The 55,328-nt window shown below is 69.2% G+C and carries 54 protein-coding genes and 2 riboswitches (1 of these 56 running past the window's edge); of the genes, 38 read left to right on the plus strand and 16 right to left on the minus strand.

Annotated features, from left to right (window positions below; translation table 11 throughout):
* Positions 1-455 precede the first annotated feature (455 nt).
* The 18 genes from kdpF to cobJ all read left to right on the plus strand — a co-directional run bounded on the left by kdpF (position 456) and on the right by cobJ (position 24,529).
* A complete protein-coding gene (kdpF, locus tag QTI45_RS16255; RefSeq protein WP_286370192.1) occupies positions 456-554 on the plus strand; it encodes a K(+)-transporting ATPase subunit F in 99 nt (32 codons plus the stop codon).
* 1 nt (position 555) lies between these two features.
* On the plus strand, positions 556-2,358 hold the full coding sequence (gene kdpA, locus QTI45_RS16260; protein WP_286655144.1) for a potassium-transporting ATPase subunit KdpA: 1,803 nt from the start codon (positions 556-558) through the stop codon (positions 2,356-2,358).
* Between the two features lie 10 nt (positions 2,359-2,368).
* Positions 2,369-4,465 (plus strand): potassium-transporting ATPase subunit KdpB, encoded by a 2,097-nt coding sequence (kdpB, locus tag QTI45_RS16265; RefSeq protein ID WP_286655145.1) that lies wholly within the window; start codon positions 2,369-2,371, stop codon positions 4,463-4,465.
* Positions 4,466-4,476: 11 nt separating this feature from the next.
* Positions 4,477-5,055 carry a potassium-transporting ATPase subunit KdpC gene (gene kdpC, locus QTI45_RS16270; protein ID WP_286655146.1) on the plus strand — a complete coding sequence of 193 codons (579 nt, stop codon included), beginning with the start codon at positions 4,477-4,479 and terminating at the stop codon, positions 5,053-5,055.
* Positions 5,056-5,100: 45 nt separating this feature from the next.
* Positions 5,101-5,340 (plus strand): hypothetical protein, encoded by a 240-nt coding sequence (locus tag QTI45_RS16275; RefSeq protein WP_286655147.1) that lies wholly within the window; start codon positions 5,101-5,103, stop codon positions 5,338-5,340.
* On the plus strand, positions 5,340-8,090 hold the full coding sequence (locus tag QTI45_RS16280) for a DUF4118 domain-containing protein (protein WP_286655148.1): 2,751 nt from the start codon (positions 5,340-5,342) through the stop codon (positions 8,088-8,090). Before QTI45_RS16275 ends, QTI45_RS16280 begins: the two co-directional genes overlap by 1 nt.
* Positions 8,089-8,351: riboswitch (cobalamin riboswitch) on the plus strand. It overlaps the preceding gene by 2 nt.
* A gap of 125 nt (positions 8,352-8,476) precedes the next feature.
* Entirely contained in the window at positions 8,477-10,720 is a 2,244-nt protein-coding gene (locus tag QTI45_RS16285) for a TonB-dependent receptor (RefSeq protein ID WP_286655149.1), read from the plus strand.
* A gap of 23 nt (positions 10,721-10,743) precedes the next feature.
* Entirely contained in the window at positions 10,744-12,276 is a 1,533-nt protein-coding gene (locus QTI45_RS16290) for a PepSY-associated TM helix domain-containing protein (protein WP_286655150.1), read from the plus strand.
* A riboswitch (cobalamin riboswitch) is annotated at positions 12,270-12,524 on the plus strand. (Overlaps the previous gene by 7 nt.)
* 71 nt (positions 12,525-12,595) lie before the next feature.
* A complete protein-coding gene (locus tag QTI45_RS16295; RefSeq protein ID WP_286655151.1) occupies positions 12,596-13,933 on the plus strand; it encodes a cobyrinic acid a,c-diamide synthase CobB in 1,338 nt (445 codons plus the stop codon).
* Positions 13,934-14,005: 72 nt separating this feature from the next.
* Positions 14,006-15,067 carry a cobalamin biosynthesis protein CobW gene (cobW, locus tag QTI45_RS16300; protein WP_286655482.1) on the plus strand — a complete coding sequence of 354 codons (1,062 nt, stop codon included), beginning with the start codon at positions 14,006-14,008 and terminating at the stop codon, positions 15,065-15,067.
* A 21-nt stretch (positions 15,068-15,088) separates the two neighbouring features.
* Complete coding sequence (cobN, locus tag QTI45_RS16305; protein WP_286655152.1) at positions 15,089-18,946, plus strand: cobaltochelatase subunit CobN; 3,858 nt, start codon at positions 15,089-15,091, stop codon at positions 18,944-18,946.
* Positions 18,946-20,040 (plus strand): magnesium chelatase ATPase subunit I, encoded by a 1,095-nt coding sequence (locus QTI45_RS16310; protein ID WP_286655153.1) that lies wholly within the window; start codon positions 18,946-18,948, stop codon positions 20,038-20,040. Before cobN ends, QTI45_RS16310 begins: the two co-directional genes overlap by 1 nt.
* A 125-nt stretch (positions 20,041-20,165) precedes the next feature.
* Positions 20,166-20,720 (plus strand): vWA domain-containing protein, encoded by a 555-nt coding sequence (locus QTI45_RS16315; RefSeq protein ID WP_286655154.1) that lies wholly within the window; start codon positions 20,166-20,168, stop codon positions 20,718-20,720.
* 18 nt (positions 20,721-20,738) lie between these two features.
* On the plus strand, positions 20,739-21,152 hold the full coding sequence (locus QTI45_RS16320) for a DUF1636 family protein (protein ID WP_286655155.1): 414 nt from the start codon (positions 20,739-20,741) through the stop codon (positions 21,150-21,152).
* An 11-nt stretch (positions 21,153-21,163) separates the two neighbouring features.
* Positions 21,164-22,378 carry a ferredoxin-like domain-containing protein gene (locus QTI45_RS16325; RefSeq protein ID WP_286655156.1) on the plus strand — a complete coding sequence of 405 codons (1,215 nt, stop codon included), beginning with the start codon at positions 21,164-21,166 and terminating at the stop codon, positions 22,376-22,378.
* A complete protein-coding gene (locus QTI45_RS16330; protein ID WP_286655157.1) occupies positions 22,378-23,004 on the plus strand; it encodes a precorrin-8X methylmutase in 627 nt (208 codons plus the stop codon). The genes QTI45_RS16325 and QTI45_RS16330 overlap by 1 nt, the downstream gene beginning before the upstream one ends.
* Entirely contained in the window at positions 23,001-23,732 is a 732-nt protein-coding gene (locus tag QTI45_RS16335; RefSeq protein ID WP_286655158.1) for a precorrin-2 C(20)-methyltransferase, read from the plus strand. Before QTI45_RS16330 ends, QTI45_RS16335 begins: the two co-directional genes overlap by 4 nt.
* On the plus strand, positions 23,729-24,529 hold the full coding sequence (cobJ, locus tag QTI45_RS16340) for a precorrin-3B C(17)-methyltransferase (RefSeq protein ID WP_286655159.1): 801 nt from the start codon (positions 23,729-23,731) through the stop codon (positions 24,527-24,529). The genes QTI45_RS16335 and cobJ overlap by 4 nt, the downstream gene beginning before the upstream one ends.
* Here cobJ and QTI45_RS16345 read toward each other — a convergent pair.
* Positions 24,490-25,263 carry a cobalt-precorrin-6A reductase gene (locus QTI45_RS16345; protein WP_286655160.1) on the minus strand — a complete coding sequence of 258 codons (774 nt, stop codon included), beginning with the start codon at positions 25,261-25,263 and terminating at the stop codon, positions 24,490-24,492. The genes cobJ and QTI45_RS16345 overlap by 40 nt on opposite strands.
* On the opposite strand from QTI45_RS16345, the gene cbiE reads away from it, so the two are divergent.
* The 6 genes from cbiE to QTI45_RS16375 all read left to right on the plus strand — a co-directional run bounded on the left by cbiE (position 25,262) and on the right by QTI45_RS16375 (position 30,031).
* Complete coding sequence (gene cbiE / locus QTI45_RS16350; protein WP_286655161.1) at positions 25,262-26,473, plus strand: precorrin-6y C5,15-methyltransferase (decarboxylating) subunit CbiE; 1,212 nt, start codon at positions 25,262-25,264, stop codon at positions 26,471-26,473. The genes QTI45_RS16345 and cbiE overlap by 2 nt on opposite strands.
* Positions 26,455-26,886 (plus strand): cobalamin biosynthesis protein, encoded by a 432-nt coding sequence (locus tag QTI45_RS16355; protein WP_286655162.1) that lies wholly within the window; start codon positions 26,455-26,457, stop codon positions 26,884-26,886. Before cbiE ends, QTI45_RS16355 begins: the two co-directional genes overlap by 19 nt.
* Complete coding sequence (cobM, locus tag QTI45_RS16360) at positions 26,883-27,665, plus strand: precorrin-4 C(11)-methyltransferase (RefSeq protein ID WP_286655163.1); 783 nt, start codon at positions 26,883-26,885, stop codon at positions 27,663-27,665. The genes QTI45_RS16355 and cobM overlap by 4 nt, the downstream gene beginning before the upstream one ends.
* An 89-nt stretch (positions 27,666-27,754) precedes the next feature.
* Positions 27,755-28,441 (plus strand): energy-coupling factor ABC transporter permease, encoded by a 687-nt coding sequence (locus QTI45_RS16365; protein ID WP_286655164.1) that lies wholly within the window; start codon positions 27,755-27,757, stop codon positions 28,439-28,441.
* Positions 28,442-28,478: 37 nt separating this feature from the next.
* Positions 28,479-29,270 (plus strand): precorrin-6A synthase (deacetylating), encoded by a 792-nt coding sequence (cobF, locus tag QTI45_RS16370; RefSeq protein WP_286655165.1) that lies wholly within the window; start codon positions 28,479-28,481, stop codon positions 29,268-29,270.
* A gap of 74 nt (positions 29,271-29,344) precedes the next feature.
* On the plus strand, positions 29,345-30,031 hold the full coding sequence (locus QTI45_RS16375; protein WP_286370216.1) for a TetR/AcrR family transcriptional regulator: 687 nt from the start codon (positions 29,345-29,347) through the stop codon (positions 30,029-30,031).
* A gap of 7 nt (positions 30,032-30,038) precedes the next feature.
* Here the strand turns inward: QTI45_RS16375 and QTI45_RS16380 are convergent, their stop codons facing one another.
* The 10 genes from QTI45_RS16380 to QTI45_RS16425 all read right to left on the minus strand — a co-directional run bounded on the left by QTI45_RS16380 (position 30,039) and on the right by QTI45_RS16425 (position 39,301).
* Positions 30,039-30,665: an N-carbamoylsarcosine amidohydrolase gene (locus QTI45_RS16380; protein ID WP_286655166.1), complete on the minus strand. Its 627-nt coding sequence runs from the start codon at positions 30,663-30,665 to the stop codon at positions 30,039-30,041.
* Positions 30,658-31,725, minus strand: a complete 1,068-nt coding sequence (locus tag QTI45_RS16385) for a 2,5-dihydroxypyridine 5,6-dioxygenase NicX family protein (protein WP_286370218.1) — start codon at positions 31,723-31,725, stop codon at positions 30,658-30,660. Before QTI45_RS16385 ends, QTI45_RS16380 begins: the two co-directional genes overlap by 8 nt.
* A gap of 43 nt (positions 31,726-31,768) precedes the next feature.
* A complete protein-coding gene (locus tag QTI45_RS16390) occupies positions 31,769-32,599 on the minus strand; it encodes an alpha/beta fold hydrolase (RefSeq protein WP_286655167.1) in 831 nt (276 codons plus the stop codon).
* Positions 32,596-33,378 (minus strand): maleate cis-trans isomerase family protein, encoded by a 783-nt coding sequence (locus QTI45_RS16395; protein WP_286370220.1) that lies wholly within the window; start codon positions 33,376-33,378, stop codon positions 32,596-32,598. The genes QTI45_RS16390 and QTI45_RS16395 overlap by 4 nt, the downstream gene beginning before the upstream one ends.
* Positions 33,379-33,394: 16 nt before the next feature.
* Positions 33,395-34,624 carry an FAD-dependent monooxygenase gene (locus QTI45_RS16400; protein WP_286655168.1) on the minus strand — a complete coding sequence of 410 codons (1,230 nt, stop codon included), beginning with the start codon at positions 34,622-34,624 and terminating at the stop codon, positions 33,395-33,397.
* Positions 34,625-34,750: 126 nt separating this feature from the next.
* Entirely contained in the window at positions 34,751-35,464 is a 714-nt protein-coding gene (locus tag QTI45_RS16405) for an ABC transporter ATP-binding protein (protein ID WP_286370222.1), read from the minus strand.
* Positions 35,461-36,261 carry an ABC transporter ATP-binding protein gene (locus tag QTI45_RS16410; RefSeq protein ID WP_286655169.1) on the minus strand — a complete coding sequence of 267 codons (801 nt, stop codon included), beginning with the start codon at positions 36,259-36,261 and terminating at the stop codon, positions 35,461-35,463. The genes QTI45_RS16405 and QTI45_RS16410 overlap by 4 nt, the downstream gene beginning before the upstream one ends.
* Positions 36,258-37,250 carry a branched-chain amino acid ABC transporter permease gene (locus QTI45_RS16415; RefSeq protein ID WP_286655170.1) on the minus strand — a complete coding sequence of 331 codons (993 nt, stop codon included), beginning with the start codon at positions 37,248-37,250 and terminating at the stop codon, positions 36,258-36,260. The genes QTI45_RS16410 and QTI45_RS16415 overlap by 4 nt, the downstream gene beginning before the upstream one ends.
* Complete coding sequence (locus QTI45_RS16420; RefSeq protein ID WP_286655171.1) at positions 37,247-38,119, minus strand: branched-chain amino acid ABC transporter permease; 873 nt, start codon at positions 38,117-38,119, stop codon at positions 37,247-37,249. The genes QTI45_RS16415 and QTI45_RS16420 overlap by 4 nt, the downstream gene beginning before the upstream one ends.
* A gap of 45 nt (positions 38,120-38,164) precedes the next feature.
* Complete coding sequence (locus QTI45_RS16425) at positions 38,165-39,301, minus strand: ABC transporter substrate-binding protein (RefSeq protein WP_286370226.1); 1,137 nt, start codon at positions 39,299-39,301, stop codon at positions 38,165-38,167.
* 274 nt (positions 39,302-39,575) lie between these two features.
* On the opposite strand from QTI45_RS16425, the gene QTI45_RS16430 reads away from it, so the two are divergent.
* The 4 genes from QTI45_RS16430 (at position 39,576) to QTI45_RS16445 (ending at position 42,179) form a co-directional block, all read left to right on the plus strand.
* Positions 39,576-40,346 carry a YoaK family protein gene (locus QTI45_RS16430; RefSeq protein WP_286655172.1) on the plus strand — a complete coding sequence of 257 codons (771 nt, stop codon included), beginning with the start codon at positions 39,576-39,578 and terminating at the stop codon, positions 40,344-40,346.
* A gap of 91 nt (positions 40,347-40,437) precedes the next feature.
* Positions 40,438-40,986: a hypothetical protein gene (locus QTI45_RS16435; protein ID WP_286655173.1), complete on the plus strand. Its 549-nt coding sequence runs from the start codon at positions 40,438-40,440 to the stop codon at positions 40,984-40,986.
* 106 nt (positions 40,987-41,092) lie between these two features.
* Positions 41,093-41,746, plus strand: coding sequence for an alternative oxidase (locus QTI45_RS16440; RefSeq protein WP_286655174.1), 654 nt, complete (start codon positions 41,093-41,095; stop codon positions 41,744-41,746).
* Between the two features lie 28 nt (positions 41,747-41,774).
* Positions 41,775-42,179, plus strand: coding sequence for a group III truncated hemoglobin (locus tag QTI45_RS16445; protein WP_286655175.1), 405 nt, complete (start codon positions 41,775-41,777; stop codon positions 42,177-42,179).
* Between the two features lie 50 nt (positions 42,180-42,229).
* On the opposite strand, the gene QTI45_RS16450 is transcribed toward QTI45_RS16445, so the two are convergent.
* Positions 42,230-42,979 (minus strand): acetoacetate decarboxylase, encoded by a 750-nt coding sequence (locus tag QTI45_RS16450; protein ID WP_286655176.1) that lies wholly within the window; start codon positions 42,977-42,979, stop codon positions 42,230-42,232.
* Positions 42,966-44,162 carry a patatin-like phospholipase family protein gene (locus QTI45_RS16455; protein ID WP_286655177.1) on the minus strand — a complete coding sequence of 399 codons (1,197 nt, stop codon included), beginning with the start codon at positions 44,160-44,162 and terminating at the stop codon, positions 42,966-42,968. The genes QTI45_RS16450 and QTI45_RS16455 overlap by 14 nt, the downstream gene beginning before the upstream one ends.
* 191 nt (positions 44,163-44,353) lie before the next feature.
* Here QTI45_RS16455 and QTI45_RS16460 point away from each other — a divergent pair, with 191 nt between their 5' ends.
* The gene (locus tag QTI45_RS16460; RefSeq protein WP_286655178.1) at positions 44,354-45,889 is read left to right on the plus strand and encodes an FAD-dependent monooxygenase; all 1,536 of its coding nucleotides are present in this window, start codon (positions 44,354-44,356) and stop codon (positions 45,887-45,889) included.
* Here QTI45_RS16460 and QTI45_RS16465 read toward each other — a convergent pair.
* Positions 45,852-46,391 (minus strand): ankyrin repeat domain-containing protein, encoded by a 540-nt coding sequence (locus tag QTI45_RS16465; protein ID WP_286655179.1) that lies wholly within the window; start codon positions 46,389-46,391, stop codon positions 45,852-45,854. The two genes, QTI45_RS16460 and QTI45_RS16465, sit on opposite strands and share 38 nt — an antisense overlap.
* 98 nt (positions 46,392-46,489) lie before the next feature.
* Positions 46,490-46,708: a DUF2061 domain-containing protein gene (locus QTI45_RS16470; protein WP_286370234.1), complete on the minus strand. Its 219-nt coding sequence runs from the start codon at positions 46,706-46,708 to the stop codon at positions 46,490-46,492.
* A 215-nt stretch (positions 46,709-46,923) separates the two neighbouring features.
* Here QTI45_RS16470 and QTI45_RS16475 point away from each other — a divergent pair, with 215 nt between their 5' ends.
* From QTI45_RS16475 to QTI45_RS16490, 4 genes are all read left to right on the plus strand, one after another.
* Entirely contained in the window at positions 46,924-47,214 is a 291-nt protein-coding gene (locus QTI45_RS16475) for a hypothetical protein (protein ID WP_286655180.1), read from the plus strand.
* Positions 47,186-48,019 (plus strand): alpha/beta fold hydrolase, encoded by an 834-nt coding sequence (locus QTI45_RS16480; protein WP_286655181.1) that lies wholly within the window; start codon positions 47,186-47,188, stop codon positions 48,017-48,019. The genes QTI45_RS16475 and QTI45_RS16480 overlap by 29 nt, the downstream gene beginning before the upstream one ends.
* Positions 48,020-48,150: 131 nt before the next feature.
* Complete coding sequence (locus tag QTI45_RS16485; RefSeq protein ID WP_353621317.1) at positions 48,151-49,092, plus strand: GGDEF domain-containing protein; 942 nt, start codon at positions 48,151-48,153, stop codon at positions 49,090-49,092.
* A gap of 68 nt (positions 49,093-49,160) precedes the next feature.
* The gene (locus QTI45_RS16490) at positions 49,161-49,454 is read left to right on the plus strand and encodes a VOC family protein (RefSeq protein ID WP_286655183.1); all 294 of its coding nucleotides are present in this window, start codon (positions 49,161-49,163) and stop codon (positions 49,452-49,454) included.
* A gap of 133 nt (positions 49,455-49,587) precedes the next feature.
* On the opposite strand, the gene QTI45_RS16495 is transcribed toward QTI45_RS16490, so the two are convergent.
* Entirely contained in the window at positions 49,588-50,463 is an 876-nt protein-coding gene (locus tag QTI45_RS16495) for a LysR family transcriptional regulator (protein WP_286655184.1), read from the minus strand.
* 128 nt (positions 50,464-50,591) lie between these two features.
* On the opposite strand from QTI45_RS16495, the gene QTI45_RS16500 reads away from it, so the two are divergent.
* The 5 genes from QTI45_RS16500 to QTI45_RS16520 all read left to right on the plus strand — a co-directional run.
* Complete coding sequence (locus tag QTI45_RS16500) at positions 50,592-51,602, plus strand: Bug family tripartite tricarboxylate transporter substrate binding protein (RefSeq protein ID WP_286655185.1); 1,011 nt, start codon at positions 50,592-50,594, stop codon at positions 51,600-51,602.
* A gap of 5 nt (positions 51,603-51,607) precedes the next feature.
* Entirely contained in the window at positions 51,608-53,329 is a 1,722-nt protein-coding gene (locus tag QTI45_RS16505; RefSeq protein WP_286655483.1) for an IlvD/Edd family dehydratase, read from the plus strand.
* Between the two features lie 204 nt (positions 53,330-53,533).
* Positions 53,534-54,226, plus strand: a complete 693-nt coding sequence (locus QTI45_RS16510; RefSeq protein ID WP_286655186.1) for a hypothetical protein — start codon at positions 53,534-53,536, stop codon at positions 54,224-54,226.
* A 127-nt stretch (positions 54,227-54,353) separates the two neighbouring features.
* Positions 54,354-55,145: a helix-turn-helix transcriptional regulator gene (locus tag QTI45_RS16515; RefSeq protein WP_286655187.1), complete on the plus strand. Its 792-nt coding sequence runs from the start codon at positions 54,354-54,356 to the stop codon at positions 55,143-55,145.
* A 96-nt stretch (positions 55,146-55,241) separates the two neighbouring features.
* Positions 55,242-55,328, plus strand: partial view of an AMP-binding protein gene (locus tag QTI45_RS16520; RefSeq protein ID WP_286655188.1) — the start only. It continues 1,767 nt past the right edge of the window; only the first 87 of its 1,854 coding nucleotides appear in the window; its start codon is at positions 55,242-55,244; its stop codon lies beyond the right edge, outside the window.

Below are 55,328 nucleotides of genomic sequence, written 5' to 3' on the forward strand. Positions count from 1 at the left end.
TGGTCCTGGCCGCGGAACTTGTAGTTGGTCGTGATCGCGACGTTGCCCGTGAGATTCGGCGCCGCTGCGGGTTCGGCTGCGGCTTGCGCGCTGGCGATCAGCGGCAGGGCGATCAGGGATGCGGCGAGCAGGGTTCTTTCAGTTGCGTGTTTCATGTTCGATGAGCGAGAGAGGAGAGCGCAGCGTACGGTCGCGCTCGTAAAAGCCTCGTAAAAAATCGGGCCTCGCGCATAAAGATTCATTCGACCATCTGCCTCGTTTACGCTTTTTTTACAGAGCGCGGCGATCTCTGTTCACCCTTTTTATGCACCCCTGGCGAGACTCGTTTCATCGTCTTGTCTCCAGGAGTGAAGAATGGATTTCGTGTGGATTGCCGCCATCGCGGTGATGTGGGCCGTGACGGCCGGAATGGTGCTTGGGCTCGCGCAGCTCGATGCGCCCAGGGGAGAGCGTTCGTGATCGGCCTCGAAGTTCTCTATGGCTTCGGCGGCCTGCTCGCCGTGCTGCTGTTCGCCTACCTTGTGTTCGCGCTGATCTGCGCCGAGGAGTTCTGACATGAACGCCTCCGCCTGGGGCCTGCTGGCCCTCTTTCTCGCCGCGCTGGGCCTGCTGGCCTGGCCGCTCGGCCGTTTCGTCGCCGCCCTGTGCGAGGGCCGCCTGCCGCGCTGGATGCAGCGTGTGGAGACACCGGTCTTCCGCCTCGCGGGCGCCGCCGCCGACGGTTCCATGCATTGGAAGACCTACGCTCTCGCGTTGCTCGCATTCAATGCGATCGGCGCGCTGGCCGTCTATGGCTTGCAGAGACTGCAAGCCGTGCTGCCGCTCAATCCGGCGGGCATGGCGGCCGTGTCGCCGGACTCGGCCTTCAACACCGCCGTGAGCTTCGTCTCCAACACCAACTGGCAGGGCTATGCCGGCGAGTCGACCATGGGCTACCTGACACAGATGCTCGCCCTCACGGTGCAGAACTTCGTGTCGGGCGCGACCGGCATCGCGGTCGCGTTCGCGCTGGCCCGGGGCTTTGCCTCGCGCAGCACCGACGGCAAGGGCTGGGTCGGCAACTTCTGGGTCGATGTCACGCGGATCACCGTGTGGCTGTTGCTGCCGATCTCCTTCGTGCTCGCGCTCTTCTTCGCCGGCCAGGGCGTGATCCAGAACTTCGACGCCTACCGGACCGTGACGACGGTGGAAGCCACGGCCTACCAGACGCCGAAGCTCGACGGCAGCGGCCAGCCTGTCAAGGATGCCGCGGGCCAGCCGGTGCTCGAAGACGCGAAGGCCACGACGCAGACGCTTGCGATGGGCCCGGTCGCTTCGCAGGAGGCGATCAAGATGCTCGGCACCAACGGTGGCGGCTTCTTCAACGCCAACTCGGCCCACCCGTTCGAGAACCCGACCGCGCTGACCAACCTGGTGCAGATGCTGGCGATCTTCCTGATCCCGGCGGCCTTGTGCTTCGCCTTCGGCCGCGTGGTCGGCGACCTGCGCCAGGGCTGGGCGGTGCTGGCGGCGATGACGGTGCTGTTCGTTGCCGCTGTCGTTCTGGTGATCCCCGCCGAGCAGGCCGGCAATCCCCTGATCGGTGCGCTGGGGGTCGACCAGGCATCGAGCGCACTGCAGGCCGGCGGCAACATGGAAGGCAAGGAGACCCGCTTCGGCATCGCGGCCTCGGCCTTGTTCGCCGCCGTCACCACGGCGGCCTCCTGCGGCGCGGTGAACGCCATGCACGATGCCTTCACGCCGCTCGGCGGCATGGTGCCGATGGTGCTGATGCAGCTCGGCGAGGTGGTCTTCGGCGGCGTCGGCACCGGGCTCTACAGCATGCTGGTGTTCGCGATCCTCGCGGTCTTCATCGCCGGCCTGATGATCGGCCGCACGCCCGAGTACCTCGGCAAGAAGATCGAGGTGCACGAGATGAAGCTGACTTCGATCGCGATCCTGGTGACGCCGATCCTGGTGCTGGCCGGCACCGCGGTGGCGGTGATCGCCGACGCCGGCAAGGCCGGCATCGCGAACCCCGGAGCCCATGGCTTCTCGGAGATCCTGTATGCGCTGACCTCGGCCGGCAACAACAACGGCAGCGCCTTCGCCGGGCTGTCGGCCAACACGCCCTTCTACAACGCGCTGCTGGCGGTGGCGATGTGGTTCGGCCGCTTCGGCGTGATCGTGCCGGTGCTGGCGATCGCCGGTGCCCTGGCGGCGAAGAAGCGGCTCCCGGTGACCGCCGGCACCATGCCCACGCACGGACCGCTGTTCGTGACCTTGCTGATCGGCACCGTGTTGCTGGTGGGCCTCTTGAACTATGTGCCGGCACTGGCCCTGGGCCCGGTCGTCGAGCACCTGATCCTCTGGAAGTAGGGCCTCGGCCATGAAGAAGACATCCATTTCGCAATCCATGTTCGACCCAAAGCTCGTCAAGCCCGCGCTCCGGGGCGCCTTCGCGAAGCTGAGCCCGCGGGTGCAATGGCGCAACCCGGTGATGTTCATCGTCTACGTCGGCAGCATCCTGACGACGCTGCTGTGGCTGCACGCGCTGGGCTTCGAAGGCGATGGCGGCATGCCGCCGGCCTTCGTGCTCGCGGTGTCGGTCTGGCTCTGGTTCACGGTGCTGTTCGCCAACTTCGCCGAGGCGCTGGCCGAGGGCCGCAGCAAGGCCCAGGCGGCCGCGCTGCGCGGCCTTCGCAAGGACACCTGGGCCAAGAAGCTGAACGAGCCTTTCCATGGCGCGGGCTTCCTGCCCGAGCAGGCACCCAACCTGCGCCGCGGCGACGTGGTGCTGGTCGAGACCGGCGACGTGATCCCGCTCGACGGCGAGGTGATCGAGGGCGTGGCCTCGGTCGACGAGAGCGCGATCACCGGCGAATCGGCACCTGTGGTGCGCGAGTCGGGCGGCGACTTCTCGGCCGTCACCGGCGGCACGCGGGTGCTGTCCGACTGGCTGGTGGTGCGCATCTCGGTGAACCCGGGCGAGTCCTTCCTCGATCGCATGATCGGCATGGTGGAAGCGGCCAAGCGCCAGAAAACGCCCAACGAGATCGCCCTCACGATCCTGCTGGTGGCGCTGACGCTGGTGTTCCTGGTGGTCACCGCGACGCTGCTGCCCTTCTCGCAGTTCAGCGTCTCGGCGGCGGGCGCCGGCACCGTGGTTTCGCTGACGGCGCTGGTGGCGCTGCTCGTGTGCCTGATCCCGACCACCATCGGCGGCCTGCTGTCGGCGGTGGGCGTGGCCGGCATGAGCCGCATGATGCAGGCCAACGTGATCGCCACTTCGGGCCGCGCGGTCGAGGCGGCGGGCGACGTCGACGTGCTGTTGCTCGACAAGACCGGCACCATCACGCACGGCAACCGCCAGGCCAGCGCCTTCCTCACGGCGCCCGGCGTCTCGCAGGCCAGGCTGGCGCATGCCGCGGTGCTCGCCTCGCTGGCCGACGAGACGCCGGAAGGCCGCAGCATCGTCGAGCTGGCCCGTCGTGGCGGCGTCGAAGACAAGGGTGTGGAGGGCGCTGTTTTCGTTCCCTTCACGGCTCAGACCCGCATGAGCGGGGCCAACCTGCCGCCGGCGCCGAACAGCCTGGACGCCGAGGCGATCGTTCTGCGCAAGGGAGCGGTCGATGCGGTGCGCCGGCATGTCGAAGCGCTCGGCGGCACGGTGCCCGGTGCGCTGTTGCAGGCCGCCGACCAGGTGTCGCGTCGTGGCAGCACGCCGCTGGCAGTGGCCGAGGGCGCGCGGGTGCTGGGCATCGTGGAGCTCAAGGACATCGTCAAGACCGGCATCAAGGAACGCTTCACCGAGCTGCGCCGCATGGGCATCAAGACCGTGATGATCACCGGCGACAACAAGCTCACGGCGGCGGCGATCGCGGCCGAGGCCGGGGTCGACGATTTCCTGGCTGAGGCCACGCCCGAGGACAAGCTGGCGCTGATCCGCCGCTACCAGGCCGAGGGCCGGCTGGTCGCGATGACCGGCGACGGCACCAACGATGCGCCGGCGCTGGCGCAGGCCGATGTCGCGGTGGCGATGGGCAGCGGCACGCAGGCCGCCAAGGAGGCGGCCAACATGGTCGACCTCGACTCCAACCCGACCAAGCTGCTGGAGGTGGTGGAGACCGGCAAGGCGCTGCTGATGACGCGCGGCTCGCTGACCACCTTCTCGATCGCCAATGACGTCGCGAAGTACTTCGCGATCATCCCGGCGATCTTCGTCTCGACCTATCCGCAACTGGGCGCGCTGAACCTGATGCGGCTGGCGAGCCCGTCGTCGGCGATCCTGTCGGCCGTGATCTTCAATGCGCTGGTGATCGTGTTCCTGATCCCGCTGGCGCTCAAGGGCGTGCGCTACCGCCCGGTCGGCGCCGCCGCGCTGCTGCGCCGCAACCTCGCGATCTACGGGCTCGGCGGGCTCATCGTTCCCTTCATCGGCATCAAGTTCATCGACTGGCTGCTGGTTGCGGCCGGCCTGGTCTGAGGATTCACACCATGACAAGCATTCTTCGTCCGTCTCTCGTTCTGTTCGCACTGCTCAGCGCGCTGACAGGCATCGTCTATCCGCTCGCCGTGACCGGCGTCGCGCAGGCCGCGTTTCCCCAGCAGGCGGCGGGCAGCCTGATCGTGCGCGACGGCGTGACGGTGGGTTCGGCCCTGATCGGCCAGAACTTCAGCGATCCGGCCCATTTCTGGGGCCGGCCATCGGCCACGGCGCCGATGCCCAACAACGCGGCCGCTTCGGGCGGCGCCAACCAGGGGCCGCTGAATCCGGCACTGGTCGAAGCGGTCAAGGCTCGCATCGAGGCGCTGCGCGCGGCCGATCCCGGCAACACGGTGCCGGTGCCGGTCGACCTGGTGACGACCTCGGCCAGCGGGCTCGATCCGGACATCAGCCCCGCCGCTGCGCACTACCAGGCGCCACGCGTGGCGCGCCTGCGCAAGCTGCCGCTGGAAACGGTCGAGCGGCTGATCGTGGCGCACACCGAGGGGCCGCTGTGGGGCTTGCTCGGCGAGCAGCGCGTCAACGTGCTGGCGCTCAACCTGGCGCTCGACGCCCAGCCTTCCCCTTGAGGATCAGGGCAGGGCAAGAGACCGCAGCGCCGAGCAGGGGAATCGATGACTTCTGATGTCTTGAATGCACTGGGTGCGTTGATCGCCGTCTTTCTCCCGATGGGCTTCGCATGGGCCATCGTTCACTGGGTGAGCGTGCGCCATCGCCGTGGCAAGGCGGCCGGGCGCGACACCCCACGAGAGCGGCAGCCGCCGGATCCCGCGAAGCGGCGTCACGCACTGCGCCAGGCGCATGGCGATCCGGACGAGCGCCGCCATCGCTCTGCCGATCGGGAAAGCCACTGATGTCGAGCTCGCTCCTCTCCGCCGCGGACGGCCGTCCGGACCCCGACCAGCTGCTCGCACAGATGCGGGCGGAGGAATCCCGTGCCCGGCGCGGCAAGCTGCGCATCTATTTCGGCGCCAATGCGGGCGTGGGCAAGACCTGGGCGATGCTGAGCGCCGCACAGCGCGAGCTGGCGCAGGGGCGCGACGTGGTCATCGGCGTCGTCGAGACGCATGGGCGCAGCGAGACCGCGGCGCTGCTCGCCGGCCTCGAGACCCTGCCCTTGCGCGAGCTCGCCTACCGCGGCCGCACGCTGTCCGAGTTCGACCTCGATGCCGCGCTGGCGCGCCGGCCGGCGGTGCTGCTGGTCGACGAGCTGGCGCATGCCAACGCGCCGGGCTCGCGCCATGCCAAGCGCTGGCAGGACGTGCAGGAACTGCAGGCCGCCGGCATCGAGGTCTGGTCGGCGCTCAACGTGCAGCATCTGGAAAGCCTCAACGGCACGGTGGGCGCGATCACTGGCGTGCGGGTGCACGAGACCGTGCCCGACACGGTGCTCGACGAGGCCGAAGAGGTGGTGCTGGTCGATGTCACGCCCGACGAATTGACGTCGCGGCTGGCGGCCGGCAAGGTCTATCTGCCGCAGCAGGCCGAACGGGCGGCGCAGAATTTCTTCCGCAAGGGCAACCTGATCGCGCTGCGCGAGATCGCGCTGCGGCGCACCGCCGAGCACGTGGAGGACGACGTGCGCGGCTGGCGCGTGGAGCAATCGGGGCCGCAGGGCGTGGCCGGACCGCCTGCGTGGAACACCTCCGGTGCGATCCTGGCCTGCGTCGGGCCGCACGAGGAAGCGGGCCAGACGGTGCGCACCGCGGCCCGGCTGGCCGGGCAGCTCAATGTGCGCTGGCATGCGGCCTACGTCGAGACGCCAAGCCTGCAGCGCCTGGACGCGGACCGGCGAGATCGCATCCTCGCGGTGCTCAAGCTGGCGGAAGAACTGGGCGCCGTGACAGCCGTGCTGACCGGCACCCGCATCGCCGAAGCGCTCGCGGCCCAGGCGCAGCGGCTCAATTGCGCCACGCTGGTGATGGGACGCGCTGCGCCGGCGCGGGGCTGGGCGCGCTGGTGGGCGCCGACCGACCTGTCGCGCGAACTGGCACGCTGCGCGCCCGCGCTCGACATCCTGGAGGTGGCCCGGGCCGACAGCTCGCGCCGCCTCGCCCAGGTCCGCCCGGGCGGACGGCGCGACGAACCCGGCCTGCCGGAGGACGAGCGCTCGCGTGCCCGCTGGCCCGGCTACGCGTGGGCGGGCGCCACCAGCATCGCGATCACGCTGGTGGCCATGCCGCTGGCCGGCGTGCTGGAACTGGTCAACATCGTCATGCTGTTCCTGCTCGGCGCGGTGGGCGTCGCGCTTCGATTCGGGCGCGGCCCGGCCGCCCTGGCCGCGGTGATGAACGTCGCCGCCTTCGACTACTTCTTCGTGGCGCCGCGCCTGTCGTTCGCGGTCAGCGACGCGCAGTACCTGGTGACCTTCGTGGTCATGCTCGGCGTCGGGCTGCTGATCGGGCAGCTCACCGCGGGGCTGCGATTCGCCGCCGGCGTCTCCACCAGCCGGGAGCGGCGGGCCCAGTCGCTGTTCGAGCTCACGCGCGAACTCTCGGCCGCGCTCGAAAGCGCGCAGGTGGTCGAGTTGGGCGCGGCTGCGGTGCAGGGCCATTTCGGCGGCCGCGCGCTGGTGCTGGTGGCGGACGCCAACGACCGGCTGGTCATGCCTGCCGACCCGGTGCCCGGCTTCGATCCCAGCGTGGCCGACTGGACCTTCAGGCAGGGGCAGCCGGCCGGCCTCGCGACCGCGACGCTGGCGGCCCAGCCCTGGCACTACGTGCCCCTCAAGGCGCCGATGCGCGTGCGTGGCGTGCTCGCCCTCGAACCCGCGCAGCCGCGCTGGTTGCTGATTCCGGAACAGAACCAGCAGCTCGACACGCTGGCGCGCCAGATCGCGATCGCGCTGGAGCGGGTGCACTACGTCGAGGTGGCGCAGCAGGCGGTGGTCGATATGGAGTCGGAGCGATTGCGCAATGCGCTGCTCGGCGCCATCTCGCACGATGTGCGCACGCCGCTGACGGCGCTGATCGCGCTGGCGGAGTCGCTGCAGGCGCAACCGCCCCAGGCCCACGCCGAAGTCGCGCGCGCGATCGTGGCCCAGGCGCGCGAGTTGAATGCGCTGGTCAACAACTTGCTCGACATGGCGCGGCTGGAAAGCGGCATCGCAGGCGGCGCCGTCAACCTGCGGCGTGATTGGCAGTCGGTGGAAGAAGTCGTCGGTTCGGCGATTCGCGCGGCGCGGCCCGCGCTGGGTGACAGGACGGTGCAGACCGAACTGCCTTCGGACCTGCCGCTGGTCGAGTTCGATGCGACGCTGATCGAGCGCGTGCTGGTCAACCTGCTCGAGAACGCCGCCAAGTACGGTGCCCCGCCCATCGTTGTTGGCGCGCTGGCGACGCCCCATGCCCTGCTGCTGACCGTCCGCGACCATGGCCCGGGTCTGCCGGCCGCGCTGCGAGGCCGGGAACAGACGCTGTTCGACAAGTTCACGCGCGGCCAGGCGGAATCGGCCACGCCCGGTGTCGGCCTGGGCCTTGCGATCTGCAAGGCGGTGGTGAGCGCCCATGGCGGGGAGATCGCCGCGGCCAACGCGGCCGGCGGCGGCGCCGAATTCAGCGTGACCTTGCCTCGGCGCGAGCCGCCTCATCGGCCCTTCCTATAATCCGCCTCGGTTCGAAGGTGCCCCCCAAGCCGGAAACGGTCTGGGAGGTTAAACGGGAAGCAGGTGCGCGCGTCGCTGACGCGCAATGCCTGCGCTGCCCCCGCAACGGTCAGCGGATAGAGAAGTTTCGAGTGAGCACCTGTGGGTGTTCGCAGCCACTGCGCTCGAGTCGAGCGTGGGAAGGCGAAGCTTCTGTTGTCGTGCGCAAGCGCATGACAGCAACCCGCGAGCCCGGATACCGGCCTTCGCAATCGCCTTCGGACGCTGCGGGAGTGCGTTTGTCCGGGCTGCTCGGCACTTGCGTGCCGGGTTGGCATCGGCTCGTGCAATCGCAGCGTGTATCTCTTTGAACAGCCCAGCGGGAATGCGGGCTGAAGGAACACCCTATGCGCAAGCCTGCCGAGCTTGGGACCCGGACCCGGGTCTCAGGTCCTTTCACGTCTCTGAACATCACGATACCGGGCCTTGTCGCCCTCATCGCCAGCAGCTCGGCGCTGGCGCAGGAGAGCCTGCGCGCCGTCGAGGTGACGGCCACCCTGCAGGACCAGGCGCCGGCGCTCCAGGCCACCACCGAGGTGGCCGGCAGGCTGGGCCTGAGCGGGATGGAAACGCCGGCTTCGGTCGAGGTGATCAGCCAGGAGACCATGGAGCGGCGTGGCGCACGGACCTTCGAGGAGGCCCTGCGCGGCGGCGTGGGCATCACTGCCGGCGGAGCGCCGGGATCGCCATCGGTGATCTCGACGCGCGGCTTCACCGGCGGCTTCATCACCTATCTGTTCGACGGCGATCGCATCGCGGTGCCGACGATGGTGAGCCGGCCCCAGGACACCTGGAACTACGAGCGCATCGAAGTCCTGAAGGGCCCCTCGTCGGTTCTCTACGGTGAAGGCGCCATCGGCGCGGCCGTGAACTTCGTAACCAAGCGACCCGACCGCAACAACCCCGGGGCCGAGGCCATGCTCTCGTACGGAAGCTTCGGCACGGCGCGGGCCGGCGTCGGCCTGGGCGTCAACGTCGGGGAGGGCAGCGCCTTCCGGCTGGACTACAGCCATCAGGAGACCGACGGCTATGTCGACCGCAACAAGCAGCGCTACGACAACCTCACCATGGGCTACACCACGGCATTGACGCGCGACCTCAGGCTGGATCTGTCGATGGACTACGCCAGGGACAGCGCGCTGTCCTACCAGGGCACGCCGCTGGTGCCGCGTGCCTACGCGCTCCAGCCCACGGACATCGTCAGCGATGCCAACGGGCGGGTGGTCGACCGCAGCATCGCGTTTCGCAACTACAACTTCGACGATGCCGAGATGAGTGCGAACAGCCTCTGGACGCGCGCCAAGCTCAGCTGGCAGATCGCGCCGGAATGGAAGCTGCGCAACCAGCTGTCCTACTACACGGCCGACAGGACCTGGCGCAACTCGGAGTCCTATGCCTTCGTCGCCCCGGGCCGCATCGTGCGCGACCTGGTCGGCATCACCCACGACCACCAGATCCTGACGGACCGGCTCGACCTTGCGAACACGTCGCCGATCGGGGGAATGAAGAACCGGTTCGTGGCGGGGCTCGAATACACGAAGACTGATTTTTCGTCCAACCGCGACTTCTCCAACGGGTCGACCGCGGCCAACAACGCGCTCTCGGTGAGCGAGTTCGCCACCTTCCCGGGAAGCTACGGGGTCTTTGCCGCGAAGCCGGCGCTGTTCGCGGGTGCCGGCAATCGCACGGTCTTCGACGCCCGGATACCCACGGGGTCGGTCTTCATGGAAGACGCGCTGTCCGTCAGCGACCGCTGGACTCTCGTGGGCGGATTGCGGCAGGACTACGTGAAGCTGGAGCGCCAGAACCTGGACCTCAACACCGGGGCCCGGGCATCGTTCACGCAGAGGTACAAGCCCACATCCGCGCGCCTGGGCGTGGTGTTCGCGATCGACCCCGACACCTCCGTCTACGCCCAGTACTCGAACGCGAGTGCGCCGGTCGGCACGGGCAATCTTCTGCTGCTCTCGGCGGCCAACGCCGCCTTCAATCTCTCGACCGGCAAGCAGCTGGAGCTCGGCCTCAAGCAGTCGGCGCTGGCGGGCCGTCTCGACTACACGCTGGCGGCCTACAGGATCGAGCTCGACAACGTGCTGTCGCGCGATTTCAGCAACCCGACGCTCACGGTCAACAGCGGCAGGCAGTCCGCACAGGGCCTGGAGCTCGCCGCCGCCTGGAAGGCGACACGCGAGCTCACGCTGAGCGGGAATCTGGCATGGGTCGATGCGCAGTTCGACAGGCTCATCGAGGCCGGCAACGTCTCGCGCGCGGGCAACACGCCGCCGAACGTGCCGGGCACGGTGGCCAACCTCTGGGCCGACTACCGGGTGCCGGGATGGCCGCTGCGCATCGGTGGCGGCATCAACCGGACCGGCCACGCCTACGCCAACAACGCCAACACGGTCCGCATGAACGGGTTCACGACGGCGACCGCCTATGCGACCTGGAGCCTGCAGAAGGGCGAGATCACTTTTCGCGTTCGCAACCTGACTGACGAGCTCTACGCCTACTGGAGCGGCGCCAATTCGAACAACCAGGTCTTGATCGGCGCGCCGCGCAGCTTCGAGGTCAGCTACCGGGCGGCCTTCTGACCGGCAACGGCGGTGGTACGGGCATGAAGCGCGCATTGATCTTCGTCCACAAGTGGCTCGGCATCTCGTTGGCGCTGCTGTTCCTGATGTGGTTCATCACCGGGATCGTGCTGTATTACGTGCCGTTCCCGAACCTCTCGCAGGCTGAGCGGCGCGCCGGGCTGCAGCCTCTGGCGCTGGACGCCGGCTGCTGCCTGAGCGCCGAAGCGGCCGCCGGGCGGGCCGGCCTGAGCTTCACCGAGGCCCGCCTGGGCATGGCCGATTCCGGGGAGCCGGTGTGGCGGCTGCTGGTCGATGGCGGTTCGGCGAAGGCCGCGCGGTGGCAAGTCCTCGATGCGCGCTCCGGCGCCGCGAAGGCGCCGCTCGGCGCCGGGCAGGCCATGAAGGTGGCCGAGAGCTTCAGTGGCCGGCGCGCGCTGGAGGCCGAAGCGCTGGCGCGTGACCAATGGACGGTTCCGCAAGCCTTAGACCCCTACCGCCCGCTGTTCAAGGTCAGCCTCGAAGGAGACGATGGCCTGGAACTGTACGTGTCGAGTGCTGCCGCCGAGGTGGTGCGCGACACCCGCCGCAGCGAGCGCTTCTGGAACTGGATCGGCGCGGTCCCGCACTGGATCTATCCGACCGTGCTGCGGCAGTTTCCGCAAGCCTGGAACCAGGTGGTCGTCTGGCTGTCGATCCCTGGCGTGGTGCTGGCGGCGACCGGACTGGCGCTGGGCATCTGGCAGCTGTTCCTGAACCGGACGCGCTGGATTCCCTATCGCAAGTTCTGGATGCGCTGGCATCACATCGCGGGCCTGGTCGCCGCGGTGTTCACGCTGACCTGGATCTTCTCGGGCCTGATGTCGATGAACCCCTATGGCGTGTTCTCGCCGCGCGGGCTGTCGGCTGCCGAGCGCGAGCGCTGGCTCGGCCCGGTCCGGGACGCGGTGCTGGCGCCGCCGCTGGCCCTGGCCGCGGTGCGGGCCGGCGAGGCCGATGCGCAGCCATTGGAACTCGAGCGGATTCGCGTCGACGGCCAGGTCTGGTATCGAATCCAGGGCGCGGAGCGGCGGTGGTGGGTGCGCGCCGATGATGCACGCGCTGCGTCGACAGTGCATGCGGCGCTGCCGGACCCCTTGGTCTCGGACCTGCTGCGGCAACTGCGCGGTGCCGACAGACCGCCTTCGCGCGTGGAGCGGATCGACCGCTACGACGATGTCTACTACGCGAAGAACCCGGGCTCGGCCGAAGCCTCGGAGGCCCGGCCCCTGCCGGTCTGGCGCGCGCATTGGTCCGACGGCACCGACCTCTATGCCGATCCCGCCTCGGGCAAGGTGCTGTTGCGGGTCGATCCCTCGGGACGATGGCAGCGCTTCATGTACCAGGGACTGCACAGCCTCGACTTCGAGCCGCTGCGCGAACGCCCCCGGTTGCGCGAGGCGTTGGTGCTGAGCCTGTCCGCCCTGGGCATCGCCTTGTGCATCACCTCGTGCGTCATCGGCTGGCGCGCGCTGCTGCCCAGGGCTGCGGCGCGCAGGAAGGCCGCGCACCGTCGGAGCGAAGGTGTTCCGCTATGATCGGCGCCGTTGGTGCTCGCTTCGTCCGTCCGGTCGAAGCAGTTCAACGGGAATCAGGAGGGGTGGCGCGGCAAGTCACAGCGCGCCCCAACCTGAGCTGCCCCCGCAACGGTAAGCGAACGTGAGCCCTCGTGCTCGCCGCTCGTGTCTGCAATCCACTGGGTCAATCCGCGCAATCGGTGCTGCCTGGGAAGGGAACACGGGTCGTTTTCGCCAGCCCGGATACCGGCCAACGAGGCGGCGCGCCGTTCGATCGGCGCGCCTTGTGGTGCGTACCTGCGGGGAAGCGGGTGAGCATGGCTGGCTCGGTATTTTTTCAATGATTCCCATCCCGTCCAGGCGACATGGCCCGGGCTCAAGCCGCTGTCCCGCGCTGCTGGTCACGGCACCCGCATCGGGCCAGGGCAAGACCACGGTCACCGCCGCATTGGCGCACTGGCATCGCAGCCAGGGCCGGCGTGTGCGCGTGTTCAAGACCGGGCCGGATTTTCTCGACCCCATGGTCCTCGCACGTGCCAGCGGCGCGCCGGTGCAGCAGCTCGACCTGTGGATGGGCGGGGAAGCGCACTGCGCCGAGCTCCTGCACGGTGCGGCTGCGCAGGCCGACCTGATCCTGGTCGAAGGCGTGATGGGGCTTCACGATGGCACGCCGTCGAGTGCCGATCTGGCGCTGCATTTCGGACTGCCGGTGCTGGCCGTGATCGATGCATCGTCGATGGCGCAGACCTTTGGCGCCATCGCCCACGGGCTCGCGACCTATCGCCCCGGCCTGCAGCTGGCAGGCGTGCTGGCCAACCGCGTGGGCAGCGCGGGCCATGCGCAGATGGTGCGCGAGAGCCTGCCGGCCGGCATGGCCTGGTACGGGGCGCTGCCGCGCGGCGGGCACTATGCGCTGCCATCGCGCCACCTCGGCCTCGTGCAGGCCGGCGAGGTGGACGACATCGCCGAGCGCATCGCGGCCGCCGCGCTGGCGCTGGCCGAGCACGGGCCGCTGCCGCTGCCGCCTGCGGTGGAGTTCAGCGCGCCGCCGGCCGCGACTGCGGACCCGGGTGCTCCCGCCTCGCTCGTGGGCGTCACCATCGCCATCGCGCAGGACGCCGCCTTCTCGTTCGTCTACGCCGCCAATCTCGAGGTCCTGCGCAAGCTGGGCGCGCAGCTTTGCTTCTTTTCGCCGCTGGCCAACGAGCCGGTGCCGCAAGGCGCGCACGCGCTGTACCTTCCGGGCGGTTACCCGGAACTGCATCTGCAGGCGCTGGCCGGCAACGCGGCGACGCGTGAATCCATCGCCGCCCACCACGCCGCCGGCCGCCCGTTGGTCGCGGAGTGCGGCGGCATGCTGGTGCTGCTGGAGTCGCTCCGCGACGCCGCCGGCCGCGAGGCGCCCATGCTGGGCCTGCTGCCCGGGCAAGGCGCGATGTCCGACCGGCTGGTCAACCTCGGCATGCACAGCCTGGCGCTGCCCGAAGGCGAGGTCCGCGGCCACACGTTTCATCACGCCCGCATCGACACGCGCGCGCCGGCCGCGCTGCACACGCAGGCCCGCCGCCACCACGGCCAGGCCGAGGCGGTGTTCCGACAGAAGCGCCTTTTCGCGTCTTTCATGCATCTGTACTTTCCGAGCAATCCGGCCGCCATCGCCGCGTTGTTCAAGCCCTGATCGCGCGCCGGCAACGCCGCGGACGACCCCACCGAACCACCACAGCCCATGCAAACCTCGACGCCCAGCCACATGCAAAGCCGCAAGATCCCCGCCACCATCGTCACCGGCTTCCTCGGCAGCGGCAAGACCACGCTGCTGCGCCACCTGCTGCAGAACGCCCAGGGCCGGCGCATCGCGGTCATCGTCAACGAGTTCGGCGAACTGGGCATCGACGGCGAGCTGCTGCGCGGCTGCGGCATCGGCTGCGACGAGACCGGGGCGCCGGACGGCCAGTTGTTCGAACTGGCCAACGGCTGCCTGTGCTGCACCGTGCAGGAAGAGTTCGCGCCGGTGATGGAGCAGCTGGCCGCACGTCGCGACCAGATCGATCACCTGGTCATCGAGACCTCGGGCCTGGCCTTGCCCAAACCCCTGGTGCAGGCCTTCCAGTGGCCGGCGCTGCGCAACGCCTTCACGGTGGACGCGGTGATCACGGTGGTGGATGCACCGGCCGTCGCCGCCGGCCGCTTCGCGGACGACCCGCTGGCGGTCGATGTCCAGCGCCGCGCCGACGAGAATCTCGACCATGATTCGCCGCTGTCGGAGTTGTTCGAAGACCAGCTGGCGACCGCCGACCTGGTGGTCGTGCACAAGACCGACGGGCTCGACGCGGCGGCGCTGGCCGGCGTGGAGGCCGTCATCCGCGCCGAGACCGCGACCGGCGTGAAGCTGGTGCATGCGCAGCATGGACGCATCGACCTGGATGTGCTCCTGGGCATGGAGCGGGCGGTGGAGGATGCCATCGACCAGCGCAAGACCCACCACGACGAGGAAGAAGACCACGACCATGACGCCTTCGACTCGGTCTCGGTGAGCCTGCAGGTCGCCGACCGCGGCCGCCTGCTGGCCGCCTTGCAGAGTCTGGTCGGGCGCCACGAGATCTATCGGGCCAAGGGCTTCGTCGCACTGCCCGGCGCGGCGATGCGTCTGGTGGTGCAAGGCGTTGGCGCGCGCTTCGACAGCTACTTCGACCGGCCCTGGCGCGCCGGCGAGGCGCGGCAGACGCGGCTGGTGCTGATCGGGGCAGGCCTCGATGCGGCCGTGCTGCAAGCCGAACTGGACGCGGCGCTGGGCGTGGCCGCGGTGGCCTGACGCGTCACCGAAGCATCGTTCATGCATCTGTTGTCCACCCGCCCCGGCGGCCACGTCGAAGACGGCGGCCAGGGTGTCGTGCGCGTGGCGCAGACGCCGGCCCCGGTGGTCGTGCTCAGCGCCGCCGACACCACCCTGTCGCTGCTCGCCGACGCGGCCGGGCAGATGGGCGCCGGCTATCCCGGAGTGCGCCTGGCCAACCTGATGTGGCTCCGGCAGCCGGCTTCCGTGGACATGTATGTCGACGACGTGCTGCGCCATGCCCGCGTGGTGGTGATCGACCACCTGGGGACGCCGAGCGACTGGGCCTACCTGGTGGAGCGCGCCATGTCCTCGGCCCGCGAACGCGGTCAGTGGCTGGCGATGTTCTCGGGCGATGCCTTCGAAGACGTGCAGCTGCTCATGCGCAGCAGCGCGCCGCATGACGATTGCCGCCACCTCTGGCGCTGCCTGCGCGAAGGCGGGCTGGCCAACGCGAAAGCCTTCTTCTCGCTGATCGGCCACGCCGCGTTCGGGCTGGGCAGCCGGCCGGCGCAGCCGGTGCCGCTGCCTTCGGCGCTGCGCTATCGGCCAGCGGAGGCCGCCGGCCGCGCCCCGTGGAAGGCCGGCGCGCCGGTGGCGCTGCTGCTGTTCTACCGCGCCCATCTGCAGGCGGGCAACACGGCGGTGTTCGACGCCATGCTGGACGCGCTGTCGGCCGCCGGCCTGAACCCGCTGGCACTCGCCGTGGATTCGCTCAAGAACCCGGACAGCCACGCCGCGGTGCAAGCCCTGGTCACGGAGCACCGCGTGGCGATCGTGCTGAACGCAACCAACTTCGCGGTGGCCTCGATCGACGGCAGCGACGACGGGAGCGCAGGCGACGGCGACAGGTCGCTCGCCACGCTGGCCGGGGATGCCCCGGTGCTGCAGCTCGTCACCGCCGGCGGCACGCATGAGCAATGGCTGGCCGACCCGCACGGCCTCGCGCCGCGCGATCTGGCCATGCAGGTGGTGCTGCCCGAAGTGGACGGGCGCATCCTCACGCGCGCCATCAGTTTCAAGGGCATGGCCTGGCGCTGCGAGCACACCGAGCTCGACGTGCTCCGCTACCAGGCCGAGCCCGGCCGGATGGCCTTCGTGGCCGAGCTGGCACGCCGCTGGTGCGTGCTGCGCGACAAGCCCAACGCCGACAAGCGGATCGCGCTGATCCTGGCCAACTACCCGATCGACGATGCGCGCATCGCCAATGGCGTCGGGCTGGACACGCCGGCGTCGACCGTCGCCGTGTTGCAGGAGTTGCGGGCCGCGGGCTACCTGACCGGGGATCTGCCCGCCAGCGGCGACGCCCTGATCGCGGCGCTGCTGCGCGGCATCACCAACGACAGCGACGCCAACGGCGCCCGGCCCGCGGCGCAGAGCTTCTCCCTGGCCGACTACCTGGAAGATTTCAATCGCTTGCCCGCCGACAGCAGGGCGGCGGTCAATGCGCGGTGGGGCGAGCCCGGGCAGGAGCCGACGCTGCGCAGCGGGCGCTTCACGATCGCCGGCCTGCGATTCGGCCATGTCTTCGTCGGCATCCAGCCGGCGCGCGGCCGTGGCGTGGACCTGGCGGCCACCTACCACGACGCCGACCTGGTGCCGCCGCACCACTACCTGGCCTTCTACTTCTGGCTGCGCCGTGCCTTCGCGGTCGACGCGATGGTGCATGTGGGCACGCACGGCAATCTCGAGTGGCTGCCCGGCAAGAGCGTGGCACTGAGCGAGGCCTGCTGGCCCGATGCCATCCTGGGCCCGCTGCCGCATCTCTATCCCTTCATCGTCAATGACCCGGGCGAAGGGAGCCAGGCCAAGCGGCGCACCCAGGCCGTGATCATCGACCACCTGATGCCGGCGATGACGCGCGCAGAGACCTATGGTCCGCTGCAGCAGCTGGAGCGGCAGATGGACGAGTACTACGAAGCCTTGTCGCTCGACCCGCGACGCGCGCGCCTGCTGCGCGAGGACATCCTCGGGCGCACCGTGCGCGAAGGCTTGCACGAGGAACTGGGCTTCGCGCCGCCGACCGACGAGGGCGCCCGGGAGAGCCTGTTGCAGGGGCTGGATGCCTATCTTTGCGAGATCAAGGAATCCCAGATTCGCGACGGCCTGCATGTGCTGGGGCATTCGCCGCAAGGCCGACAGCGCATCGACACGCTGCTGGCGCTGGCGCGTTTTCCGGGCGGCACGGCCGCCAGCCAGAAGAGCCTGCTGGTCGCCTTGGCGCAAGACCTCGGCGTCGAGGGCGAGGACGGCTTCAGCGTGCTGAGTCCCGACTGGGCAGCGCCGTGGCGAGGCCCGCGCCCGCAGGCATTGCAGGCGCTCAGTGCCGAGGCATGGCGCCACGCCGGCCACACGCGCGAGCGGCTGGAACTGCTGGCCGCGCGCCTGGTGGCGGCGCAGGCGGTGCCCGGCGACACCCGGGCGGGCGCCGCCTCGCACGACGCCTTCGATGTCCATGCCTGGCCGCATGCGGCACCGGTGCTGCAGCGTCTGAAGGAAGTGCTGGCCCCCCGCCTCGATGCCTGCGGTCCGCAGGAAATGACGCAACTGCTGCGCGGCCTGGCCGGGCGCTTCGTGCCGCCTGGCCCGAGCGGCGCGCCCTCGCGCGGCCGGCCCGACGTGCTGCCCACGGGACGCAACTTCTACAGCGTCGACACCCGTGCCGTGCCCACGCCCACGGCCTACGCCATGGGTGCGGCGGCGGCCGAGAGACTGATCGAGCGGCACCTGCAGGACCACGGCGCGATGCCGGGCGAGGTAGGCCTGTCCGTCTGGGGCACCAGCACCATGCGCACCGGCGGCGAAGACGTGGCGCAGGCCTTCGCGCTGCTGGGCGTGCGGCCGAAGTGGGCCGACGGCAGCGCGCGGGTGATCGACATCGAAGTGCTGCCGATGGCCATCCGCCATCGGCCGCGCGTGGACGTGACCTTGCGCGTGTCGGGATTCTTCCGCGATGCCTTTGCCAACGTGATCGACCTCTTCGACACCGCCGTGCGCGCGGTCGCCGCGATCAGCGAGGACGATGAGTCCGACGAGGTGAACCCGATCCGTGCCCGCGTTCGGCGTGAAGCCGCCGAGGCCCTGGCGGCCGGCCGGCCGGCCGAGGAAGCGCAGCGCCAGGCCACCTGGCGCGTGTTCGGTCCGCGCCCCGGCGGCTACGGCGTCGGCGTCCGGGAGCTGCTGGACGGCGGGCGATGGCAGGACGGCGCCGACATCGCCCAGGCCTATCTGCAGGCCGGTGCCTATGCCTACGGGCAGGGCGGACACGGTGTGGCGGCGCGGGCCTCGTTCGAGCAACGGCTGGGACGACTCGATGCAGTGCTGCACAACCAGGACAACCGCGAGCACGACCTGCTCGACGCTGCCGATCACGCGCAGTTCCAGGGCGGGATGGCGGCCGCCGTGACGCACCTGGCGGGCGCACCGGCGGCGCTCTACCACGGCGATTTCAGCGTGCCGGGTTCGCCGCGCATCCGCAGCCTGCGCGAAGAGGTCGCGCGCGTGCTGCGATCGCGCGCGGTCAATCCGAAGTGGCTGGACGGCGTGCGCCGGCATGGCTACAAGGGCGCGGCGGAGATCGCCGCCACGGTGGACAACCTGTTCGCCTACAGCGCCACCACGGACGTGGTCGGCGACCACCAGTACGCGCTGGTGGCCGATGCCTACCTGCACGACGACGAGACGCGCGAGTTCCTGCAGCGGCACAACCCGCTGGCCTTGCGCAGCATCGGCGAACGCCTGCTGGACGCGATGCGGCGAGGCCTGTGGCAAGAGGCCGGCGACCACCGCGAACGCATCGAACACCACCTGCTGGCGCTGGAGCGCCGGCTCGAGGAACACGGCGAAGGACCGACCTGATGACATTCCAATCCAATGAAGCGATCGCCGGCCCGGGGCTCGAAGCCGCGAGTCGAGCGACCTTCCCCTTCAGCGCGCTGATCGGGCAACCCCTGCTGCAACGCGCGCTGTTGCTGGCGGCCATCGACCCCGGCATCGGCGGCGTGCTCATCAGCGGACCGCGCGGCACCGCGAAGTCGACCGCGGCGCGGGCCCTGGCCGCGTTGCTGCCGCCGACGCCTGCCGGATCGGCTGCGCCCTTCGTCACCCTGCCGCTGTCCGCCAGCGTCGAACAGCTGGTGGGAACGCTGAACGTCGAGGACGTGCTTCGCGATGGACGGCTGCGCCTGGCACCGGGCCTCGTGGCGCGGGCCCACGGTGGCGTGCTGTACGTCGATGAAGTCAACCTGCTGCCCGACGCATTGGTCGACGCCTTGCTCGATGTCGCCGCCAGCGGGGTCAATACGGTGGAGCGCGACGGCATTTCGGAACAGCACGCCGCACGCTTCGTGCTGGTCGGCACCATGAACCCCGAGGAAGGCGAACTGCGTCCGCAGCTGCTCGATCGCTTCGGCCTGTCGGTGGCGCTGGCCAACGCCAGCGAAGCCGGGCAGCGGACGGCGATCGTGCGCGCCCGTCTGCGCTTCGACGAGGATCCGCTCGGGGTGGCCGAAGCCCATGCCGGAGAACAGGCCCGTCTGGCCGCGGCAGTCGTTGCGGCCCGGGCCGGGCTGGCGCGACTGGCGTGGCCGGATGCCGTGCTGCAGCGCGCCGCGGAACGCGCGCTGGCGGCGGGCGTGGACGGGATGCGGGCCGACCTGGTGATGCTCAGGGCGGCGCGTGCGCTGGCTGCCTTCGAGGGTCGGAGCGAAGTCACAACCAGCGATGTGGATTCGGTGGCCGAACTGGCATTGGCGCATCGACGGGAGGAGGGCAGGAGCGGCCCGGTGCCAGAGTCGAAGCCCGACATGCGGCAGGCGGCGCCGACGCCCCCCGGCAGCGCCGCAGCTTCCGCCAACAGTTCCCCCATGGGCGACTGGGGCGCGCTGCCGCCGATCCCCGAAGCCACTGCCCGCGTGCTGCCCGAAGGAGGGTGGCCGGCAAAAAAAGCCTGAGCTGCCGCAGCCGCCTCATGCGCGCCGGGCGCGGAGGTCTGCGGTGGCCGAATCCACCTGCTCCGCCACTGCTCGCTCCGCCCACGCACACCGATGCCGGACCTGCGCGGTCTGCCATCGCATGGTTGCCCACCCTGCTGGCCAAGGGCCCGCGGCCCTTGCAGGGCGGGCACCTGCGCTACAGCCAGCGCCCGGTGCAGGCGGCGCGCCTGCACCTGATCGTGCTCGACACCTCCGGCTCGATGCGCCAGCGCGGCCGGCTGGCGCTGGCCAAGGGCCATGCCACCTGGCTCATCGAGCAGGCGGCGCGCGCCGGCGACAGCGTGGCCATGCTGAGCTTCGGCGGCCAGGGCGTCGAGCTGCGGCTGCCGCCCGGCCGGGCGCGCGCCTCCGGCAGGGAAAAGGTGCGAGCGCTGGGCGGCGGCGGCGGCACGCCGCTGGTGCAGGCCCTGGCCCGGGCCGACGAGCTGCTGCGCCGCGCCGAGCGCCGCGACGGCCCCGTGGAATCCTGGCTCTGGCTGCTGACCGATGGCCGGACGCTGGAGCAGCCGGCGGCACCCGAGGCCCCGCGGCATGTCGTCATCGTCGACTTCGACGAACCCGCGCGCGCCATCGGCCGCTGCGCCGCCTGGGCACAGCGCTGGGGCGCGGAACATCGCCTCGCCGGCCGATCCCATTGACCCCCGAAAAAAGAAGCCATGTCCCACGCAGCTCATCCGGCGCCCGCCGCATCCGTCACCGAAGTCATCGTCTGCACCACCTGCCGACCGGCGGGCGCGTCGCGCGATGCGGCGGCGGCCGGCCAGGTCCTGCTGGACAGCGTGCGGACGCTGCATGGCGAAGACCTGCGTGCCGGCGTGCGGGTGCGCGGCATCGCCTGCATGAGCGGCTGCTCGAGGGCCTGCACGGTGGCCTTGCAGGCTGCCGGCAAGCCCACCTACTACTTCGGCGATCTGCTCGCCGACCCGGAAACGGCGGCCCAGGTCCTGGCCTGTGCCGGCCTGCACGCGCGCAGTGTCGACGGGGCGCTGCCGCGCAGCGAGCGCCCCGAGCGCCTGCGCAGCGGCATCCTCGCCAAGCTGCCGCCGTTCCTTTCGGCCGTGGTCGCATGAGGCCTGCGCGCATGACACGATCCGATCCTTCCGAAGCGGACTCGCACGGCGTGGCCACCGGCCTGCGCCCTGCCGCCAAGGGCTGGTGCCCCGGCGCACATCGCGCCATGGCTTCCGGCGATGGCCTGCTGGTGCGCGTGCGGCCGCAACTGGCGCGCCTGACGAGCGCGCAGGCCCTGGGCCTGTGCGCGCTGGCCGGTCGCCTCGGCTCGGGGCTGATCGACCTGACCCATCGCGCCAACCTGCAGTTGCGTGGCGTGAAGCCGGACGACCACGGCGCGGTGGTCGATGGACTCTGCGCCCTGGGCCTGGCGGATGCGGACGTCACGCGCGAAGGCCGGCCGCCGGTCCTCGTGGCGCCCTGCTGGCAGGCGGGCGATGACACCGAAGGCATCGCCAAAGAATTGCTGTCGCGCCTGGACGAGCTGCCCGCGCTGCCGCCCAAGTTCGGGTTCGCAGTGGATGCGGGGCCGGCGCCGGTGCTGGCTGCGGCCCCGGCCGACGTGCGCATCGAGCGGGCCCGCTCGGGTGGCCTGCTGGTGCGCGCCGACGGCGCCGCGGCCGGACATCCCGTGTCCCGCGCCGCGGCGGTGGATGCGGCCCTCGCGATGGCGGCCTGGTTCGCGGCGACGGCCCAGCGCGTCGAACCGGCATCGCGGCGGATGCGTGGCCATCAACGGATCTTCAGTTGGACCGACGGCCCGCAGCCGCTCGAACCCGCGGCCGACCCGGCTTCTCTGCCCGCACCCGGCATGTCCTCGCTCGGACCGGTCTACGGCGTGCCTTTCGGGCAGATCGAAGCTGCGGCCCTTGCGGCGCTGCTGCGCGACAGCGGTGCCTCGGGGCTGCGCCTGACGCCGCATCGCGCCCTGGTCCTGGAAGGGGGACGGTGGTGCGATGCGGTGGCCTTCATCTCCGTGCCCGGCGATCCCTTGCTGCGCGTCGACGCCTGCCCCGGCGCGCCTTCGTGTGCCTCGGCCACGGTGGCGACCCATGCCGTCGCCCGGGCGCTCGCTTCGGGGCTGGCTGCGGCGGGCAGCGCTGCGCCGCACAGCCTGCACGTGTCCGGCTGCGCCAAGGGTTGCGCGCGTGCGCGCCCGGCCGATGCCACCTGGGTGGGGCGCGACGGCGCCTTCGATCTGGTGCGCGGCGGCTGCGCCTGGGATGCGCCCGTGCAGACCCGACTGCCTCCCGAAGCCTTGTGCTCACTCATCGGAATGCCCTGATGCACGTCTATGAAACCGATGGCGCGGAAATCTACCGTCGCTCTTTCGCCATGATCCGGGCCGAGGCCGAGCTCGCGCGCTTCGATGCCGACGACGAGCCCGTCGCGGTGCGCATGATCCACGCGGCCGGGCTGATCGGGCTGGAGGCGCAGCTGCGCTTCCAGCCCGGCTTCACGCGCGCGGCCCGGGCGGCCCTGGCGGCCGGCGCACCCATCCTGTGCGACGCACGCATGGTCAGCGAGGGCGTGACCCGCTCGCGGATGCCGGGCGGCAACGAGGTGCTGTGCACCTTGCACGACCCGCAGGTGCCGGCCCTGGCCGCGGCCATATCGACCACACGCTCGGCCGCCGCGCTGGAGCTGTGGCGGCCGCGGCTGCAGGGCGCCGTGGTGGCCATCGGCAATGCGCCGACAGCGCTCTTCCATCTGCTGAACATGCTGCAGGACCCGGCCTGCCCGCGGCCGGCGGCGATCATCGGTTGCCCGGTCGGCTTCGTCGGCGCGGCCGAATCGAAAGACGCGCTGTGGGCCGAGCAGCCCGCACCCTGCTGCATCGTGGCCGGCCGCCTGGGCGGCAGCGCCATCACGGTGGCGGCGATCAACGCGCTCGGGAGTCGTCTGGAATGAGCCCGCGCGGCACTCTCTACGGACTGGGCCTGGGCCCCGGGGATCCGGACCTGATGACCGTGCGCGCGCACCGCCTGTTGCAGCGCGCCACCCATGTCGCCTACTTCCGCAAGGCCGGCCGGCCCGGGCAGGCGCGCCGCATCGTGGACGGCCTGCTGCCCGAAGGGGTGGCGGAGCATGCGATGGAATATCCCGTCACCACCGAGATCCCGGTCGACGATCCGGCCTACAACCAGCAACTGTCCGCCTTCTACGCCGAATGCGCGGCGCAGCTGCGGGCGCTGTCGGACGCCGGCCACGACGTGGTCGTGCTGTGCGAGGGCGATCCCTTCTTCTACGGCTCGTTCATGCATCTCTACACCCGGCTGGTCCAGACCCACCCGGTGCAGGTGGTGCCGGCGATCACGGGCATGTCGGGTGCCTGGACCGCCACCGGCCAGCCGATCACCTGGGGCGACGACGTGCTGACGGTGCTGATGGGCACGCTGCCCGAAGCACGGCTGGCGCGCCACATGGCCGACAGCGAGGCGCTGGTCGTCATGAAGATCGGCCGCCACATCGACAAGGTGCGCCGTGCATTGACCGCGGCGGGACGGCTGCAGGATGCCTGGCTGGTCGAGTTCGCCACCATGCCGGGCCAGAAGGTGATGCGGCTTGCGGAGGCCGACGGCCGCGTCACGCCCTACTTCTCGATCGTGCTGGTGCACGGGCAGGGACGGCGGCCATGAGCGCCGCCTTGGTGCCGCCTGCAGCGGGCTGGCTGGTCATCGCCGGGCTCGGCCCGGGCGCCGAGGGCTGCGTGACGCCCGAGGTGAGCGCCGCCCTGGCCGATGCCACCGACGTGGTCGGCTACATCCCCTACGTCGCCCGGGTGGCGCCGCGCGACGGACTCCGGCTGCACGCGAGCGACAACCGCGTCGAGCTCGAACGCGCCGCCCACGCGCTGCGCCTGGCCGCCGAAGGCCGGCGCGTGGTGGTGGTGTCCTCGGGCGACCCGGGCGTGTTCGCGATGGCCTCGGCGGTGTTCGAGGCGGTGGAGGCCGGCGATGCGGCGTGGCGCCTGCTGGACGTGCGCGTGCTGCCCGGGATCACTGCGATGCTGGCCGCCGCCGCGCGCGCCGGCGCGCCGCTGGGCCACGACTTCTGCGCCATCAACCTGTCGGACAACCTGAAGCCCTGGGCGCTGGTGGAACGCCGTCTGCGGCTCGCAGTGCAGGCCGATTTCGCGATGGCCTTCTACAACCCGCGCTCGCTGGCGCGGCCGGAAGGATTCGCGCGAACGCTGGCGGTGCTGCGCGAGGCCTGCGGCGCGGCGGGAAGTGCGGCGCGTCCGGTGATCTTCGCCCGCGCCGTGTCCACGCCCGACGAGAGCCTGCGCGTGGTCGCGCTGCAGGATGCCCAGCCGGAGATGGCCGACATGCGCACCGTGGTCATCGTCGGCTCCAGCCTGACGCGGGTGATCGCCCGCGCAGGCCGGCCCTGGGTCTACACGCCACGCTCGGCGCTGCCCGAGGGGGCCGCATGATGCGCCGACTCCAGCCACTGCAGCACCTCGGCCACGCGGGTCGCTTCCCGTCGCGCGGGCAGCGCTGGCCGCGCCACCATCACCACCGGCAGGCCGAGCTCGCGGGCAGCCTGCAGCTTGGCCTCCGCACCGCTGCCGCCGGCGTTCTTGCAGACGAGCAGGTCCACGCGCTCGCCGCGCAGCAGGGCGATGTCGCCCTCCAGGTCGAAGGGTCCGCGCGAGACGATCACCGTGTGTTGCGGCAAGGGCGGCCGCAGCTCGGGCAGGTCGACCAGCCGCAGGATGTAGTGATGCTGCGGCTGTGCCGCGAAGTCCGCCAGGTGCATGCGGCCCAAGGCCAGCATCACGCGCCGCGGCGGCCCGCTCAGCGCGGCGACGGCCGCGGGCAGGTCGGGCACGGGCTGCCAGCGGTCGCCGGGGCCGGCCTGCCAGCCGGGGCGCGTCAAGGCCAGCAAGGGCAGACCGCACTGCGCGCAAGCCGCGACCGCGTTCGCGCTCATGCGTGCGGCGAAGGGATGGGTGGCGTCCACGACGTGCGTCACCTGCTGGTCGCGCAGGTGGCGCACCAGGCCGCTGACGCCGCCGAAGCCACCCACGCGCACGGCGATGGGCTGCGCCTTGGGCTGGGCTACCCGGCCGGCATAGGACAGCACGGCGCGTTCGCCTCGTTCGGCGAGCGCCCGCGCCAGCGCGCTCGCTTCGAGCGTGCCGCCCAGGACCAGGACATTGCGCATGGCTGAATTCACTGAAACTACCCCGTGGTTGACGATCATCGGGCTTGGCGAGGACGGCTGGGAGGGCCTGCCTGGCGCCAGCCGCGCGGCACTCGATGCGGCCGAACTGGTGGCCGGCAGCGCGCGCCACTTGGCACTGTTGCCCGGTCTGCGCGTCGAGCGGCTCGAATGGCCGGTGCCGTTCGCCGATGGCATCCCGATCCTACTGGCACAGCGCGGCCGCCGCGTGGCGATGCTGGCCTCCGGCGACCCGTTCTGGTTCGGCGCCGGCAGTTCGGTGACGCGCCATCTCGGCGCGCACGAATGGCATGCCTTGCCCGCCCCTTCCACATTCGGCCTGGCGGCTGCGCGCCTGGGTTGGCCGCTGGAGCAGGTCAGCTGCCTGGGCCTGCACGCGGCGCCGCTGGCGCGCCTGCGACCGCACCTTCAATCCGGCGAGCGCCTGCTGCTGCTGCTGCGCGACGGTGCCGCCGTGGCGGCGCTGGCACGCTACCTGGTCGACCACGATTTCGGCGCCAGCACGATGAGCGTGCTGGAAGCGCTGGGCGGCCCGCGCGAGCGGCGGCGCGACCTCGCTGCCTGCGACTTCGACCTCGCCGATGTGCGGCATCCGGTGGCCGTGGCCGTGCAGGTGGCCGGCACGGGCATGGCCCTGCCGTGCCGCACCAGCCTGCCGGACGATGCCTTCGCGCACGACGGCCAGATCACGAAGCAGAAGGTGCGGGCCCTGGCGCTGTGCGCCCTGGCGCCGCGGCCCGGCGAGCGGCTGTGGGACATCGGAGCGGGTTCCGGGTCGATCGGCATCGAATGGCTGCTGGCCCATCCGCGCTGCGAGGCCGTGGCCATCGAGGGCGACCCCGAGCGCGCGATGCGGCTGCGCGCCAATGCCGACCGGCTGGGCGTCGATCGGCTCGCATTGGTGTCCGGCCGCGCGCCCGATGCCCTGGCCGGCCTGCCGCCGCCGGATGCGGTCTTCATCGGCGGCGGACTCAACGACGCGCTGCTGGTGCAGCTGTGGCGCCTGCTCCCGCCAGGCTGCCGCGTGGTGGCCCATGCAGTGACACTGGAATCCGAAGCCCTGCTGAGCGACTGGCACGCGCGCGTCGGCGGCAGCCTGACACGCATCGAGCTGGCGGAGGCCGCGCCGCTGGGGACGCGGCGCGCCTGGCGCGCTTCCTACCCGATCGTGCAATGGAGCGCGACGCGATGATGGTGGCGGGCTTCGGCTTCAGAAGCGGCGCGACGCTGGCATCGCTGCGCGACGCACTGGCGCATGCGACCGCGGCCCTGCAGCCCGCGATGCCGGCGCAGGCGATCGCCTTGCTGGCCACCGCGCACGACAAGGCCGATGCACCGTGCCTGCGGGCACTGGCCGATGCGCTGGGCGTGCCGGTGTGCGCCGTGGAGGCGGCGCGGATGAACGCCACCGCCACGCTGACCGACCACGCCACGGTGCGCATGCTGCGCGGCAGCGGCAGCACCGCCGAAGCCGCGGCCCTGGCGGCGGCCCTGATCCACGCCGGTCCGGGCGCCGCGCTGCTTCATCCGCGTGCGGTGTCGACCGACCGCCTCGCCACTTGCGCGCTCGCCGCGCGAACCCAACCACCGGAGTCTCGACCATGACCATCCACTTCATCGGCGCCGGCCCCGGTGCGCCGGACCTGCTGACCCTGCGCGGGCGCGACCTGATCGGCCGCTGCCCGGTCTGCCTCTATGCCGGCTCGCTGGTGCCCGAAGAAATCCTGGCGTACTGCCCACGCGGCGCGCGCATCGTCAACACCGCGCCGCTCGATCTCGACGCCATCGTCGCCGAGTTCGTCGCCGCCGATGCGGCCGGCCAGGACGTGGCGCGACTGCATTCGGGCGATCTGTCCGTCTGGTCGGCGATGGGCGAGCAACTGCGCCGCCTTCGGGCCCTCGGCATCCCCTACACGGTCACGCCTGGCGTGCCCTCGTTCGCCGCCGCGGCGGCTGCGCTGGGTACCGAGCTCACGCTGCCGGGCCTGGCGCAGTCGGTGGTGCTGACGCGCACATCGGGCCGCGCGTCGCCCATGCCGTCGCGCGAGACCCTGGCCGGCTTCGCAGCCACCGGAGCGACGCTCGCCTTGCACCTGTCCATCCACAAGCTGGCCGAGGTGGTGGCGGAGCTGCTGCCTTTCTACGGCGCCGAATGCCCGGTGGCCGTGGTCTATCGCGCGAGCTGGCCGGACGAGCAGATCTTCCGCGCGACCCTTTGCACCATAGAGGCGGCGATGGGCGAGGGTGTGGAACGCACCGCGCTGATACTCGTCGGCCCCGCACTGGCCGCGGAAGGCTTCGCCGAAAGCCGCCTCTATGCCGGCGACTACGACCGGCGGTTCCGGCCGACGCGCGCCGAGACGGGCGGCTCGCCGGCCGCCTGAGAGCGTCATTTTTCTTCGTTCATCCCTTTTCCTTCCACGCCTTCGCAGCACCGCTCGCCGGACTGCACTCAACTCACGGAGAACCCGCCATGCACATGGAACCCGGAATCGTCGACGGCAGCAAGATCCTGCTGTCCTATGCCACCGCGAGCGCTTGCGCGCTTTATGCAGCGAAGCTGTCGCTGAACCACGTTCGCGAGGAGGGCGCGGGCTCGCTGGTGCTGCGCAGCGTGCTTGCCGCCATGCTGGTCTTCGTCTTCTTCGAGGTGTTCCCGCATGTGCCGGTCGGCGTGTCCGAGGTTCACCTGATCCTGGGCTCGTCGCTGTTCCTGATCCTGGGCGCAGCGCCCACCGCCATCGGCCTGGCCGCGGGGCTGGCGCTGCAGAGCTTCTTCTTCGAACCGCAAGACCTGCCGCAGTACGGCATGAACGTCACCACCTTGCTGGCCGCGCTGTTCGCCATGCAGGCGGTGGCCCGGCGGGTGCTGCCCGCCAGGCTGCCCTATGTCGAACTGGGCTACGTGCACGTGCTCAAGATGTCGGTGGTGTTCCAGGGCGGCATCGTCGCCTGGGTGGCTTTCTGGACGATCTACGGCCGCGGCCTCGGGGCCGAGACGCTGCAAGCCGTGGGCAGCTTCGGCGCCGCCTACATGACGGTCGTGCTGCTCGAGCCGCTGGTCGACCTGGCCGTGCTGGCAGCCGCCAAGGGGCTGCGCGGGCGGGCAGGGCAGCGCGGGTCGGTGCTGCTGGCGCGTCGCCTGCACCACGCGGCCTGATTGCCTCGAACCGGCTGGTTGCCGCGCAGGACTGCAGATGGATGTCCCTCCCATGATCGAGCTGATGCTGATCGGCATCGGCACCGGCAATCCCGAACATCTCACGCTGCAGGCCATCGCTGCACTGAAGCGTGCCGAGCTCATCCTGATCCCGCGCAAGGGCGCAGACAAGACCGAACTCGCCGAGTTGCGCCGCCAGGTCTGCGCGACGCATCTGGACGGCCGGGCCCGGCTGGTCGAGTTCGACCTGCCCGTGCGCGATGCCGCCGCGCCCCGCTATCTCGATGGCGTGCAGGCGTGGCACGCGGCCATCGCCGCCGTCTGGGCGGAGCAGATCGCCACCTGCCTGCCCGAGGGCGGTCGCGTGGCGCTGCTGGTCTGGGGCGACCCCTCCCTCTACGACTCCAGCCTGCGCATTGCCGAGCGGCTGCAGACGGCCGGCATGGCGCTGCGGGTCGAGGTGATTCCCGGCCTGAGCAGCGTTCAGTTGCTGACCGCCGCGCACGCCATCCCGCTCAACACGCTGGGCGCCTCGGTGCTCATCACCACGGGACGCCAGTTGCGGGCCGGCGGCTGGCCCGCTGGCCTGGACACGGTGGTGGTGCTGCTCGACGGTGGCTGCGCCTTCGAGGTCCTGCCGCCGGAGGGCATCGATATCTACTGGGCGGCCTATCTCGGGATGCCGCAGCAGTTGCTTCTTGCCGGTCCCCTGGCCAGCACCGGGCCGCGCATTGCTGCGCTTCGCGCCGCCGCCCGCGAGGCGCACGGCTGGATCATGGACAGCTACCTGCTTCGAAGCAGCGCGGTGGCGTCGGGCGGGCTGCGCTGACGAAGCGCGAGAAGGCGATACCGCTCGCCTTGCCCTCGGTATCATCGTGCTCGGAATTAATTAAGCAGCCAAACATGAACAGCAAGAAGAGTCGACGCGAGGGGGACGAGACGCCGACCAAGCACAAGGGACCGGGGCGCCCCGAGGGCGCGAGCGTCGTCCGGGAGGAAATCCTCGACGCCGCGGAGCAGATGTTCGCGAACCTCGGCTACGCCGGCACCACGCTGCGCGAGGTCGCGACGCACGCCAAGGTGACGCAGGCGCTGATCAGCTACTACTTCGGCTCGAAGTTCGGGCTCTTCGAAGAGGTGTTCCTGCGGCGCGGCCAGGTGATCTCGCAGCAGCGCATCGAGAACCTGGAGGCGATGTGCGCCGCGGGCAAGCCGAATGTGCGCGGCATCGTGCGCGCCTTCCTGCTGCCGACCCTGACGCTGCGCAACACGCCCCAGGGCCGCGCCTTCCTGCGGCTGCAGGCCCGGCTGCACACCGAGCCGCCCGAGATCTCGTACAAGCTGCGCACCGACGCCTACGGCGGCTCGACCCGGCGCTACGTCGAGGTGCTGCGCAAGGCGCTGCCGAAGCTGGGCGAACTCGATGCCTACTGGCGCGTGACGCTGATGATCGGCACCTATCTCTATGCGTTCTCGGACACCCACCGGATGGAGGAGATGACGCCCAAGGGCCTCTACGACCCCGAAGACACCGAGGCGCTGATCGACCAGGTGACGCGCTTCGTGGTCGGCGGTTTCGAGGCGAAGTGAGGGCAGCCTAGGCGACGCCGGCCAGGCGCTCGCGCAGCGTGTCCGAGGTCATCACGTCGCCGTACTTCTGCTGGATGTCGAACAGGCTCGCATCGTGCGGCCCGATCGCGCGGTCCCCCACGCAGTCCGACAGCACGACCGGTGCGAAGCCCCAGCACATGGCGTCGACGACGCTCGCGCGAACGCAGCCACTGGTGACACAGCCCGCCACCAGCAGGGTGCGCACGCCGCGCTGCGTGAGCCAGGGTGCGAGCGAGGTACCGAAGAAGGCCGAAGGCACGTTCTTCCGGACCACCAGTTCACCGGCCCGCGGCGCGAGCTCGGCGACGATGGCGCTGGCCGGCGAGGCTTCCTTCAGGGTCAGCATGCCGGGTACCTTGGTGCTGAAGAAGTTGGCATCGCCATCGTCGTCGGCATAGACGATGCGGCTGTGCGCCACGGGCCAGCCGCGCGCGCGCGCCAGCGCCAGCAGCGGCGCGGTGCGCGCAATGGCCGCGGGTATGTTGCCGCCGCCGAACACGGCCGGGTCGGCGAAGCCGTTGACGAAGTCGACGATCAGCAGGCCCAGCGGCGGTCGCACGCCGAGGGCAGCCCCGAAGCCCTGCCGCTGGTAGACCTGGGCTTCCTCATGCATGGGCGGCTCCGGCGGGCTGGTTCATGAGTTCCTCGATGACGCGTCCGTCGCGCACCACCTGCAGATCGTCGACGAAGACGTCGCAGCGGCGCATCGGGATGTCGATGTGGCACGCAGTGGTGCGGCTGCCGCCGGCCTCGTTGTTGGGGCCCAGCGAGAACAGGAAGTTGCCGCTGACCGCGCGCGCATCCATGCCCAGCGTGGCCTCGCGGTCGTAGAGGCCCAGCGTCGACCAATAGGCGCGCTTCTGCAGCCCCCAGCCGATGTGCGAGATCGCGTAGGCCTCCGGGTCGGCGAAGGACTCGATGTACTCGCACAGCAGCTCGGCCTCGGTGCCGCCTTCGATGCGTGTCACGAAGCCTTCCTGCACCGTGAGTTCGATCGGCTCGCCGACATAGGACTTCATCGGCAGCAGCACGTCGCCCTTGGCGAGCACGATGCGCCCGTGCGCGCCGCCCTCGTTGGGCCAGGTGAAGGCGAAGCCGCTGGGCCAGTGGTCCCAGCGCCCCGGCTGGTCGACGAAGCCGTATTCGGCTGTCACCGGGTATTCGCCCAGCGGGCAATGCAGGTCGGTGCCGCCGGGCGACCGCACGCGCATCGACTTGCGACCCTTGAGCAGGGCCACGCCGGACTGCACGCGATGGTAGTCGGCCAGGGTCGGCACCATGCGCAGCAGCACCTCGGGCGGCTCGACCGCCAGCAGGATCCTGGTGCCGCCGGCGAGGATCTCGTGCTGCTCGGGCGAGAACAGCAGCGTCATCAGGTCGAGCACCAGGTCGCTGGCCTTGAGCGCCGCGATGGCGGCGCGGTTGCCCGTCAGCGGCGTGGTGCCGAGATAGGCCAGCGTGTCGCGGCTCAGCGACTTCTCCGCGTTGACCGGCGGCAGGTCGAGCCGGCTCACGCAGGCACCCAGCATGGTGGCGGCGGTGATCGCGCAGCGCAGCGTCTGCGGATGGGTGTGGTCGCTGGTGAGCACGGTGACGGCGTCGCCGGCGCCCAGCTTCGAAAGGGTCAGGACCTGGGTCCAGGCGCGGATCAGGTCGGTGTCGCTGACAGCCATGGTTTCTCCTTGGAATGCGATCGGTGGTGAGGTGGACGCGGCATCAGTCCAGCGGATGGCCGAGGAAGTCGCCGAAGGCGCGGTAGAAGCCCTGCTCGTTGTCCCAGGGGATCATGTGGCCGGCGCCGGCCACGCGGACCTCGGTCAGCGCGGGCGCGAGCGCGCGCAGTTCGGCCACGTCCTCGTCGCGCACCACGTCGCCGCGCTCGGCAGTCATGAACAGCAGCGGCACGTCGATGCGCGGAAGGTCCGCATGGATGTCGTCGCGCTGGAAGTCCTCGAAGCTCTGCACGATGGCGCGCTCGTCGCAGGTGTGGAGCCATTGCGCGCGCAGGCGCAGTTGCTCCTCGTTCCAGGTCGGGCAGAAGTCGCGCATCTGCCCGAGCGTGATGCCGCGGCGCGCGAGCCGGATCGAATCCACGTACCAGGGCAGCTTCGCCGGATAGGCGCGGCGGCCCGGGCCGGACACCGGCGGGTCGACCGCGACCAGCCGGGTCAGGCCGGCCGGCCGACGTCCTGCGGCGCGGATGCCGATGCGCCCGCCCATCGAATGGCCGACCAGCGCATAGCGCTGCAGTCCGAGCGCCTGCGCGAACGCGATCACGTCCGAGGCCTGGGCGTCGAGCCCGTAGTCGAGTGCGTCCGACGACTCGCTGAGACCTCGGCCGCGGATGTCGAGGATGTAGGTGTCGAAGTGGCGGCCGAAGCGCTCGGCGACGAAGCCCCAGGTCACGGCCGGGCTGGTGATGCCGGGCAGAAGGATCACCGCGTCGCGCGTGGCCCGCTCGCCCTGCGTGCCGCCATGGCGCAGGTAGTGCTGGCGGATGCCGTTGGCGTGCACCTGCGCGCCGTAGAGGAAGGTGGAGCCGCTCATGCCGTGACGGCCTCGCGCGACGTCGCATGGGCGCCCGAGAGCAGCGCCCCCGCGCCCGGCACCACCTGCTCCAGTCCCAGCGCGCCGAGCATCGCATAGGTGGTGGCCACCGCGGCCGTGATGACCGGCTTGCCGGTCGCGGCCTCGACCTCTGCGATGGCCGCGAGCGATGGCATCTGCACGCAGGCCGAAAGCACGATCGCATCCACGTCATCGGTCTTCATGCCGGCGACGATGGCCGGCAGCTTGCGCGGGTCGTGCCGTCCCACTTCCAGGTTGTCGGGGATCTCGAGCGCGCGCCAGTCGGCGACCTCGAAGCCTTCGTGCTCGATGTAGTCGATCACCATCTTCGTGAGCGGCACCATGTAGGGCGCCACCAGCGCGATCCGCCTGGCGCCGATGACGCGCAGCGCATCGACCAGCGCGCCCGCGCTGGTGACCACCGGTGCGCTGCCCTGGTTGGCCTCGGTGGCGGCTCGAAGCCGGGCCTCGGATTCGCGGTGGTAGCCGCGGCCCATCGCCATGATCGCCACCAGGCAGGCATAGCCCAGCACGTCGACGCGGGCGTCGCTGAGTTCCAGCGCGCAGCGGTCGGACTGGGCGTCCATGGCGGCGAGCTCGTCCTTGTTGACGTGTTTCATGCGCATGCGCGCCGAGTGGAAGGTGAAGCGCTCGGGCCGGATCTGCTCGCGCAGCCGCAGCATCGCCGGGATCTCGGTCTCCATGGTGGTGTTCGAGCTCGGCACGATCTGGCCGATGCGGAAGTTCCTGTTGCTCATGTGCAGCGGCTCCGGTTCAGGCCAGCGAGGCTTCGGTGTCGAAGCGTTCGATGCAGCGCGTCGCGTCGTACTCGTAGACCCACTCGGCCTTGATGCCGACGGCATTCGGGTTGCTGGCCTGCTGCTTCTGGAACGCCAGGTCGCGCTCGCGCTGTTCCTCGGGCGTCGAGAGGTGGTACGTGCGGCCGCGCTCGCGGGCCTCGAGTTGCACCCGCGCGGTGCGCGGCAGGCGCTCGGCCTCGTAGGCGCGCAGCGCGGCGTCCTGGTCGGCGCCGAAATGCGCCAGCGCTGCAGCCAGCACGTAGGCATCCTCGATCGCCATCGCCGCGCCCTGCGACAGGAAGGGCAGCATCGGGTGCGCCGCGTCGCCCAGCAGCGTGACCCGGCCTTGCGACCACTGCGCCATCGGGTCGCGGTCGAACAGGCCCCACTTGAAGATCTGCGAGGTGTCGGTGCGCTCGAAGAGCTGGACGATGTTCGGATGCCAGCCCGCGTAGGCGGCCAGCAGTTCCTCGCGGGTGCTGGGTTCGGTCCAGGACTCCGCCACCCAGTCGGCGCTCTCGTTGACCGCCACGATGTTCACCGCCGCTCCGCCCTTCACGTAGTAGGTCACGATGTGCGCCTTCGGGCCCATCCAGAAGGAAGCATCCGGGCTCACGAAGGGCAGCGGATGCTGCTCGACCGGCACCAGCGCGCGCCAGCACATGTGGCCGGTGAAGCGCGCATCGGTCTTGCCCCAGAGCGAATCGCGCACGGGCGAATGGATGCCGTCGGCACCGACGATCAGGTCGGCCTCGAAGCGCGTGCCATCGGCGAAGTGCGCCACGGCCCGATCTTCGTCCTGCGTGACGCCGGTGCAGTGCACGTTGAAGCGCACGCGGTCAGCCGGGATGCCCTCGCACAGCACCGCGTGCAGGTCGGCGCGGTGCACGTGATAGAAACCGGCGCCGAAGAGCCGCGGGCAGACCTCCTTCAGCGGCGTGCGGAAGAGTTCGCGCGCGTCCTCCCAGTTGCGCCCCACCATCGCTTCGGGCAGGAAGCCGATGCGCTCGAGCCCCTCGCCCACGCCCAGCGCCTGCAGTACTTTCGCCGCGTTGGGCGTCATCTGCACGCCGGCGCCGATCTCGCCGAAGGCCGCTGCGCGCTCGAACAGGTGGGCGTCGATGCCGCGCAGGCGCAGCGCGCGCGCCAGTGCCACGCCGCCGATGCCAGCGCCGACGATGCCGACGCGAATTGCTCTACTCATGCTTGAATCTCCTGGTTTGGCGCTGCGGCGTCGCGAGCCGCAGCGTGTTAATGACTAAACGATTAATTAATTAATTGATGGATCGACGATGCGCCTTGGCAAGGCGCATCGAATGTGCCGCCCGGCTCAGCCGCCCAGGTAGGCGCTCAGAAGCCCCGGGTCCTCGAGCAGGCCCGCGGCATCGCGCTCGGCGACCACGCGGCCGGTCTCGAAGACGTAGGCGCGCGAGGCCACCGACAGCGCGTTGTGCACGTTCTGCTCGACCAGCAGCACGGTCACGCCGTGCTGGTTGATCTCGCGCACGAACTCGAACACCTCCTCGGCCATGCGCGGACTCAGGCCCAGGCTGGGCTCGTCGAGCAGAAGGAGCCGCGGCTCGGACATCAGCGCCCGGCCGATCGCCAGCATCTGCTGCTCGCCGCCGCTCAGGGTGCCTGCCAGTTGGCGATGCCGCTCCTTGAGCCGCGGAAAGCGGTGATAGACCACCCCGACGCGCTTGTCGACCTCGGCCTTCTGCCGGCACAGGTAGGCGCCGAGCGTGAGGTTCTCGTACACGCTCATCGCCGGCCACACGTGCCGCTCCTCGGGCGACTGCGCAATGCCCAGTCCGACGATCCGGTGGGCCTCCATGCCGCCGATGGGCCGGCCGTCGAACACGATGTCGCCGCGCGTCGGCCGCAGCAGGCCGGAGATCGCGCGCAGCGTGGTGCTCTTGCCCGCGCCATTGGCACCGATCAGCGCGACCACCTCGCCGGCGCGCACCGTCATGCTGACGCCATGCAGCGCGGCCGTCTTGCCGTAGCTCACGTGCAGGTCGTTGAGTTCGAGCAGGTTGCTCATGATTTCTTCCCCCCGCCCAGATAGGCTTCGATGACGCGCGGATCGCCTTGCACCTGCGCCGGCGTGCCCTCGGCGAGAAGCTCGCCGAAGTGCATCACCACCACCCGGTCCGACACGCCCATGACCAGGCCCATGTTGTGCTCGACGATCAGGATCGACTTCACGAAACGCCCGCGCAGCTGCTTCAGGATCTCGCCGAAGCGCCTGGCCTCCTGGCTGTTGAGGCCGGCGGCCGGCTCGTCGAGCATCAGGATCTCGGGCTTGGCCGACAGCGCGAGCGCGACTTCGAGCAGCCGCAACTCGCCACAGGACAGCATGTAGGCCGGCACGTCCATGCGCTCGGCAAGGCCCATGGTGTGGACGATCTGCTCGGCGCTCTCGCGCACCGAGCGCTCCGTGGCGCGCACCTTCGACGTCGGGAAGAAGGTGCTCCACAGCGACTGCTTGGCTTCGAGGTAGTGCCCGGTCAGCACGTTCTCGAACACGGTCAGCGACTTCAGGATGTTGGTCTTCTGGAAGCTGCGCACGATGCCGCGGCGCGCCATCCGGAACGGCTTCTCGCCGGTCACTTCCTGGCCGCTGTAGCGCACGCTGCCGCCGGTGGGGGTGTAGAAGCCCGTGATCAGGTTGAAGCAGGTGGTCTTGCCGGCGCCATTGGGTCCGATCAGGCCGACGATCTCGCCGGCATGGACGTCGAAGCTGATGTCCTTGACCGCCTTGATGCCGCCGAAGGACTTGCTGAGTCCGCGCACTTCGAGCGCGCCGCCGCCGTGGGCGAGGGTCGCTGCGGCGCTCATGCGGGCCTCCCGGCGGTGCGTTGCACGGCGCCGGCCGGCACGGCCGCCTTCTTCACGCGGGTCTCGCGGCGCTGCGTGATGAAGCCCATCAGCCCGCGCGGCAGGAACAGCACGATCGCGATCACGGCCAGGCCGAAGATCGACAGCCGCAGCTCCTTGGCCTCGCGCAGGTACTCCTCCAGGAAGGTCACCAGCAGCGCACCGATCAGGGGCCCGACCAGCGTGCCCTTGCCGCCGATCAGTACCATGATGATCATGCTCACCATGAAGGCGAAGCGGAACACCTCGGGCCCGACGAAGGAGATGTAGTGGGCATAGAAGCCGCCCGCCATGCCCGACAGGAAGGCGCCGAGCACCAGCGCGAGCATCGAGTAGGTGAGCGGCCGGATGCCGATCGATTGGGCGACATAGCGGTTCTCGCGCACCGCCACCGCGGCGCGGCCGGCGTTCGAGTTGACGAAGCGGAACGACAGGTAGAGCGCCAGCGCCAGCAGCAACCAGGCCACCGCGTAGTAGAACTGCTTCGCGCCCAGGTTGCCGGCATCGGCCAGCAGCGCGGGCTGTGGCACGCCCGCAATGCCCATCGGCCCGTTGGTGAGTGCGATCCAGTTGTCGGCCACCAGCCGCAGCACCTCCGAGAAGGACAGCGTCACGATCACGAAGAAGGGCCCCTGCAGGCGCAGCGTGATGCCGCCGATGACCACGCCCATCACCGCCGCGAGCAGGCCGGCGACCGGGATCGTGGCCCACACCGGCCAGCCGTAGCCGGTCGACAGGATGGCGGCCGCATAGGCGCCGGTGCCCAGGAAGGCGGTGTGGCCGAGCGAGAACTCGCCCACGTAGCCGACCACCAGGTTGAGGCTGGTGGCCAGCACGGCGTAGAACAGCACCATGATCGCGATGTGCAGCACGTACTGGTCGCGCACCAGCAGCGGCACCACGGCGGCCAGCGCCATCAGCGCCAGGAGGCAACGTTTTTCGAGGTTCATGCTCGCTCCGCGCGCTTGGCAAAGAGGCCGTAGGGCCGGAAGACGAGGGTCAGGATCACCAGCACGAAGCCGATGATGTCGACCCAGCCGGTGGCGACGTAGCCGCCCCAGAGCGCCTCCGAGACGCCCAGCAGCAGGCCGCCGGCGATGGCGCCCGGAAAGCTCCCCATGCCGCCGAGGATCACGACCACGAAGGCCTTCATGCTCACCAGCCCGCCCACCGACACCTGCGCCGAATAGATCGAGCCGAGCAGCATGCCCGCCAGCGAGGCGATGACGGTGCCCATGGCGAAGGTGCTGGCATAGACGTTGGCGGTGCGGATGCCCACCAGGCGTGCCGCCATCGGGTCCTGGAAGGTGGCGCGCATCGAGCGGCCGAGGCGGGTCTTCTGGATCGTCAGGTAGGCCGCCAGGATCAGCAGCGCGCAGACCGCGACCGCGAACAGCCGCAGCTTGGTCAGCACGATCGGACCGAGGAAGACCGGGCCTGCGGAGATCGGTGCCTCGACCTTCAGCGGCGCGGTGCCGACCATCAGCAGTGCGGTGTTGGCCAGGAAGATCGACAGCCCGATGGTCAGCAGGATGCCGGGCTCCTCGCCCTGGTCGCGGATGCGCTCGATCAGGAAGCGGTCGACGAGCCAGCCGAAAGCTCCCATCGCGACCGCGACCAGCAGGAGGCCGGTGAAGAAATCGAGCCCGAGCCGCGTGGTGGCCCACCAGCCCATGACGCCGCCGAGCATGTAGAGCTCGCCGTGCGCGAAGTTGACGACCCGCATCAGGCCGAGGATCAGGGTCAGTCCCAGCGCCGACAAGGCGTAGAACGAACCGGTCACCAGGCCGTTGACGAGGTACTGTGGCAGCAGTTCCATGTTGGCGTTCCTTGTGCCGCTATGCGTTGCGCGAGGGACGGCCGCTCATGGCTTCTCGGTCGCGGCTTCGGCGACCACGCGGGGTTCCTTGTTGGCGATCTGCACCAGCACCACGTCGAAACCATAGCCTTCGCCCTTGTCCGTGAACCTGAAGCGCCCGTTGGGCGCGGTGTAGTCGGTCTTGCGCAGGGCGTCGCGCACGGCTTCGGGATCGGGTTTGCCGGCGCGCGCGATGGCTTCCATCATGATGTTCATCGCGTTGTAGCCGGCGGCGCCGTACTTGCCGGGCTTCTCCTTGTAGCTGGCGGCATAGCGCTCGACGAAGGCCTTGTTGGCCTCGCCCGGCAGGCTCGATGCATAGGGCACCGCGGCGTAGATGCCTTCGGACGCATCGCCGGTGAGGCCGATGAAGTCGGCGGTGGCCCAGGAGCCGACGCCGAAGATCTTGGTCTTGATGCCGAACTCCTTGAACTGCTTCACCAGGATGGCGCCGTCCTGCGTCTCGGCCGCGACGAAGACGCCGTCGGCATTGCTCGCGCGCAGCTTGGTCAGCAGCGTGTAGAAGTCGGTCGCGCCGTGGTCGAAGTACTCCTTCATCACGGTCTTCACGCCCAGCGCGCTGAGGTCCTTGGAGAAATCCTCGACGCCGCCGCGGCCCCAGTCGTCGTTGACGCCGATGTAGGCGACTGTCTTGAGCTGCAGCTTCTCGGCCAGGATCTTGCTGAAGGTCTTCGACATCAGGCGGTCGGTCTCGGCTGAACGGAAGAAGTACTGCATGCCCTTCTCGGTCAGGTCGGCCTTGGACGACACGCCCGTGAGCAGCGGCACCTTGTACTTCTCGGCCACCGGCATCACGGCCGCAGTCGCCGAACTGCAGAAGGCGCCAGCCAGCGCCACCACCTTGTCGCGCTGGATCAGCTTCTCTGCGGCATTGACGGAGTTGGCCGGGCGGCACTGGCCGTCCTCGATCACCAGCTCGATCTTGCGGCCGAGCACCCCGCCGGCCGCGTTGCGGCGCTCCACCGCGAGCTTGGCGCCACTCACGAAAGCCTGGCCGTTGTAGGCGACCGAGCCGGTGAGGGGCTCGATGACACCGACCTTGATGGTCTCCTGAGCCATGGTTGCGGACACCATGCCCAGCGCCAGGGCGGCGGCGCTGGTGGACTTGAACAGCTTGAACATGACGAATCTCCTTCGAAACATTGCAGGTGAGGGCGCCTCCGGCCGGGCCGTCGCCGCCACAATAATTAAACGCTCAATTAATTGTTGCCGGGAGAATAGCATTCCGAGGGATGCACCATTTCAGGGTTACTACCGAGCCGATCAATTAATTAAACGCCTAGCAAGCAAGCTTGATGCCAGGCGCAGGGCCGGAGCATGGCGTGTTCTTGCATCTGACACCGACCCAGGCGGATTCGAAACACGGCTGGCACCGAGCTTGGGGACGATCGTCCCCATGAACGTCGACACCGAACGCCCCGACCCCACGCGTGCATTGCCGATCGCCGTGCTCATGTCGTTCCTGGGAGGCTTTCTCGACGCCTATTCCTATGTGGGCTGGGGTGGTGTTTTCGCGGGTGCACAGAGCGGGAACATCATCCTGATGGCAATCGCGATGGTTCAAGGCCATTGGTTCACCGCGACGCGTCATCTGCCGTCCATCCTGGCCTTTGGGCTCGGCGTCGTGGCGGCAGAGACGCTCAGGATGCCGCGTCCCGCCTCCTTGCTGAGGCGCCCGGACATTGCGGCGCTCGCCCTGGAGGCAACGGCCCTGCTCGTGATCGGGCTCCTATCACCAGCGGTGCCGGCGGCGCTGGCGACTGCTGTCCTGGCCTTTGCCGCCGGCTTGCAGTTGAGCTACTTCGGACGCGTGCACGGCTGGACCTACAACTCCACCATGACGACCGGAAACTTGCGCAACCTGATCGAGGCCATGGCAGGCATGGCCTTCCGTCGAGACCATGCCGCGCAAAAGCAGGCCATCGCCTTGAGCAGGGTGATTGCGGCTTTCGCGGCCGGCGCAGGGATCGGCGGCCTGGCCACCTGTCGATTTCAAGCTCACGCGATCTGGATGGCGATACCGGTGTTGTCCCTCGGCATCCGCATGCTCTCGACATCGAGCCGCTCCATCGCACCACCGGTCCCACGGCGCGCCGACGATCCCCAGGGGATTGCATCTGCAACGCTCGCCAGCCCAGGTCGAAATTCAGCCGAAACAAGGGCTTGAGACATTGGATTCCGGCGTCAGTGCCACGCGCAGTGGCCAACGCCGACAGGCAATTTCGCCTCGATCCACTGCTATCCCCGAAGGAGTTTCAATGACCGACATCATCCGCAGCGACCTCATCCTCTCTCGATCGGCCTTCAGCCACATCATCGACGTGCCGATCGAGCAAGTCGACATCGGCAAATGGCTCTTCGGCCTGCGCGAAGCCGAGTACCAGCGGTGCGCGCCGCCGGACCATATCTCGTGCGGCACGACCAGCACCGATGATGGTCGACCGATGTCCATCAATGTCGAGCAGATCGGCAGCGGTCTCGTCGTCCAGCACTACGTGGGCGAAGTTGTCGGAAAGCAGCGGTGCCTCATGGTCTCCACCTCTGACGTGTTCACACCGGCAGGGCGCACCCGGGTGCAGGTCATCTGGGAACTCAGCGCCAAGGGCTTGAATGACGGGCGCACCGAGTACACGAACTCGGTGGTGTCGCATCCCACTGAAGAGTTTCTGGCTTTCATCGCCAGCCACGGCGTGAGCTTCGAGCAGGCATCGCACGATCGACAGGCTGCCTCCGGCGATCACAACAGCCGGGAAACGCCGCTGTTCGCGGAGAGCATCGCCCGCGCAGCCCTTGGCCAACGCCAGTAGCCGGGCCTTGACGCTCGGCCTTAAACATATATACTACATACATGTTTAAGTGACGCGGTAGACATCCTTCGAAGAAGCGTCAAGGCTCCCTCAGCGAAAATCCCAGATGACGAACCCCACACAAGCCCGCAGCCTCGACATGCATCACCCGGTCTCCGGCACCTCCGATCGCATCGCCTTGGGCATCACGCTGTCCCTTCGCTTTCTCGCCGACACCTTCTTCGCCAAGCGCTACGGCAACCGTGCCATCGTGCTGGAAACCGTCGCTGCCGTGCCGGGCATGGTCGGCGGCATGCTGGTGCACCTGCGCTGCCTGCGCTGGATGGTGGACGACCACGGCTGGATCCGCACGCTTCTCGACGAAGCCGAGAACGAACGCATGCACCTGATGACCTTCGTCGAGATCGCCAAGCCCAACTGGTTCGAGCGCCTGGTGGTGCTGATGACTCAGGCCCTGTTCTTCGTCTTCTTCTTCGGCCTCTACCTGGTCTCCTCGCGCACGGCGCACCGGCTGGTCGGCTACTTCGAGGAAGAGGCGGTCATCAGCTACACCCGCTACCTGAACGAGATCGACGAGGGCAGGGTAGAGAACATCGCGGCCCCTGCGCTGGCGATCGACTACTGGAAGCTGGCTCCCGATGCGCGCCTGCGCGACGTGGTGCTCGCGGTGCGCATGGACGAGGCCGGCCATCGCGACGTCAACCATGCATTCGCCGACGCCCTGACCGCGAGCGGCCCTGCGCAAGCCGCAGCGCAGTAGAGACGGCCTCGAGGCGACGCAGCACCCGATGCCCGGCACCCAGCTCTGCACCGAGGCCGAAGTCGCGGCGCTCGTGCACACCTTCTATGCGCGTGTCCGCCAGGACGAAGTGCTGGGACCGATCTTCGAGGCGCATATCGACGACTGGGACCGCCACCTGAGCAAGCTGGTGGATTTCTGGTCGGCCATCCTTCGGCGCACCGGCCGGTTCTCGGGTGCACCCATGCCCAGGCATGCGGCACTGCCCGGCCTCTCCGCAGAGCTGTTCCAGCACTGGTTGAAGCTGTTCCGGGAGAACGCGGCCGCCCTGGCCAACCGCGCGATGGGCGACGAAGCCTGCGCCATGGCCGAGCGCATCGCGCAAAGCCTGTGGATGGGCTACCAGATCAGCCGCGATCCGGACGCCGTGCCGTCGGCGCTCGCCCATCGCTGAGCGGCAGATCGAGGAGGTTTCGCGCGGCGTGGTCGGGCCTGGCTCACGCCTCAGGCCAGGTAGTCGTGCTCGACCGTGCCGAGCGCCAGCGTCATGTCGGCGATGTAGTGCAAGGCCGATTCGACCTTCAGCACCGGCAAGTCGGCCACCGGCGCCAGCGCGTGCGGATGCAGTTCGAGCGAGGCCGGGCCGCTCCAGGCGCCGTGCAGCGTGACGTCGACCATGTGATAGCGCACCAGCTCGCAGATGCGCGGCGTGCCGTCGACATGGGGAATGATCTTGAGCAGGAAGTTGGGTTGCGCGATGGCGGCGAGGATCGGTGCGTGCTCCAGCGTGCGGTGCTTGAAGCCCATGGTGGCCTTGGCGACGCGCACCTTGCCGTAGTCGAGGGTGCCGACCACCACGTCGGTCTCGTAGTCGAGTGCCGGCGAGGCCAGCTTCTTCGGAAAGCCCCACAGCTCGCGCCCGCCGGCGATCGGCGGGTGGTCGTCGAGGTACATCGCATGCACGTAGGCCCCTTGCTCCACGCCGCGGTCGGTGCGCAGCTGCACCGGGATCACCTGCCCCGATTCGGTGTAGTCGCCGAAGCCGGTGGAGTCCGGCATGCGGATGAACTCGTACTTCACCAGCGGCTCGACCACTTCGAGCGGCTCGGGCACCACGGCACGCAGCGCGTCGATGTCGGTGCGATAGGTGACGACCACGAACTCGCGCCGCATGAAGCGGTAGGGCCCCGGCGGAAATGCCGGGCTGGTCAGCGGCATGGCGAATGCGGTCCGGCGGATGTCAGCGATGTTCATGGGGGCTCCGGGTGGTTGCGGGAGAAGCGAGCGGCCGCCTGATGCGAGGCTCGCCGGGCTCGCCGAGATCGAAGGTGGTGACGCCGTTGGTCTGCGCGCGGCCTTGCAGCGCGTCGGGATGGCTCAGTACGCGGCGCATGTCGCGCAGGCCGACCTCCCAGTGTTCCTCGACCGTGGCGCGAGAGAATTCGTAGTCCTTGGATTCGCGCTCGTAGGGCTTGTCGCGGTAGATCAGGTGGAAGATGTCGATCGGCGGATGCGTGAGCTGCGCCTGCACCGCCTGCACGCTCGGGTCCTTGCGCAGCGCGGGCGGCAGCTTGCCGATCAGGTCGGCGATCGCCTGCTGCAGGTTCACGTTGGCCGCCAGCGCGTCGGTGTTCATGCGCGTGCGGCTGGAGTAGGTGATGTCCTTCTGCCGCCGCAGCACGTCCGACATCGTGACTGGCACCGATCCGCGCGCATTGAAGAGGTCGACCTGCATCACTACCAGCGGCTCGCCGCCGTCCTGGTTGTCCAGCAGGTATTGCAGCGGCGTGTTGGAGACCAGGCCGCCGTCCCAGTACAGCTCCCCGCCGACTTCCACCGGCGCGAAGCCCGGCGGCAGCGCGCCGCTGGCCATGATGTGCTCCGGGCCGATCTTCCGGGTCTTGTTGTCGAAGTACACCGCGTTGCCGGTGCACACGTTGACCGCGCCGACGCTGAGCCGTACCTCGCCGGCGTTGATGCGGTCGAAATCGACCAGCCGCTCGAGCGTCTGCCTGAGCGGCGCGGTGTCGTAGTAGCTCAGCATCGGCGCCGCACCGCCCATCATCAGCGTGGGCGACAGGCGCGGCGTGAAGAAGCCCGGGATGCCGAACATCGTCGCGAGGCCGGCGCTCCACTCGTTGAGGGTCGGCCGATCGGCCAGCCAGCCTGGCAGGCGTTGCGGTGCGCCCGACGAGACCAGCTGCCAGAACTCGCGCAGCCGCTCCACGCGGCGCTCGGGCGCGTTGCCGGCGATCAGTGCCGCGTTGATGGCGCCGATGGACACGCCGGCGATCCAGTCGGGCAGTGGCGTCCGGTCGCTCAGCGCTTCATAGACGCCCGCCTGGTACGCGCCCAGGGCGCCCCCGCCCTGCAGCACCAACGACGTGCGCGAGCCGCGAAGCAGGGGAGGGAGGCGGGAGCGTTGTCTGGTGTTCATGGAGGGCCTTGCCGGGTGGAGTGCGACGCACCGGGAGCGGATCCAGCCTGGCGCCCCCGAAGGCGCTCGCAGCATACGTGCCATTTCGATGTCTGCACATCCCACGGAAGACATGCGACAAAGGATGCAGCGCAAGCGGAGGGCCCCTCCCTATGATTGCCTTCCTCCCGACACTTGAAGGAGTCCCAGAGATGAGGAAGCCGGTCTTGATCGTTGGCGCCGGGCCCGTGGGCATGACCTTGGCCATGGCGCTCCGGCGCCGCGGCGTCGCGGTCCGCATCGTGGACAAGGCCGCGGCACGCACCGACAAATCCAAGGCGCTGGTGCTCTGGGCCAGGACGCTGGAGATGCTGGACATCGAAGGCTGTGCGGCCCCCTTCGTCCAGGCCGGGCTGCCCGCAGGCGGCGTGCACATCCAGGAAGCGGGCGGCAAGCCGTTGCTGGACGTGTCTTTCTCGACGGCGCGCAGCGTCTACAAGTTCGCGCTGATGCTGCCGCAGTCCGAGACCGAACGCCTGCTCGAAGAAGAGCTGGGCCGGCTTCAGGTCAGGGTCGAGCGTTCCACCGAGCTGCTGTCGTTCCAGGACAGCGAAGGCGGCATCGTGGCGTCGATCAAGCATGCGGACGGTCTGGTGGAGGCGTTCCCGGCCTCCTGGATCGCCGGCTGCGATGGCGCCCACAGCACGGTCCGCCATGCGCTGGGCGCCGCCTTCGAAGGCGACACGTCGCCGTCGGACTTTCTGCTGGCGGACGTGGAGGTCGACGGCGAGGTGGCGCGAGACGCCCTGACGATCTGCTGGGCCGCGGACGGCATCGCCGCCTTCTTCCCCATCGATGGCTCGCGCATGCGCGTGGTCGCGGATTGCGGACCGTCCGCGCCAACGGAGCGCTCCGCCCCGACGCTGGAGGAGGTCCAGGCCATTGTCGATCAGCGCGGACCGGCCGGGCTTCGCTTGCGCGATCCGGTCTGGCTGAGCAGTTTTCGCATCAACGAGCGCAAGGTCAGGGACTACCGGCATGGCCGCGTCTTTCTCGCCGGCGACGCAGCGCATGTCCACAGCCCCGCAGGCGGGCAAGGCATGAATACGGGCATGCAGGACGCCTTCAATCTCGCATGGAAGCTGGCCCTGGTCTGGCACGACCGCGCGGCGCCCGCGCTGCTCGACAGCTACTCGGCCGAGCGCAGCGCGATCGGCGACCAGGTGCTGCGCAACGCGGGCAACATGACCCGGGTGGCGATGATGCGAAACCCCGTGCTCCAGGAGATCCGCCGGCTGGCGGCGCACAACCTCGGGCGTGTTCCCGCGTTGCGCCAGCACATGGTGGATCAGCTCTCGGAGGTGGATCTGCACTACCGCGACAGCCCGTTGACGCTGCGCCATGCCGGCGCTGCCTCCGGGCCCGCGCCAGGCGATCGCGCGGCCGATGTCGCGTTGCTGAAGCCGGCCGATGGCAGCACCCGTCTGCACGAGGTGCTGAGGACGGGAAAGTTCGCAGTGCTTTCGGTCGGCGTGCCGCCGGTGGAACTTCCGGCTGCGCTGCGCGACATCGCCGCGCCGGTGGAGGGCATCGCAAGCACCGACTATCCGTCGGGGCATGTCTGGCTCGTGCGACCGGATGCCTATGTCGCGACCGGCACGTCCGGCCGGCACCCGTCCGAGATCGTCGCGGCGCTGGAAAGGCTTGTCCTCAGGCCGGGCGCCGTCTCAGGTCTTCCAGGCGCTTGATGAACTGTTCCGGCAAGCGCCGTGACCTTGCGATGTCGACCGCGTCACGACCTTTGAAGTCGGTGATGGCGGCATCCGCCCCGGCTGCGATCAGGAGTTCCAGTGTCTTGAGCCGCTTGAGCCTGGCCGCGTAGAAGACAGGGGTTTCACCATGCGCTCGCAGGTCGAGCTCGGGCTTTGCCATGAGCAAGGTCCGGCACATCATCTCGTCGTCGCGCCACAAAGCCGCCCAGAGTGAATGGCTTGCGTTCGCACCCCGCTCCACAAGGAACTTGACCAGAGGCAGGTTCTCGCCGCGTGCGACCGCGTACCAGAGGGGCGTCGCACGAAAATCACCTTCGTCCTCGTCCATCGGCACTTCGCCTTCGAGGTCGCACCCCGCTGCGAGGAGCGCCGCCACGGTCTTGAGTCCGTGCGCTTCCGCGAGGGGCGTGCTGCCGGGCTTCACGGCGCAGGCGAGGTGCAGCGCAGTGCGACCCTTGGCGTCGGTTGCCCCGGCCAACTCAGGCGCCCGGGCCAGGGTCGCTGCGACCGAAGCAGCGTCCCATCTCTTCGCCGCAGCGAAGAGCGATGTCCTGGACGGCTGGCGACCGAGCCCCATCACGCCTGATGCGGGGCAGGGACGAGGCCCGGCTCCTGCTGCTCTCGCCGAGTCCAGAAGAGCTCGTGGAAAAAGAATGCGACCGTGTTCACGCACGGCTCGATGAGCGCCACCGCACCTGATACGCGCCAGTCGCCGGTCAACAGATAGGTCACGGCGAATGCAACGCTGAAGTGCAGGGCAGCAAAACTGATGGTCTTCTTGAGGTGGCGGTTCATGGCGACTCCTTGCCTCGATTGTACGAGCGGATGAGAGTAATTCTCATTTGCGCGTGCTATCGAAGCGATAGGGCACGCGGCAGCGCAGCCTTCGACATCGAGATGTGCTCCGGTGTGCCGAAACGCACATACAGCCAGGCATCCCCTCGCCAGAATGGTCCCAAGCAGCGACTTGCGGTGCGGCAGAAGATGCACCGCTCTTCAGGAGACGGACCATGGAATCCATCCATCAGCAGCCAGCGTGGACCGACGCTGTCGAGCATGCCGGAGCCGGTGCCAGCACGCGGGGTCTGCAAAAGGCGCTGACGGCGCTGGCCGTCGCCGTCGCAGCGCTCGCGAGCGCGGTCGTGCTGGTCCTGATTCCGCAGCCGATTCCCTATGCATCGCCGGTGCCGCTCGCCTGCAGCGGGACCGGGACGCACGAATCACCCGAGGTCGCCATGGCGCGGCACACGAGCCGCCTTTCCAGGAGCATCGATGACATACCCAACTCCCAATGTGCGTGAGTCAGGCACCGGACCCGGTGTCGTCTGCGTCCACTCGAACGCAAGTACTTCGTCGCAGTGGCGCGCATTAATGGATCGCCTGTCCCCGGACTTTCATGTCTTCGCGCCGGACTCTTTCGGCGCCGGACAAAGTCCTGCGTGGCCGAGGGACCGCGTCGTGACGCTGAGCGACGAGGCGGCGCTGCTGGAACCGGTCTTCGAGGCGGCTGGATCGCCGTTCTCTCTCGTCGGCCACTCGTACGGCGGCGCGGTGGCGCTGATGGCGGCTCTGGCCCGGCCGAGCCGCGTTCGCGCGATCGCGGTCTACGAGCCGACGCTCTTCGCGCTGCTCGATGAGGAACATCCCGGGCACGTGGCGGCCAGCGGCATACGTTCTGCAGTCGCTGACGCGGTCCGCGCCCTCGAGGCGCACGACCCTGCGGGCGCGGCCCAGGTCTTCATCGACTACTGGATGGGCCCCGGGACCTGGAGCCGGATACCCGCCGCTCGCCAGGCGCCGATCGCGGCATCCATAGTCAATGTCGCGGGCTGGGCGCATGCCCTGTTTTCAGAGCCCACGCCATTGCGCGCGTTTCGCGCGCTGAAGGTTCCGGTCCTGTACATGGTGGGCGGGAAATCGCCGGCTTCGTCGCGGGGGGTGGCCCGACTCCTGACGAGCGCGCTGCCCAATGTCAAGGTGCTCGAGTTCGGCGAACTGGGTCACATGGGGCCCGTGACACATCCGGAATTGGTCAACGACGCCGTGGCGGACTTTCTTTCTCACAACGCGTGGGTGCGCGGCTCAGCCGCGAGCAGATCGACCTAGGTCCGCGATCAGGTATCTTCGGCACAATGCCCGTCCCAATCACGCCGACATCGAATCCTTCGCTTGCGGATCTGTCCCGTTCGGTCACTGGCGCCAACAGCCTGGAAGAGCTCGCGCGCCCATTGCTCGAGATGCTGCATGTCGCGACCGGGCTGGAGTCCACCTACCTGACCTCGATCGACCTGAAGGCCGGCGAGCAACAGGTTCAGTTCACGCTCAACCGGGGCGCGATGTCGATTCCCGAGGGGCTGACCGTGCCCTGGGGCGACACCCTTTGCAAACGCGCGCTCGACGAGGAGAAGTCCTTCTGCAATGACGTCGCCGAAAGCTGGGGCGACTCCGAAGCGGCAAGGGCACTGGGGATCAAGACCTACGCCAGCGCCCCGGTACGAACCAGCGAAGGGCTGCTGGTCGGCACGCTGTGTGCGGCTGGCGGCAGCTCCGTCGAACTCGGCGATTGGGCGCAGAGCACCCTCAACATGTTCTCGAAGATGGTGTCGCAATACATCGAGCGCGAACTGCTCCTCCAGCAGCTGAAGGCAGCCAATTCCGAGCTGATGATCCATGCGCTGACCGACGCCCTGACCGGCCTGCCGAATCGCCGCGCCATCCTCGACGAACTCGGGCGCATGCTCGCGCGCTGCGCACTCGATGGCATGCCCCTGCTCGTCGGCCTCGTGGATCTCGATGACTTCAAGGCGATCAACGACACGCGGGGGCACCACCGGGGAGACCAGTTCCTGCAGGCCATCGGCCACCGGCTGGGCGGCGCGGTGCGGGCAGCCGACATGGTCGGACGCATGGGCGGGGATGAATTCGCCGTGCTCGCGCCCGGTCCCCATGAAGGCATCGATCCGGGCGAGGCGGCGAATGCTCTGCGGCAGCGACTCGCGAAGGCAACGGCGGGTCGCTACTTGCTTGGCGACGCGGCGCTCGACTATGCTGGCGCGAGCGTCGGCGTGGTCGCACTGCACGGCGGGGTCGACGCCGAGACCGCATTGCGGCAAGCCGATGCTGCGATGTATGCGGACAAGCGCAGTCGCAAGACAGCCGTGGCTCAGCGGCCTTCCTGAAGCGCGACGTCCGCCATGCAGCAGGCGCCATGGGCGCTTGCATCCTCTCCAGGCGAAGGAGCCGCACCTTGCTCGCGAACCGTTCCATGCCAGCCGCCGAGGTCATACCGGTTCTTGCCTATGCCGACGCGCCTGCGGCGGCGAGCTGGCTGTGCAGCGCCTTCGGGTTCACCGTCCGACTCCGGATCGGCGACCATCGCATTCAACTGAACGTGGGCGTCGGCGCCGTGGTGGTTCGCAGCGCGGACACCGGCGGTGCAGCACCGAGCGAGGTGCAGTCCGTCATGGTGCGTGTCCATGACGTCGACGCGCACCGGTCCCGCGCCGTCGCGAGCGGGGCAGGATCCGCCGGAAGCCCGTGACGCATCCCTTTGGGGAGCGGCAGTACAGCTGCCAGGACATCGGCGGTCACTGGTGGACCTTCTCCGAATCTCTGGCAGATGTGCCGCCCGCCCTCTGGGGCGGCGAGCTCGTCGACGACGGTCCGCCCTGAGTTCAAGGCCGCGAGAAGAGCGCCTCCGCATGTTCCAGGAACTTGCGCGCGATCGGCGCATGAGGACCATTGGAGCTCCAGACGAAGCCACTCTTGCGCATCGGCGCGATGCCCGGCAGCGCGACGCGCTGAATGCACAGCCCGCTCGACCAGAGCGCCGACCAATCCGGCAGCAACGATATGCCGAGGCCCTGGTCGACCATCGCCGCGATGGACATCAGGCCGTTGATCTCCAGTCGCGTGTGTGGCGTCAGGCCGTGCTGGCGCAGATAGCGGTCGGCCATCTGCCCGCCTGCCACGCTGCGGTCGTACTGGATATAGGGCTGGGTCCGGAGCAGGTCGTGCGCTTCGCGGTGCGCCAGATCGTCGGGCGCGACCACGACAAGCGGCTCTTCCATCAGGACGCGAAAGTCGCAGGTCTTCGGCATCGCGAACTGAGGCTCGACCACGACGGCTGCGTCGAGGTCGCCCGCGGCCACCATTCGACAAAGCTCTACCGAGGCATTCGACACCACCGAGACGGAGAGGTCGGGGTTGGCGGCGTAGAGCCTCCGAAGCACAGGTGGCAGCACGGTCGTGAGCGCCGAGACGAAGCTTCCGAGCCGCAGCTCGCCCAGTTGCACGCGCTCGTTGGCCAGGGCTCGCAGGTCCCGCTCGGCACGCAGGATGTTGCGCGCGCGGTCGAAGATGTTGAGACCCGCGGCGGTCGGCTTCACGACGCGCCCGGAGCGCTTCAGGAGTTGGGTGCCCAACTCGTCCTCGAGCGCCTTGAGCCTCGCGGCGACGGCTGCGGCGGTCAAGTCCAAACGCCGCGCGGCCTCGGCGATCGAGCCGCATTCGACCGTGGTGACGAAGCTCTGAACGTAGCGCAAGTCCATGCATCACCCCGCTGGCGACAGCAGTTAGAACAAAAAAATATTTTAGTCTGAAGCAAGCAAAGCCAAATTGTTCTCGGTTGTCTACTGGTCGACCATTGCGCTCGCATTCAGAAAAAGGAGACAACGCGATGATCGAAGAACCCGTGAATCAGAAGCGCAGAAAAGCCGTGGTCACAGCCCTTGCAGTGAGCACGCTCGTCGCCGCGCTGCCGGTGACGGCTGCCGCAGGCGCCTACCCGGAGAAACCCATCACGATGGTGGTCCCGTTCCCGCCCGGAGGCGCAACCGACATCATCGGCCGGGTCATCGCCGCAGAGTTGTCCGCAACGCTGGGCAAGCCCGTGGTGATCGACAATCGGAGCGGGGCCGGAGGGAACATCGGCGCGCAGGCAGTGGCCAAGGCGCCTCCCGATGGCTACACCATCCTCATGGGCGCCATGACCTCCCACTCGACCATTGCCACCCTGGAGAAGGACAAGGTCCGCTATGACCTGGTCAAGGACCTCTCGGCGGTGGCGGTCATCGGCAGTGTTCCATTGGTATTCGTCGCGACGCCCTCGCTTCCGGTGAAGTCATTGGGTGAACTGGTGGCCTACGTCAAGGCCAACCCCGGCAAGGTTTCCTTCGGCTCATCGGGCGCCGGGGCGCCCCAGCGCATGGCCTCGGAAATGCTCGCGACCCAGAACAGGCTCGCGATCGAACACATTCCCTACCGTGGAAGCGGCCCGGCCATCAACGACCTGGTCGGCGGACAGATCCAGTTCATGGCCGAGACCGTGCCGGCCGTGCAGCAATTCATCAAGGCCGGCAAGCTCACGCCCCTCGCGGTCGCCGCCGCCACTCGCGACCCCAACCTGCCCGAGGTGCCCACCACGGCGGAGGCAGGCTTCCCCAGCCTCCTGGTCAGCTCCACCTTTGGCATTCTCGTGCCCGCTGCAACGCCCAGGGAGGTCGTGCAGAAGCTGAACACGGAGATCTACAGCGCGCTCCGGAAGCCGGGCGTTCAAGCGCAGCTGGCGCAGCAGGGCGTCATCGCGCAGACCGCCCTCACGCCGGACGCGGCGCAGGACAGGTTGAAGGCGGAAGTGGCGAAATGGGCAAAGGTCATCGCCGAAGCGAACATCAAACCAGACGAGTGAAGAACATGAACGAAACACCCAAGGGCCTGAAGAAGGGCCTGACGAACTATGGCGACCAAGGCTTCTCGCTGTTCCTGCGCAAGGCCTTCATCAAGGGCGCCGGATACACCGACGATGCGCTGGACCGACCGGTCATCGGCATCACCAACACCGGCAGCAGCTACAACCCCTGCCACGGCAACATGCCGCAACTCCTCGAAGCGGTGAAGCGTGGCGTCATGCTGGCCGGGGGGCTGCCGATGGACTTCCCGACGATTTCCGTCCACGAGAGCTTCTCGGCCCCGACCAGCATGTACCTGCGCAATCTCATGTCGATGGACACCGAGGAACTGGTACGTGCGCAGCCCATGGATGCGGTGGTTCTCATAGGCGGCTGCGACAAGACGGTGCCGGCGCAGCTGATGGGTGCCGCGTCTGCCGGGATCCCGGCCATCCAGCTCATCACCGGGTCGATGCTGACCGGCAGCCATCGAGGCGAGCGCGTCGGCGCCTGCACGGACTGCCGTCGCTACTGGGGCAAGTTCCGCGCAGAGGAGATCGATGCACAAGAGATCTCCGACGTCAACAATCAGTTGGTCGCGAGCGTCGGCACCTGCTCGGTGATGGGTACCGCGAGCACCATGGCGTGCGTCGCCGAGGCGCTCGGAATGACGGTGCCCGGTGGCGCGTCGCCGCCCGCGGTGACCGCGGACCGCATCCGCATTGCCGAGCAAACCGGCGCCCAGGCGGTCGAACTGGCCCGCAAAGGGCTGACGATCGACAAGATCCTGACGCCGGCCGCCTTCGAAAACGCACTGCGGGTGCTGCTCGCCATCGGTGGTTCGACCAACGGCATCGTCCATCTGACAGCCATCGCCGGTCGCGTGGGCATCGACATCGACCTCGCCGGCCTGGACCGGATGGGCAGGGAGACACCGGTGCTGGTCGATCTCAAGCCATCGGGCCAGCATTACATGGAGGATTTCCACAAGGCCGGCGGCATGGCAACCCTGCTTCGCGAACTCAAGCCATTGCTGCGCCTGGAAGCACTGACCGTGACCGGTCGGTCGCTGGGCGAAGAAATCGAACTGGCGGGCAGCGGCTTCGCGCAGGATGTCGTGCGACCCTTCGACAAGCCCATCTACCCGCAAGGCGGGCTGGCCGTGCTGCGAGGCAATCTGGCCCCGGGAGGCGCCATCATCAAGCAGTCGGCTGCCGACCCGAAATTGATGGAGCACGAAGGGCGGGCGGTCGTCTTCGAGAACAGTGCCGACCTCGCCGACCGCATCGACAGCGACGACCTGGATGTCAGGGCCGACGACATTCTCGTGTTGAAGAACATCGGTCCGAAGGGGGCACCCGGCATGCCGGAAGCCGGCTACATCCCGATTCCGCGCAAGCTCGCTCGCGCCGGCTTGAAGGACATCGTGCGCGTCTCCGACGGCCGCATGAGCGGCACGGCATTCGGCACCATCGTCTTGCACGTCACGCCGGAAGCTGCGGTCGGCGGGCCGCTGGCCTGCGTGCGCAGCGGCGACCGCATCCGCTTGAGCGTGGCGAACCGCGAGATTTCGCTTCTGGTGTCCGATCAGGAAATCGCCCGGCGTGCGGCTGAAAACCCGGTGGTCGAACCCACTGCCGAGAGAGGCTACCGGAAGCTGTTCCTCCAGACCGTGACGCAGGCGGACAAGGGCGTCGACTTTGATTTCCTGCGGGCCCCGAAGTCGGTGGGAAAGGCGCCTGAATAGATCGCATGGGCGGGGCATCTCGAAGCCCGGCATCGGGAATTCCCTGACGGCTTTCTGCCGATCGCCCGGCTTGGCGCCGTCCTTGGCGCGGCGCAAAATGGTCCTCGACACCGGAGTCGCCATGCCCGAATTCCTGCGCACCGATCCCAGCTTCCATCCCTCGCCGCGGCTGGCGGCCTGACGCGTCGAGCCGGTGCCGTCGCCATGAGCACCGCCGCAACCGTCTCTCTCTGGGCCGGCGTGGTGGTCATCGGCATCTACCACGGCCTCAACCCTGCGATGGGCTGGCCGCTCGCGGTGGCCAACGGCCTGGGCGCCCGACGCGGCGGGGCCGTCTTCGCCACCTGGGTGCCCCTGGGCGCGGGCCATCTGCTGGCGATGGCGCTGGTGCTGGTGCCCTTCGCGCTGCTCACCTGGATGATGGAGCGCAGCCTGGAGATCCGGGTCGGCGCCGGCGTGCTGGTGCTGCTCTATGGGCTGTCGCGGCTGCTTGTCCGCCAACGCCATCGCCACAGCCCGCTGGTGCGCATCCGGTCGACGCAGGTGGCCTTCTGGTCCTTCCTGATGGCCAGCGGGCACGGCGCCGCGCTGATGCTGCTGCCGGTGCTCCTGGGGCTGTGCGAGACGCCGGCCGCGACCGCCGCGGGGGGCTTCGATCGCGCGGCCGCGATGGACCTGATGCGCGCCAGCGTCGGCACGGCGGTGGTCGTCTCGCTGGTGCACACCGCGGCGATGATCGCCTCGGGCCTCGCCGTCGGCTGGGTGGTCTACCGCTATCTCGGCCTGCGGGCCCTGCGTGCCCAGTGGATCGACCTGGACATCGTCTGGGCGCTGGGCCTGATCGTCTCGGGCAGCGCCGGCGTGGCGACGGCGCTGCTCGCCTATTCGTCGCGCTGAAGAGCAGGCCGCCGGGCCGCAGGTTTTCCCTGATCGCAAATGTCGTCGCGACGACTGCGCCGCGGGCGGCGGCCGGCCGACAATGCGAAGCAACGCGCAACACGGTGGCCGCACAGGAGGCAAGACGATGCAATTTGTCCCGCTCGCAGCGACGAGTGGCTTGGCCGCGGCCGGCGGACCCAGCGCCAACTCGCTGGCCCTGGCAGGGCTGATCGGGAGCGTCGGCGCCGACGATTTCTCCCGCCGGGCGCTGGCGCACATCAACCGGATGCTGCCGGTCTGCTGGTGGTCGGTGTACCGGTTGCACGAGCAGGGGCCGCCCGAGATTCACCTGAACGCCAGCTTCGAGGCCCGGGACCGCACCGCGGCGGCCTTTCGTGTCTATCGACAGGGGCTCTACCGCGCCGACCGCAGCTTCGATCCGGCCAGGCAGACGCGCCCGGGCGCCAGCTCGCTGACCCATCTGCATGCCGAAGAGATCTCGCGCGTGCAGCGGCGCGAGATCTACACCGCCAACGGGCTGCGCGAGCGGGTCTCGCTGGTGCGCCGCTGCGACGACGGCAGCCTGCTGGCGCTGAACCTCTACCGCAACGAAAGCCAGTGCGGTTTTCAGGACAACGAGCTGGCGCTGCTGCAGGAACTCGGTGCGCCGCTGATCGCCTGCGTCGAGTTGCAGCTGCGCCTGTCGTGTCCGGCACCGGTGCCGGTGGTCGAGGACGCGCGCCCGCTGCTCGGCCTGCCGCGGCGCGAGCGCGAGGTCTGCGAGAGACTGCTGATGGGATGGACCTACGACGGCGTGGCGGCCGACCTGGGCCTCTCGGCCGGCACCGTCAAGACCTACCGCGACCGGGCCTTCGAGCGGCTCGGGATTCACCATCGCAACGAGCTGTTCGCGATGGCCCTGGCGCATCAGGGTTAGCCCGGTCCCCATCGCAGCAGACAAGGTCGGGCGGCGCTTGCTCCTATCCTGCCGGCTCCGGTGGCGCATCCCGCGCCGCCCCAGCGAGGAAGTCCGGTGAGCGTTCCAGGCATTCGTGATCGCGAGCAGGTGCGGCAGATCGAGTCGCGGCCGTACGCGGAGTTTCTGCCGCACGCCTCGGTG

Source organism: Variovorax saccharolyticus (assembly GCF_030316765.1).
Lineage (GTDB): Bacteria > Pseudomonadota > Gammaproteobacteria > Burkholderiales > Burkholderiaceae_C > Variovorax > Variovorax saccharolyticus.

What these genes read in the sequence shown, in the direction of transcription:
- QTI45_RS16450 (WP_286655176.1), bottom strand. Translation starts at nt 42,979, where the DNA reads ATGAACATCGCTGACATCCGCCGGACCGCATTCGCCATGCCGCTGACC.
- QTI45_RS16415 (WP_286655170.1), bottom strand. Translation starts at nt 37,250, where the DNA reads ATGAACCTCGAAAAACGTTGCCTCCTGGCGCTGATGGCGCTGGCCGCC.
- QTI45_RS16280 (WP_286655148.1), top strand. Translation starts at nt 5,340, where the DNA reads ATGTCGAGCTCGCTCCTCTCCGCCGCGGACGGCCGTCCGGACCCCGAC.
- QTI45_RS16400 (WP_286655168.1), bottom strand. Translation starts at nt 34,624, where the DNA reads ATGAGTAGAGCAATTCGCGTCGGCATCGTCGGCGCTGGCATCGGCGGC.
- QTI45_RS16380 (WP_286655166.1), bottom strand. Translation starts at nt 30,665, where the DNA reads ATGCATGAGGAAGCCCAGGTCTACCAGCGGCAGGGCTTCGGGGCTGCC.
- QTI45_RS16485 (WP_353621317.1), top strand. Translation starts at nt 48,151, where the DNA reads ATGCTGCATGTCGCGACCGGGCTGGAGTCCACCTACCTGACCTCGATC.
- cbiE (WP_286655161.1), top strand. Translation starts at nt 25,262, where the DNA reads ATGGCTGAATTCACTGAAACTACCCCGTGGTTGACGATCATCGGGCTT.
- QTI45_RS16325 (WP_286655156.1), top strand. Translation starts at nt 21,164, where the DNA reads ATGACACGATCCGATCCTTCCGAAGCGGACTCGCACGGCGTGGCCACC.
- QTI45_RS16505 (WP_286655483.1), top strand. Translation starts at nt 51,608, where the DNA reads ATGAACGAAACACCCAAGGGCCTGAAGAAGGGCCTGACGAACTATGGC.
- kdpB (WP_286655145.1), top strand. Translation starts at nt 2,369, where the DNA reads ATGAAGAAGACATCCATTTCGCAATCCATGTTCGACCCAAAGCTCGTC.
- QTI45_RS16365 (WP_286655164.1), top strand. Translation starts at nt 27,755, where the DNA reads ATGCACATGGAACCCGGAATCGTCGACGGCAGCAAGATCCTGCTGTCC.
- QTI45_RS16335 (WP_286655158.1), top strand. Translation starts at nt 23,001, where the DNA reads ATGAGCCCGCGCGGCACTCTCTACGGACTGGGCCTGGGCCCCGGGGAT.
- QTI45_RS16425 (WP_286370226.1), bottom strand. Translation starts at nt 39,301, where the DNA reads ATGTTCAAGCTGTTCAAGTCCACCAGCGCCGCCGCCCTGGCGCTGGGC.
- kdpC (WP_286655146.1), top strand. Translation starts at nt 4,477, where the DNA reads ATGACAAGCATTCTTCGTCCGTCTCTCGTTCTGTTCGCACTGCTCAGC.
- QTI45_RS16295 (WP_286655151.1), top strand. Translation starts at nt 12,596, where the DNA reads ATGATTCCCATCCCGTCCAGGCGACATGGCCCGGGCTCAAGCCGCTGT.
- QTI45_RS16395 (WP_286370220.1), bottom strand. Translation starts at nt 33,378, where the DNA reads ATGAGCAACAGGAACTTCCGCATCGGCCAGATCGTGCCGAGCTCGAAC.
- QTI45_RS16500 (WP_286655185.1), top strand. Translation starts at nt 50,592, where the DNA reads ATGATCGAAGAACCCGTGAATCAGAAGCGCAGAAAAGCCGTGGTCACA.
- QTI45_RS16290 (WP_286655150.1), top strand. Translation starts at nt 10,744, where the DNA reads ATGAAGCGCGCATTGATCTTCGTCCACAAGTGGCTCGGCATCTCGTTG.
- QTI45_RS16470 (WP_286370234.1), bottom strand. Translation starts at nt 46,708, where the DNA reads ATGAACCGCCACCTCAAGAAGACCATCAGTTTTGCTGCCCTGCACTTC.
- QTI45_RS16445 (WP_286655175.1), top strand. Translation starts at nt 41,775, where the DNA reads ATGCCCGGCACCCAGCTCTGCACCGAGGCCGAAGTCGCGGCGCTCGTG.
- QTI45_RS16310 (WP_286655153.1), top strand. Translation starts at nt 18,946, where the DNA reads ATGACATTCCAATCCAATGAAGCGATCGCCGGCCCGGGGCTCGAAGCC.
- QTI45_RS16455 (WP_286655177.1), bottom strand. Translation starts at nt 44,162, where the DNA reads ATGAACACCAGACAACGCTCCCGCCTCCCTCCCCTGCTTCGCGGCTCG.
- kdpA (WP_286655144.1), top strand. Translation starts at nt 556, where the DNA reads ATGAACGCCTCCGCCTGGGGCCTGCTGGCCCTCTTTCTCGCCGCGCTG.
- cobF (WP_286655165.1), top strand. Translation starts at nt 28,479, where the DNA reads ATGGATGTCCCTCCCATGATCGAGCTGATGCTGATCGGCATCGGCACC.
- QTI45_RS16430 (WP_286655172.1), top strand. Translation starts at nt 39,576, where the DNA reads ATGAACGTCGACACCGAACGCCCCGACCCCACGCGTGCATTGCCGATC.
- QTI45_RS16285 (WP_286655149.1), top strand. Translation starts at nt 8,477, where the DNA reads ATGCGCAAGCCTGCCGAGCTTGGGACCCGGACCCGGGTCTCAGGTCCT.
- QTI45_RS16420 (WP_286655171.1), bottom strand. Translation starts at nt 38,119, where the DNA reads ATGGAACTGCTGCCACAGTACCTCGTCAACGGCCTGGTGACCGGTTCG.
- QTI45_RS16385 (WP_286370218.1), bottom strand. Translation starts at nt 31,725, where the DNA reads ATGGCTGTCAGCGACACCGACCTGATCCGCGCCTGGACCCAGGTCCTG.
- QTI45_RS16475 (WP_286655180.1), top strand. Translation starts at nt 46,924, where the DNA reads ATGGAATCCATCCATCAGCAGCCAGCGTGGACCGACGCTGTCGAGCAT.
- QTI45_RS16460 (WP_286655178.1), top strand. Translation starts at nt 44,354, where the DNA reads ATGAGGAAGCCGGTCTTGATCGTTGGCGCCGGGCCCGTGGGCATGACC.
- QTI45_RS16440 (WP_286655174.1), top strand. Translation starts at nt 41,093, where the DNA reads ATGACGAACCCCACACAAGCCCGCAGCCTCGACATGCATCACCCGGTC.
- QTI45_RS16435 (WP_286655173.1), top strand. Translation starts at nt 40,438, where the DNA reads ATGACCGACATCATCCGCAGCGACCTCATCCTCTCTCGATCGGCCTTC.
- QTI45_RS16320 (WP_286655155.1), top strand. Translation starts at nt 20,739, where the DNA reads ATGTCCCACGCAGCTCATCCGGCGCCCGCCGCATCCGTCACCGAAGTC.
- QTI45_RS16515 (WP_286655187.1), top strand. Translation starts at nt 54,354, where the DNA reads ATGCAATTTGTCCCGCTCGCAGCGACGAGTGGCTTGGCCGCGGCCGGC.
- QTI45_RS16330 (WP_286655157.1), top strand. Translation starts at nt 22,378, where the DNA reads ATGCACGTCTATGAAACCGATGGCGCGGAAATCTACCGTCGCTCTTTC.
- QTI45_RS16345 (WP_286655160.1), bottom strand. Translation starts at nt 25,263, where the DNA reads ATGCGCAATGTCCTGGTCCTGGGCGGCACGCTCGAAGCGAGCGCGCTG.
- QTI45_RS16410 (WP_286655169.1), bottom strand. Translation starts at nt 36,261, where the DNA reads ATGAGCGCCGCAGCGACCCTCGCCCACGGCGGCGGCGCGCTCGAAGTG.
- QTI45_RS16390 (WP_286655167.1), bottom strand. Translation starts at nt 32,599, where the DNA reads ATGAGCGGCTCCACCTTCCTCTACGGCGCGCAGGTGCACGCCAACGGC.
- cobJ (WP_286655159.1), top strand. Translation starts at nt 23,729, where the DNA reads ATGAGCGCCGCCTTGGTGCCGCCTGCAGCGGGCTGGCTGGTCATCGCC.
- cobW (WP_286655482.1), top strand. Translation starts at nt 14,006, where the DNA reads ATGCAAAGCCGCAAGATCCCCGCCACCATCGTCACCGGCTTCCTCGGC.
- QTI45_RS16375 (WP_286370216.1), top strand. Translation starts at nt 29,345, where the DNA reads ATGAACAGCAAGAAGAGTCGACGCGAGGGGGACGAGACGCCGACCAAG.
- cobN (WP_286655152.1), top strand. Translation starts at nt 15,089, where the DNA reads ATGCATCTGTTGTCCACCCGCCCCGGCGGCCACGTCGAAGACGGCGGC.
- QTI45_RS16275 (WP_286655147.1), top strand. Translation starts at nt 5,101, where the DNA reads ATGACTTCTGATGTCTTGAATGCACTGGGTGCGTTGATCGCCGTCTTT.
- QTI45_RS16355 (WP_286655162.1), top strand. Translation starts at nt 26,455, where the DNA reads ATGGAGCGCGACGCGATGATGGTGGCGGGCTTCGGCTTCAGAAGCGGC.
- QTI45_RS16510 (WP_286655186.1), top strand. Translation starts at nt 53,534, where the DNA reads ATGAGCACCGCCGCAACCGTCTCTCTCTGGGCCGGCGTGGTGGTCATC.
- QTI45_RS16405 (WP_286370222.1), bottom strand. Translation starts at nt 35,464, where the DNA reads ATGAGCAACCTGCTCGAACTCAACGACCTGCACGTGAGCTACGGCAAG.
- QTI45_RS16495 (WP_286655184.1), bottom strand. Translation starts at nt 50,463, where the DNA reads ATGGACTTGCGCTACGTTCAGAGCTTCGTCACCACGGTCGAATGCGGC.
- QTI45_RS16480 (WP_286655181.1), top strand. Translation starts at nt 47,186, where the DNA reads ATGACATACCCAACTCCCAATGTGCGTGAGTCAGGCACCGGACCCGGT.
- cobM (WP_286655163.1), top strand. Translation starts at nt 26,883, where the DNA reads ATGACCATCCACTTCATCGGCGCCGGCCCCGGTGCGCCGGACCTGCTG.